Here is a 57,671-nt window from a genome sequence, read left to right as displayed (position 1 = left end):
TGGTAGGTTAAGGCTCTTTTTGCTAGTAAAATAGCGTATAATAGACCTATAGTAAGGAAAGGAAGCGATACAAGTGAAGCAAAGAATTTTGATGATAGAAGATGATGTTGTCATTCGTGAATTGGTGGCAAAAAATCTTCGGACTTGGCAGTACGAAGTAGCAGTAAGTGAGGATTTTCAGCGGATTTTAGAACAGGTGGAAACCTTTCAGCCCCAGTTAATTCTAATGGATATCGGGCTTCCCTTTTTTAATGGTTACTATTGGTGCCAAGAAATTCGAAAGTTCTCTAACGTGCCCATTCTCTTTCTCTCGTCACGGGATCAGCCTATGGATATTGTGATGGCTATCAACTTAGGCGGTGATGATTATGTGAGCAAGCCCTTTGATATGAATGTCTTACTGGCTAAGATTCAAAGTTTGTTTCGTAGAACCTATGATCTATCAGGGGAACAAACAGTACTGACCTTTGGAATGATTCGTTTGGACCTAAAAAGTATGCAGGTCAGCTATGAGGGACTGACTGAGGAGCTGACCAAGAATGAATTTCAAATCTTGCGTATTTTATTTGAACGCTATCCAGCTGTTGTCAGCCGTGAAGAATTGATGAAAGAGCTGTGGAACAGTGATTTATTTATCGATGACAATACGCTAACGGTGAATGTCGGGCGTTTGCGACGTACATTAGCAGAGCTGGGTTTGCACGATTTGATTGCGACGAAAAAGGGAATTGGCTATGGCCTGGTGGAGCAAGATGACTAAGAGACAGATTGGTTTTTTTATCAGACACTGGCTAGCGAGACGCTGCTTGTTTATAGTAGGGGCTTTCTTGTTCTTAGGGGTGATGAATGGGGTTAGTGTCCTCTTTCGCCTAGAGACAGCCCTAGTGGTGTACACTAGCCTATTACTCCTTTTTAGTGGCTTGCTTGTCATTGCTATTGATATGTTTAGGGAATGGTATAACTATGTTTTAGCTGGACGACAAGAAGAGATTAGAAATGGAACGGCGACCGAGTTGCTCTTACAGCAGAGAATCAATCAATTAGAAGAGGCCTTGAAAGAGCGGCTTGATCAGGAGCGGAAACGGCAGAGTGATGCTCAGGATTATTATACCTTGTGGGTCCACCAGATGAAGATTCCGATTGCAGCTAGTCAGCTCTTGGTTGGAGGCTTGCCAGTAAGTGACGAAAGGTATAGCTTGGAGCGGGAATTGTTTAAAATTGAGCAGTATACAGGTCTGGTCTTAAACTATCTGCGCCTGCAATCTTTCCATGAGGACTTGGTGGTTCAGCGTGAATCACTTGATACTCTCGTGCGACAAGTGGTCAAGAAATTTTCGATTTTTTTCATTCAACAAAAGATAGAATTACGTTTGGATAGTCTAGATCTAGTACTTGCAACGGATAAAAAATGGTTTAGCTTATTTTTGGAACAATTCCTCTCGAATGCTGTTAAATACACAGTTGGTGGTCAGATTTGGATTTACTTAGATGGTGATGAGCTTGTCATTCAAGATACAGGCATGGGTATTGCTCAGAGCGATGTGAAAAGGATTTTTGCCCGTGGTTTTTCAGGCTATAATGGGCGCCTTTCTCAAGAATCATCAGGTTTGGGACTTTATTTAGCCCAACAGATTGGTGAATCATTAGGCATCGGTTTTTCTTTGGAATCTGAAGTGGGACAGGGAACCCAAGTCCGTATTTCCTTAAAAGAAGAGCCCTTGGTCTTAGACTAGCTAATCTAACAAGAATGTAAGGTAAATGTGAGGTAAAGTTAAGGTAAGTAGGGATGAAATGAGCTATTATAGTGACTGTAAAGAAAAGATGCACCCTCGGTCGAGTAGTATGTCTTATAGGGCTTCTAAAGTATTAGGGGCTTTTATATCATAAATAGGTTGACTATTTTAAAACGAGGCTAGGCTCTCTTTCTAGAAATATAATTTGTTTGCTTGGGGAATATTTGCTTCAGTATCAAAAGATGATACTTGAAAATGATAGGATAAGAGCATGAGGAGGTTTATGATGGTATTACTCGATGTACAACACCTACAGAAAGTCTATCAAACACGTTTTTTTGCTAGTCAAGTAGAGGCTCTGAAAGATATTCATTTCACTGTGGAAAAAGGTGAATATGTCGCTATCATGGGAGAATCTGGTTCAGGAAAATCAACCCTACTGAATATCTTAGCCATGTTGGATAAGCCTACCCAAGGGAGGGTCTTCTTAAACGGAGTGGATACTCAAACGATAAAGAATAAGGACGCATCTGCCTTTCGTCGGGAGAAATTGGGCTTTGTCTTTCAAGATTTTAACTTACTAGATACTTTGTCTGTTAAGGATAATGTTTTGTTGCCCTTGGTGCTATCACGCCTTCCTATTCAGGAGATGAATAAGCGTCAGAAAGAGGTGCTAGATAGCTTAGATATTACAAGGTTACAGGATAAGATGCCCTATGAAATTTCAGGTGGTCAACAACAACGAGTGGCAGTTGCCCGAGCCATTATTACCCAGCCTGAGATCTTACTGGCAGATGAACCAACTGGAGCGCTTGACTCCAAGTCTTCTGCGACCTTGTTGGATATTTTTGATCAGATCAATAAAAGAGGGCAGACCCTACTTGTGGTTACCCACTCGACAACAGCAGCTAGTCGTGCCAAACGTGTCCTTTTTATCAAGGATGGCATGCTCTACAATCAGATTTTCAGAGGAGAGCGTAGCACTCAGGAGATGTTCCAGTTAATTTCAGACACCTTGACCTTAATGGCGAATCGAGGTGAGTAGTATGTGGAGATTAGCCTATAAATTAGCAGGAAGCAACCTACTTAAAAATCGAACCTTATACTATCCCTTTGCCTTGATGACGGTGCTGTCGACAGCTATTGTCTACCTCTTTACATCGCTCAGTCATAATCCCCACCTAGCAGAGGTTACAGGTGCAAATGGTGTGACCAGAGTCCTACAAATGGGGCAGATTGTCATTATGATTACAATCGCGATAATGCTAGTATATGCGAATGGTTTCGTCATGAAAAACCGCTCCAAGGAGTTAGGGATCTACACTGTATTAGGTTTGGAAAAACGTCACTTGCTCTTGATGACTCTGTTTGAAACCCTTCTTTTTTCAACGATGGCAGTCAGTATAGGTCTGTGCTTAGGAGTGCTACTGGATAAATTGATTTATGCAATCTTGCTCAAAGCCATGCACTTCAAAGTAGTCTTAGCTTCCATTTTCCAATGGGAAAATGTCTGGACCGTTCTGCTTTATTTTTCCTTGCTTTTTCTGCTGCTAGCGATTCTAAATGCTGGAAAATTGACCCTATCTTCTTCCTTGAATCTAGTCAAGGGACGTAAACGAGGGGAAGGTCGTGGGCGTTTCCTACTGCTACAAACCTTGCTGGGATTAGTAGTCTTAGGCTGGGCCTATTATTTAGCACAAACCTTGACTAGTCCCACCAAGGCTCTACCAACCTTTTTCACAGCAGTCTTAATGGTCATCTTTGCAACCTATCTGCTCTTTAACGCAGGGATTATTAGCTTGTTGAAATGGCTCCAGAAACGTCCGGATTATTATTATCAGCCTGCAAATTTTATTTCAGTATCTAATCTGGTCTTTCGGATGCGTAAAAATGCCATGGGGTTAGCTACGATTGCGATTTTATCAACCATGTTTATCGTGACTATGATTGGCGGATTGAATATTTATATAGGTGGAAATGATCTGGTCAATAGGAACGATCCGAATGATTTGATCTTTACTTATGAGCTTCAGAAAAAAGGACTATCTACGAAAGGGACACTTGCTGATTGGGAGAAAATGGTCAAAGAATGGACCTCTGCAAACTTGGAACAAAATGCCATTCCTGTTCAAAAGATGGTGAACTATCGCTATATTGAACAGCTTACGAGAAAGGTTGGAAATAATGAGGTTGAGCCAATTGAGCATTTGGCAAACGGCTTTGATTTTTCAAATATCAGTATCCTGTATATTTTTGACCTAGCTTCCTACCAGCAGCTAACTGGCGAGCAGTTAGCATTATCTGGGAACCAAGTAGCGGTTTATGCAAAAGATATTGCTCTAGATAGCCAAAAACCCTTAGTAATAGGTGACCAATCCTTTACCATTGAGAAACAATTGCCAAACAATTTTACTGATTATAAACTACCGACCAGTATTATCCAACTTGTACCAGGATTGATATTGGTTGTGCAGGATCTGGAAAGTATCTCTTTAGAGATGGCAAAGGTCTATATCGGGGTGGACACTAACTTGAGCGAGGAAGAGCAGATAGAACGCTGGAAAAATTGGCTTGAGCCAGCTTCTGATGAGATACTAGAAGGGATGACAGGTAGGGGAAGTCGAGCGGTGAATCGTGCCGATACCTTTGTGATTTCAGGTTCTCTCTTCTTTATAGGGGTATTTCTGTCCCTGGTCTTTTTAATGGCGACGGTTCTGGTTATTTATTACAAGCAAATTTCAGAAGCCTACGAAGATAGGGAGCGGTTTATCATCCTGCAAAAGGTAGGATTAGATGAGGAGCAGACCAAGCAAAGTATCCGCAAGCAGATGGTGACAGTATTTTTCCTTCCTTTAGTTGTTGCCTTTGTTCATCTGGGGTTTGCCTATAAAATGTTAAAGAGTATTTTGCTCTTACTAGGTATTTCAAATAGTGATTTGGTTATCCAGGTATCCCTTGTCAGCTGTCTATTTTATCTGGTTCTTTATGTGGTCGTTTACGTCTTAACCTCTCGCTCTTATCGAAAAATCATCAGTTCTTAATCATGATTTTTTTGAGGCAATGTTTAAAAGACCTATCATCAGTTTGTGGAAAAGATTACAGAAGTTCTAAAATCAGTCTCAAGACGGATGTAAGAACAAACAAGATAGGATATACTATAGTCAATCCTAAATATTTTTCATAATCTCCTTGAAACATCAGCCGGTTGGCTGGTGTTTTTTGTGGTATAATAAAGGGGATAGAACCTGCTATAAGAGTAGGTTGATACTCTTTGAACGTTAAAAGGATAGGTTGCCAGCCTATCTCAAGGAACTATTGAAAGAAGTTTTCCTTTTCTTATTTCCAACTTGAATAGGAATTGGCATAAATTTTTAAGGTTTTGTAACAAATCGAATGAAGGAACCAATTTTTGATGAAGAAAGGAGAGCAAATGATGACATTTGAAGAAATCTTACCAGGGCTCAAAGCCAAGAAAAAATATGTTCGGACAGGTTGGGGTGGAGCTGAAAACTATATTCAGCTTTTCGATACAATGGAGCAAAATGGTGTAGCACTTGAGGTGACCCCCTACTTTTTAATCAATGTATCAGGTGAGGGAGAGGGATTCTCTATGTGGAGTCCTACTCCCTGTGATGTTTTGGCAACAGATTGGGTAGAAGTCCATGACTAAGAAAGTCCTTGTAACAGGGGTATCTTCGGGTATCGGCTACGCTCAGGCACAACTATTTTTGGAAAAGGGCTATGTAGTCTATGGTGTGGATAAGGGGGATTCTCCTACATTAGTAGGTGATTTTCATTTTTTACAACTAGATCTTAGGGGGAGTTTAGAGCTTCTTTTTGACTGGTTACCTGAAGTGGACATTCTTTGCAATACTGCTGGGAAATTAGATGCTTATAAGGCACTGCTAGATATCAGTGAGGAAGCTATTGAGGATATTTTAGCGATTAATTTGCTTGCGACCATGCGCCTGACTCGCTTTTATCTTGCAAAGATGTTGGAAAAAAAGGCAGGTATTATCATCAATATGTGTTCGATTGCCAGTTTTCTTGCAGGTGGTGGTGGTGTAGCCTACACAGCCAGTAAGCACGCTCTAGCAGGTTTTACCAAGCAATTAGCCCTCGATTATGCTGATAAGGGGATTCAGGTTTTTGGCTTAGCGCCAGGTGCGGTCAAGACAGCGATGACAGCAAGTGATTTTGAAGAGGGAGGGCTAGCAGACTGGGTCGCAGCTGAAACACCAATCAAGCGCTGGTTAGAGCCAGCTGAGATTGCAGAAGTTACCTTATTTTTGGCGAGTGGAAAAGCAAGCAGCATGCAGGGCGAAATCCTCAAGATTGATGGTGGTTGGAGTTTGAAATAAAGTAGGGAGGAATATAAATGACAAAAGTGACGAGATGGCGGTTTGGACCACGGCAAACCAGTGCCCTACTATGGGCAGTTGACCAGCCAAAAGCAATCGTTCAAATCGTTCACGGTATGATTGAGCAGATTAAGCGCTATGATGAGTTTGCTCGCTTTCTCAATCAAGCAGGTTATGTAGTGGTAGGTCATGACCATGTAGGACACGGCCATACGGTTCGTAGCCGAGAAGAATACGGAGTTTTTCCAGATGATTGGCATGTTTTGATTGAAGATGTGCAGGGATTACAAGAAGAGATAAGGGTGCGTTATCCTCATCTTCCTATTATAATTATGGGTCATTCCATGGGATCTTATATCACTCGTTTGTACTTGGCAGAATATGGAAAAAATGTCAAGGCAGGTATTCTTATGGGGACAGGTCAAGAATCCCTTCTAAAAACGAGGGCAGGAATTCATTTGGTCAAGGTCTTAACGGCTATACATGGTCCTTTCTACCGCAGTAAGTTTATCGAAACCATGACTACTGGGAGTTTTAATCGGCACTTTTCCCCTACGATAACTAGCGCAGACTGGTTGACGAGGAATAAGACGGAAGTAGAAAAATATTTGACAAATCCCCACCACCAATTTAGGCCGGCTCTCAGTATGTATCAGGCATTGTTCACTTTTGCTAATCATGCTGCACAGACAAGTTGGATGGATAAGATTCCTAAAAATGTGCCCCTACTATTGATTTCAGGGCAGGAAGATCCTGTTGGTGAGTGTGGTAAGGGGGTTGAGCGTTTCTATCACCAATTGATTCAGCTAGGATGTTCCCAGGTTAGTCTGACCTTGTACCCAGAAGCGCGCCATGAAATTCTCAATGAATGGAATAAGAAAGAGGTCATGTGTGATATCCTCAACTGGATCAATGGGGTGTTAGATGGAGACCAATAGTCGTAAGCATCTATGTTTTTCATTCTAGCGAAATAGGAGTTTCAGGGCTTTTGGTAAGTTCCAAAAAGACGATGTTTGATCCTTTCTGGCAGTTTAAGGATAGTAGATAAAAGACCAAAAGGATGGATGAAGATGTGATTCAGAGAATCAAGGATTCTGTTGCATGTAAAGTTTGGTAAAGGAGGGACAGATGACAGCAGAAGAAATGTGGGCGGCCTATTGCTATTGCCTGATGAATCCTCAGATTGGGGAGGAGCTGGATGCGTGGCAGTTTGGAGCGGATCCAGATGTACTAGCAGGCTTGGTCTTGGCTGGAGAAAAACAGCAACAGCTTCAGTCTATGACTTGTATGCTCTAGCAGGGGAAGCCCTACCTGCGATTGATGAGAAAAGTATTATTTTAAATAGCCAGAATGAGGCAGTTTGTGTGATTCAAACGACCAAGGTTGAAGTGCTACCCTTCAATCAAGTATCAGCAGACCATGCCTTTAAAGAAGGAGAAGGGGATAAGTCGCTTGCTTACTGGTGACAGATTCATGAAGAATTATTTAGCCAATGGCTGGTAGAAGCAGGTCTTACTTTCTCTGATAGTAGCCAAGTTGTTTTAGAAGAATTTGAAGTGGTCTATCCCATATAGCCATGTCTGTATCCCTGTCCAGCTAGGAAAGGGATTTTTGACTGCATTTTTGCTTCTGTTATGGCTCAAAGCCATAACAAGATAAAAGTCCGTTGTTACGGGCTTTAGTTAAGTAATCATAGCCGAAGTTCAGTGAACGTCTTTAGACGTCGCTGGAGGGAAACGGCTAGATCCGGTGTACAAACCAACTGTTTTCACGGGTGGTTATGACTGGAAGAGGCCATGGCTTTATTGACCTTAGAAAGTATGGTATAATAGGGGCGAAACTAATAGATTGGAAAGAATCCTATGACAAATTATGCAATTATTTTAGCAGCAGGTAAGGGAACTCGAATGAAGTCCGATTTGCCCAAGGTTCTACACAAGGTTGCAGGTATTTCAATGTTGGAACACGTTTTCCGGAGTGTTTCTGCCATTTCACCTGAAAAAATAGTGACGGTTGTTGGGCACAAGGCGGAGATGGTGGAAACTGTCTTAGCTAGACAGACAGACTTTGTAACCCAGTCGGAGCAGCTTGGTACTGGTCATGCGGTTATGATGGCAGAGCCTGTCCTTCAACAGTGTAGTGGACAAACCTTGGTCATTGCAGGTGACACACCTTTGATTACAGGAGAAAGCCTGCGTGATCTAGTTGCGTTTCATATCAATCATAAAAATGTGGCAACCGTTTTGACAGCAGAAGCGACAAATCCATTTGGTTACGGACGTATTGTGCGCAACCAACATGGGGAAGTGACGAAGATTGTGGAAGAAAAAGATGCATCTGATTTTGAAAAGCAAATCAAGGAAATCAACACAGGAACCTATATCTTTGACAATGAACGCTTGTTTGAGGCACTGAAGGATATCAATACCAATAATGCTCAAGGGGAATACTATATCACAGACGTAATCAGTATTTTCCGTCAAGCAGGTGATAAGGTTGGGGCCTACCTGTTGCGTGATTTTGATGAAAGTCTGGGGGTCAATGACCGTGTAGCCCTGGCAAAGGCTGAAGAAGTGATGCGCAATCGGATCAATAAGACCCACATGCTCAATGGAGTTAGCTTTGTCAATCCAGCAGCGACCTATATTGACATTGATGTTGCTATTGCACCAGATGTCCAGATTGAGGCAAATGTGACCTTGAAAGGTAAGACCACGATTGGTACAGAGAGTATCTTGACAAATGGAACCTATATAGTTGATTCAGAAATTGGAGCGCGTGTGGTGGTGAGCCATTCCATGATTGAAGAATCGCATATTGCAGAAGATGTGACAGTTGGTCCTTACGCCCATATTCGCCCAGGTTCTCAGCTGGCAAAGGGAGTGCATATTGGTAATTTTGTAGAGGTTAAAGCCTCCACTATTGGGGAAAATACCAAGGCGGGTCACCTGACCTATATCGGCAACGCTGAGGTGGGATGTGATGTCAATTTTGGTGCTGGAACGATTACAGTCAACTATGATGGGCAGAAAAAGTATACGACTAAGATTGGAAATCATGTCTTTGTCGGCTCTAATTCCACCTTGATTGCTCCGCTTGAAATTGGTGACAATGGGTTGACAGCAGCTGGTTCAACTATTACCAAAGATGTGCCACAAGATGCGGTAGCCATTGGGCGGAGTCGTCAGGAAAACAAAGAAGAATATGCCAGACATTTACCCCATTATCCAAAGAAGAATAAGGAGTTACGATGAAATTTGAAGAAAAGACGATCAGACGGACCGAGATTTTCAAGGGTCACATTTTTGATGTGGTTGTAGATGATGTGGCGCTTCCTATGGGTGGAGAATCCAAGCGGGAATTGATCTTCCACAAGGGAGCTGTCTGTGTGTTAGCTGTAACACCGGAGGATAAGTTGATTTTGGTCAAGCAGTACCGCAAGGCGATTGAACAGACGAGCTATGAAATTCCAGCAGGTAAATTAGAACTTGGGGAAAATGCTGATCCCAAGCGGGCAGCCCTAAGAGAATTAGAAGAAGAAACAGGCTATACAGGTGAGTTGGAGCTCCTGTATGACTTTTATTCGGCTATTGGTTTTTGCAATGAGCGTTTGCGTCTCTATGTGGCAAGAAATTTGGTCAAGGTTGCCAATCCTCGCCCCATGGACGATGATGAAGTGATTGAGGTATATCATGTTAGTCTAGAAGAAGCGCTTGACTTGATTGCAAGCGGTGATATTTGTGATGCGAAGACCATCATTGCGATTCAACAGCTCCAATTGATGAGAAAGTAGGATGGACATGAGGAAGCCCTTGTTGACAGATGAGGTATTAGAAGAAATGAGACGGAGAAAAAGCCCCCCTTCTCAGCGTTTTGGCTACTATGATCCTGAGGGAGACTTTGCGGAAGTAGACGAATTTAAGCAAGAGGACGACTGGGCTGAGGAGTATACAGGTTATCATGAGGGCTATACTCATCGGATTCCTGTCGATGCTTCTATTATCAAAAGCCGTCGGATCGAAACGGTTAAGCGAGAGGCATTTCGAAGTAAGGTCAATAAAATCCTCTTTTGGGTAGTGCTTCTTCTTATTCTTTTCTTCATTGCAGTTTTTTATTGGTAAGGAGTTTAGATGAAATTTGGTATTATCGCAGCCATGCCTCAAGAATTGGAGACCTTGGTTGAAAAGTTGGAGCATGGGCGAGAACAGCTTGTCTTAGGGCGGACCTACTATATAGGGAGACTGGGACAGCATGAGGTGGTCTTAGTTCAATCTGGTGTCGGCAAGGTCATGTCTGCCATGTCCGTTGCTATTTTAGCCCAAGAGTTTCAGGTAGATGTAATTGTCAATACAGGTTCGGCAGGTGCAGTCGCAGATGGGATTGCAATTGGTGATGTGGTTCTTGCTCGCCAACTTGCTTATCACGATGTAGATTTAACTGCCTTTGGCTATGACTATGGTCAGATGTCTGCCCAGCCCCTGTATTTTGAGGCAGATAAAGACTTGGTTTCTAAGATGCAGAAAATTCTTGCCCAGCAAGGGATTGTAGCTCATCTAGGTTTGATTGCCACAGGGGACAGTTTTATTGCAGGTGCGGACAAGATTGCAGCGATTAAAGCCCATTTCCCAGCTGTCTTAGCTGTTGAAATGGAGGGGGCAGCGATTGCCCAAGCGGCTCATAGCGTTAAGCTCCCCTTCCTTGTCATTCGTGCCATGAGCGATACAGCCCAAGGTGATGCTCCTATGACCTTTGAGACCTTTATCATTGAAGCTGGAAAACGCTCGGCTCATGCCTTACTTGAGTTGTTAACTAAGATGTGAGGACGTTAAGAAAATGGAAAGAAAAATAGGGAATCGGAGAGTATTACACCGGTAATCGATACGATTCATCTTTTTTCTAGCATTTTTAGTCCGAACTCAATTAAAACAAGATGTGAGGACGTTAAGAAAATGGAAAGAAAAATAGGGGATCGGAGAATATTACACCGGTAATCGATACGATTCATCTTTTTTCTAGCATTTTTAGTCCGAACTCAATTAAAACAAGATGTGAGGACGTTAAGAAAATGGAAAGAAAAATAGGGAATCGGAGAATATTACACCGGTAATCGATACGATTCATCTTTTTTCTAGCATTTTTAGTCCGAACTCAATTAAAACAAGATGTGAGGACGTTAAGAAAATGGAAAGAAAAATAGGGAATCGGAGAGTATTACACAGGTAATCGATACGATTCATCTTTTTTCTAGCATTTTTAGTCCGAACTCAATTAAAACAAGATGTGAGGACGTTAAGAAACAGGATTCTATACAAAGTTACAAACTTCGTTTGTTTTATCGGCTATTCCCCCACAGTTTATTCCTAGACTGAAAGGAGCAAACTTCGTTTGTTTTATTGGCTAGCCCCCCACAGTCTATTCTTAGACTGAAAGGAGCAAACTTCGTTTGTTTTATTAGCTATCCCCCCACAGTCTATTCCTAGACTGTGGGGGCTAGCTAAATCCGAAACAGCAGCCTGTCTTTTTCACCTAGCTCTTAGTTTAAGTTTAGTTCAAGTATGAATATAGAGTAGAAAGGCTATAAAGGGGTAGAGGGCAAAAAAGTGGTTGAAGCAGAGATAGGCTTCTTCTTAATGAGTGGGAATCTAACTAGATTGGCTAAGAAATGAGTCTACAATAATGGAGACAAAAGAAAAACACAGACCGTTCAACTGGATTTCAGTACAATCAGCTTGAAGTGTGTCTGTGTGTTTAATGATTTATGGCTCGTTTTGCCTAATCTTTCTTTTATTTGTTTATATCTTTCAAAACTTCAATGGCTTCAATCTTGATGTCCGTTTTGGGCTTGTCGTTTTCATCTGTTTCGGTTGCTGCGATTTTATCGACAACCTCCATACCTTCAATGACTTGCCCGAAGACGGTGTAGTTGCCGTCAAGGCTCGGATTTCCTCCTAGTTTATAGGCGTCTCTGATTTTAGCTGGATACTTGCTTGAATCAAGTCTTGCGGAAGCATCCTTGGTATTTTGGTTGATAAAGAATTGACTGCCATTGGTATCTGGACCAGCATTTGCCATGGAAAGGGAACCGCGGATATTGTAGAGGAAGGCTGAAATTTCATTTTTAAAGCCATTTCCTTTGTCAATAGTTTGGTCTTTCCCAGCCCAAATTGACTCCCCTCCTGTACCGCTTCCTTTTGGGTCACCCCCTTGAATCATAAATCCATTGATGACACGGTGGAAGAGGATACCGTTGTAGTAACCTTCCTTAGCATGAGTGAGGAAATTTTCAACAGCTAGCGGAGCCTGATCGGGAAAGAGTTTTATTTTGATGTCTCCTGCGCTAGTCTTGATGAGAACTACCGCTTCATTATCTGCGATTTCTGTTGTTAATTGCGGGAAAGTTGCTTCGGGGTTGTTAATGGCGTAGGCTAAATCTTTGGCATATTGGCTTGCGGCAGTCGTATCTGTGCTAGACACAGGTGTTGAATGATTGGTTGAAGTAGTTGTGGTAGAGTTACCCGCACAAGCTGTGAGCAGAAGGCTGGTAATGAGGACAAAGAGTAGTCGTTTTTTCATAAGATTCCTTTCCTATTCATGGATTAGTCCTATTGTAGCATGAATTTCTTTCTTTTTCAAAAGTCGGATAAGGCTAGGATTTTTCAGTGAAATTTGTTAGGATAAGGTTAAAAGAAAATCAAAATAGACGAGGAAAGGTGGATACTTTATGGGTACATTCTCAATCATACCAATTGGGGTTATCATGATGTTAATGATTGTTTCGGGACTATTCTTATGGCGATTTGCTAGCCTACTCCTTGAAATTCTAAGAAACAATAAGGCTTTTCAGGAGGTTCATCTTGCTGAGATAGTTGGGAAGCGAATGGCTGTTTGGAGGAGTGAGAATAGTCACACCTATTACTATCTGACCTTTGAGTTGGAGAATGGTGAGCGCAGAGAATTTCGGGTTAAAAGCACAATCTATGCTCTTGCTGTCGAAGGAGATAGGGGTGAATTAGTCTTTCAAGGAAGCCGTTTCCTTGCGTTTACGAGAGCTTTGTCCAAGCCATCTAGTAGGTGATAATTGCTTTCTGGTGTATAATAGAATACAAAAAGTGGACATTCATTTCAGTTTTTATGAAGAGAAGTATGTGATGAAAGCGGCCTTGTGTCATGGAGAGACGGGCTTGATTGTTTTTGAAGAAGGTAGGTACAGTTGATGACGCTAGAAAAGCAGGTTAAAGAACTCTATAAAGACCATGCCCGCATGCCTTATATCGCTCCAGATCGTGACTTGGAGACTTGGTTATTAGATGCAAAGCCTGTTCCCAAACGCAATATGGAATGCCTAGCAGACGGGCTTTTGGCGGGAGATATCATTCTTTTGTGGCGGATCCAGTTTGATACCTTTACCAATGATTCTGTCTTTCCTAAATATTTTGAATATACCTACGGGATTGACGCACCCAAGCACTTGGCAGACTTAGTAAAAAAGGGCTATGCCTATTTGGAAACAGCCTTTGATTCGCTCGATCATCTTAATGCGACGATGAAGAAAACGATTTTGAAAAAGAAAGGGGTCGCTGGTCTATCTAAAATGAAAGCAGCAGATTTAGACTTGGCTTTGAAAGAGCATTTTTCAGAAGAAGAATTATCCCAGACCTTTAGCGTGCGTGGTTATAAAATAACAGATAAGGGAGTAGCAGCTCTTGCAGCCAATCCAGAAGTGATTGACCGTCACCCCAAAAAGAAATATTGAGCGCCTTTGGAAATTGGGAATCCTTCAATCTTTGAGGATATACTGAGGTTTTAGCCTATTGGTCGGTATTTATGCTATAATGAAGACAGGAAGTAAAAAGGAGGACGAGAGATGCAAAAACGATTGATGCGTGATAGGAAAGATGTGAAAATTGCGGGTGTTTGCTCAGGAATTGCCAACTATTTTGGTGTTGATCCCACCCTTGTTCGCGTGATTTGGGTACTGCTAATCTTCGTTTATGGAGTTGGTCTTATTCCGTACTTGGTCTGTTGGTGGGTGATGCCAATAGATAATGGGCAGGACGATGATCAGGAGATTCTTTTTTAAAGGTGTCAGATGGTGAAGCGTGTACGTTACAACATGATGACAGAAAACACAATTAGGTGACAATTATTTCTTTTTGTGACAGTCAAAATACAGTTTCGTGAAAAAGGCTTAAAAAGCCTTTTTTGTTTTCAAAATTATGGTAAGATGTCTCTATCACAAAGAAAGGGCAGAAAGTATGTCAGTAACAGTAACCCCAAAAACCATTTTATTGTCAGCCTTGACCTTGTCGCTTTTTACTGCGACAGCTCAAGCAGATGAACTCGTTCCGATATGGTCAGCACGCTCAGTGGAAGAAATCAAGACAGATATTTTAAGAGAAAATACCCAGCAGACCTATACGGTTAAGTATGGAGATACCCTTAGTACCATTGCGCAGGCACTTGATATTGATATGGTTGTTTTAGCACAGCTTAACCAAATCTCCAATGTTAATTTGATTTTCCCCGATACAATCTTGACGGTGGCAACCAATCCTCAAGGAGGAATAAGCTCTATTGAAGTTCAGTCTCCTCAAAGCCAGGAGGCAGAAGAAGTAGTGGAGACCCCAGAAACACCCGTAGTATTGGAAGAGTCAGAAGTTGTTGATGAATCAGTTGTTGCAGTAGAAGAAGAGCCAACTGAGGCTTTTTCCGAACCTCTTGCTCCAGATGAAGCGGATGCCGGAGCAGGCGATGTGAATCAGGTGCCAGCTGAACCAGAGGGAACAGAGTCGGCACCTGTTACAGAAACACCAGAGGCTGTGGAAGAACCCGTGGTCGTTGATAATCCAGTTACTAAAGTAGAAGAAGACTTGGAGCCAACAGGAGCATCTTCAGTAGATGTTGCTCCAACTACTTCAGAAAATACCACCAGTGATACGAATCAGGCACCGGCTGAACCGCAGGCAGCAGCACCAAGTCCAGTTGCTTCCGTGAGCAATGCAGTAGATACTAGCAGTATTGCTGTTACAAATCCCGTCAATGCTGGACTTCAGCCACAGACGGCAGCATTTAAGGAAGAAGTAGCGGCACTTTATGGTATTACCTCCTTTAGTCTGTATCGCCCTGGCGATAGTGGGGACCATGGTAAGGGGCTTGCAGTTGATTTCATGGTTGGGAACAATACAGAATTGGGAGATCAAGTGGCGAATTATGTCATCCAACAAATGGGAGCCAAAAATATTTCCTATGTCATCTGGAAACAGCGCTTTTATTCTCTAAGTCCAAATATCTATGGACCAGCCAATACTTGGAATTTGATGCCAGACCGTGGCAGTATCACTCAAAACCACTACGATCATGTCCATGTGTCCATGAATCCGTAATGACTGAACAATCCCGATGAGCCTAGCTTGTCGGGATTGTTATACTTTTCGAAAATCAAACTCAGACGATGATATACTCATTTATACTCAATAAAAATCAAAAGGATACTTCGTCAACTTGTCTTGGTGAACGCTCGTTCTACCTTCGGCTTCGATTATAAGGAAATTGGCGGTGCTAATCGCATTTCCAACCTTTCACAATTCTTAATTGTGAAAGCTAGTCTACTTTCTAGTCTACTTTTAATTTTTAAAGAGTATAAAAGTAAACGAAACAACTATAACTGGATTTGCTGGGTAAAAAGATCCAGTGGAGTTTTTCAGCCTGCTAGCTGAAAACGAAGAGAGGAGTGTGTTCTACCTGTATCTGCGTTGCCTAATCTGAATGTGAGATTCTTTGAGTATGATGATTTGTTCCCTACTACACCTCCTTGTAAAGTATGGTATAATGGAGACATGGCAAAACAAAAAACGACAAAAAAGGGACGTGCAACGAGACGTCCGACAAAGGCTGAATTAGCCCAACAAGAAAAAATAAAATCTCTACTTTTCCGCTTACTAGTAGTTGTTTTTCTCCTCTTTGCAGCAAGTAGGCTGGGAGTCTTTGGGATAACTGCCTATAATCTCTTTCGTTTATTGGTTGGAAGTGCGGCCTATTTCTTGATTGGAGCTCTTCTATTTTATATATTATTTTCTAAAAAAGTAAGACAGCGAGAAGGGACAATCTCTGGGTTCTGGCTGGTATTTGCGGGGCTTTTGCTAGAATACCAAGCTTATTTTGATCTAAGCTATAAAGGGAAAGATCTTTTGCATCATACCTTTATGAGAGCCTTATCAGACCTTTCTGCTTTTCGTGTGGAGGAATTTTTAGGGGGAGGTCTCCTTGGCGGTGCTCTCTACCTACCCGTTTCTTTTTTATTTGCAACGGTGGGGACCTTTTTTATCGGAGCCCTTCTGATTCTCTTTGGTCTTTTCTTTATGAGCCCGTGGTCTGTGTATGATGTAGCGGACGGTCTTACTCTCCTACGAGAAAAAATGCAGGAACGAGCAGCTATTCGTGCGGAAAAACGGGCTGAAAAGGCAGAGATAGAAGCCAAACTTCAAGCAGAGGAAGAAGCGAGACGTCTAGCAGCAAGAACTAAAGAAATGGAAGAAACTGCAGATACCTGGGAAGAAGCCCCAGCCATTGCTCTAGGAGAAGATTCAGTAATTGATTTGGAGACAGGTGAAATCTTGGAAATAGAAGAAGTCCCAATCGTTGCAGAAGAACGTGGAGGGGGCTTTGATGAGGAAGAATTTCCTGTCTTATTGGCTGAGGACGAAGAAGAGGAGTTGGAAGAGTATGCACCAGAAGACTTGGCGCTCGATTTCAAACCGAAAGCCAAGTTGGCTTACAAGCTACCATCCATAGATCTTTTTGCTCCAATTAAGGTTAAAAGTCAAGCCAATGAAAAGAAAATTGTTCGCCAAAATATCAAGGTGTTGGAAGATACTTTTGCGAGTTTTGGGATCAAGGTGGTGGTTGAGCGAGCGGAAATCGGACCGTCCGTGACCAAGTATGAGGTCAAGCCAGCAGTCGGCGTACGCGTCAACCGGATTTCTAATCTGGCAGATGACTTAGCTCTTGCCCTTGCAGCGAAAGATGTTCGGATTGAAGCGCCGATTCCAGGAAAGTCCTTGGTCGGTATTGAAGTACCCAATTCTGAGGTAGCCATGGTTCCCTTTAGAGAATTGTGGGAACAGGCTAAGACCTCCGCAGCTAAACTTCTTGAGATTCCGCTTGGTAAGGCTGTAAATGGAAGTGTACGCTCCTTTGATTTGGCTCGAATGCCTCACTTGCTGGTAGCTGGTTCCACTGGTTCAGGAAAATCTGTTGCGGTCAATGGAATCATTGCTTCTATTTTGATGAAAGCTGGACCAGATCAAGTGAAGTTTATGATGATTGATCCTAAAATGGTTGAGTTATCAGTCTACAATGACATTCCCCATCTTTTGATTCCTGTGGTGACCAATCCTCGAAAAGCTGCGCGAGCACTTCAAAAGGTTGTCGATGAAATGGAAAAGCGCTATGAGTTGTTCAGTCATCTAGGAGTGCGGAACCTAGAAGGCTACAATACAAAAGTGGCAGAATATAATCAGGGTTCTGAGGAAAAACACATTCCTCTGCCCTTGATTGTCGTAATTGTCGATGAGTTGGCAGATCTGATGATGGTTGCTAGTAAGGAAGTGGAAGACGCGATTATTCGTCTGGGGCAAAAAGCACGGGCAGCGGGCATTCACATGATTCTTGCGACCCAACGTCCATCTGTTGACGTTATTTCCGGCTTGATTAAGGCAAATGTCCCGTCTCGGATTGCTTTTGCAGTCTCAAGTGGTACAGACAGCAGGACCATCTTAGATGAAAATGGGGCAGAGAAACTACTAGGTCGTGGAGACATGCTCTTTAAACCGATTGATGAAAATCACCCAGTACGTTTACAAGGCTCTTTTATTTCTGATGATGATGTAGAAGCGATTGTCAGCTTTATTAAAAATCAAGCAGAGGCTGATTATGATGAATCTTTTGATCCTGGTGAAGTGGTAGAAGGTGATGCTGACAGTGGAGTAGGCGATGATGGTGGTGATCCGCTCTTTGAACAAGCAAGAGCTCTCGTTATTGAAACGCAAAAAGCGAGTGCGTCTATGATTCAGCGTCGTTTATCTGTTGGCTTTAACCGAGCGACGCGTTTAATGGAAGAACTAGAAGCAGCAGGCGTGATTGGGCCAGCAGAAGGGACTAAACCAAGGAAGGTATTGGAAAGCCAATGATGAAATTAGATGCAATACATCACATTGCTATTATCTGCCATGATTATCAGAAAACAAAAGAATTTTATCTTGATACGTTAGGATTTGAACTACTAGACGAACACATTCGATCAGAAAAACAAGATATCCTCATTAATATTCGCAAGGGAAATCTGGTTCTTGAAATGTTTATCAAACCAGATGCACCACTAAGACCTGCTATGCCTCAACCAGAGCATACTGGTCTACGCCACCTTGCTTTTAGGGTTGATGATGTAGAAAAGTGCTTGCAGGAGTTTGACGCCTTAGATATTCCCCATGGCCCTTTGCGTTATGATGACTATGACAGGCGTAAAATGGCCTTCTTCTTTGATCCCGATGGCTTACCATTAGAAATACATGAATAAAAAGAATGGATTGCAAGTAAGATTTTCAAGTCTTGATTGCAGTCTATTCTTTTACTGGTAGGTTTCAGTAGAAGTGTCGTTTTTTGTCTGTGTTATAGTGATTTAGTTTTAAAACAGGCTACACTCTAAGTTGATATGTGCGAAATAAGTAGCGAATGAAGTGAGCTTTAAAAGATATTTCCCCACTTCCCATACTCGACTGGATTATGAAAAAGGTTGTCCTATCTTACGATGGTCACCTACTTTTTCAAGCTTTATTTCCGATCTGTTATGGCTATTGATACGATTTACCCTCGTCTTATATTCAACTTTCGCTGGTCTTTTAGACTAGTGGAACAAACTAAGGGACTATATTGTAAAAAGAGCAATGATGAGAGCTAGATAGAGGAAGAAGGTTAAAATAAAGCCTGCCCGCCAAAAGAACTTGAAAAAGCCTTGATAAGAAAAGGCACGCTTTTGCACCAAGAAGTAATAGATAATTCCCAACGAAAGCAGTGACAAGGCTAATACCAGGTGGGGTAAGAGACTATGATAATAGGCTTTGTCTGAGATTAGGTAAAATTCAAAAGCAAGGATAGGAAAAGCGATGTCGGCAAAGTTCCACCCCTTTTTTTGCAATTGAAATAGTTTAACAATTGTGATAGAGATGATTAAGGTGAGAACTAAGAGTAAGATGGAAGCAATTTTCAAGAATATCATAGCTTTATTCTATAAAAAAAGGGAGGAAAAGTAAATATAAAGCTTGATTTTTTACCAAAATACTGTATAATGAAAAGGTATGTGAAAAATCACATATTTGTGGGAGGTAAAAATCTGTAGTTACCGTAAAAACCACAATAGGAGGATTTAAAGATGGCTAAGAAAGTCGAAAAACTTGTAAAACTTCAAATTCCTGCAGGTAAAGCTACTCCAGCTCCACCAGTCGGACCAGCACTTGGTCAAGCAGGGATCAATATCATGGGATTCACTAAGGAATTTAATGCTCGTACAGCTGACCAAGCTGGTATGATTATCCCTGTTGTAATCTCAGTATATGAAGATAAATCATTTGATTTCATCTGTAAGACACCACCAGCTGCTGTTCTGTTGAAAAAAGCTGCGGGTGTTGAAAAGGGATCAGGTACACCAAACAAAACAAAAGTGGCAACAGTTACTCGTGCGCAAGTACAAGAAATTGCTGAAACTAAGATGCCAGATTTGAACGCTGCAAACCTTGAGTCTGCAATGCGTATGATCGAAGGTACTGCTCGTTCTATGGGATTCACTGTTGTTGACTAATCAATAACGACCCACAACCCGCAAGACTTCATCATTTCTGATGAGTGACGTGGGAGATGAAAATCGATATGACCACATTACAAGGAGAATAAAAAATGGCTAAAAAGAGCAAACAAATGCGTGCTGCACTTGAAAAAATCGACAGCACAAAGGCTTACAGCGTAGAAGAAGCTGTAGCACTTGCACAAGAAACTAACTTTGCAAAATTTGATGCAACTGTAGAAGTTGCTTACAACTTGAACATCGATGTTCGTAAAGCAGATCAACAAATCCGTGGTGCCATGGTCTTGCCAAACGGGACTGGTAAAACTTCACGTGTATTGGTATTTGCACGCGGTGCAAAAGCAGAAGAAGCAAAAGCTGCTGGTGCTGACTTTGTTGGTGAAGATGACCTTGTTGCAAAAATCAACGGTGGTTGGTTAGACTTTGATGTTGTTATCGCTACACCTGATATGATGGCACTTGTTGGACGTCTTGGACGTGTCCTTGGACCACGTAACTTGATGCCAAACCCTAAGACTGGTACTGTAACAATGGATGTTGCAAAAGCTGTCGAAGAGTCTAAAGGTGGTAAAATTACTTACCGTGCAGATAAAGCAGGTATCGTACAAGCAATCATCGGTAAGGTCTCCTTTGGCGCTGAGCAGTTGGTAGGAAACTTCAAGGCTTTCCATGATACAATCGTGAAAGCAAAACCAGCTACAGCAAAAGGTACCTACATCACAAGCTTGACAATCACAACTACTCAAGGTGTGGGAATCAAGGTTGATCCAAATTCATTGTAATATCGAAAAAGTCTTATCTTTTGGTAAGGCTTTTCTTGTGTCTATAAAAAGAACTGGTTGTCCAGTTCTTTTTGTGCTCATTTCGTTTACCTTTTATTGCTTCAACGATTGAGGAAACTCCGTTTCCTTATTCCCAACTGAGGCTAGTTTTTGCCCAGCCTCAAGGTTGGAAATAAAACGAGTGAAACTCGTGGCAAAGGCTCTCGTATCTTGGGCTACTATACCAATTCATCAATACTGGTGTAGTCTTGGTGTAGACTAGTAGCGACAGCAGAATTGGTAATAAGTCCCCGATAGGTGGTCACCCCTTGCCGGAAACCGGTGTCTGCTAACATGGCTTCTTTGAACCCTTGATTCGCTAATTTGATTATATACGGCAAGGTTACGTTAGTCAATGCAATGGTGGAGGTACGAGCAACGGCTCCTGGAATATTAGCAACAGCATAGTGGAGAACTCCATATTTTTCATAGACAGGTTCATCATGGGTTGTTACACGATCGGCTGTTTCTACAATCCCACCTTGATCCACAGCTACATCTACAATGACAGAGCCTGCTCGCATTTGTTTCACCATATTTTCAGTAACTAATTTTGGAGCTTTAGCTCCAGGAAGCAGTACTGCTCCAATGACGACATCTGCTTCTTTAACGCTATTTTCAATGTTGAAGGGATTGGAGATGAGGGTTTGGATTTGATTACCAAAAATTTCTTCTAAGGCTGAGAGACGCTTTGCACTGATGTCAAGAATCGTTACTTGGGCGCCAAGTCCCAGGGCGATTCGGGCTGCATGTGTACCGACTACTCCGCCACCAATAATGGTGACTTTTCCTTTAGGAACGCCAGGTACACCGCCTAGAAGAACCCCAGCTCCTCCTTCTTGTTTGGTCAGAAAATGTGCCCCGATTTGCACCGCCATACGACCAGCTACCTCGCTCATTGGGGTAAGAAGAGGTAACTGTCCTTTATCAGTCACGGTTTCATAAGCAATACCTGTCGTTTTGCTAGTAAGCATAGCATTGGCTAATTCAGGTGCTGCTGCCATGTGGAGATAGGTGAAGAGCAGTAGATCTTCTCGGAGGAATCCATATTCTTTCGCCAGTGGCTCCTTGACTTTTACGACCAATTCACTAGCCCAAACTTCCTTTGCTGTAGGGAGAATTTTCGCTCCTTGTGCTTGATAATCTGCATCTGCAAAGCCAGAGCCCAGTCCTGCTCCTGTTTCAATTACAACCTGGTGACCTTGGATAACCAGACTTTGTACGCCAGCAGGTGTCAGAGCCACACGGTTTTCATTGTTTTTAATCTCTTTTGGAATACCAATTAACATAGTTTACCTCCTTTTTCTATGTTCCTAGTGTATAGAAAAATGCACAGAAAATCAAGCGACATCCTGTTTTTGCACATTTTTATATGTTGCATATCTTCGTCTCCTAGGAATGAAATGGGATTATTTTTAGTACTTAATGAACGTCCAATTCAGATGAGGTCTTTTAGTACTTGATAGAATCATTGGTTTAGGGACTTGAATTGTTTTTTCAAAGGAATGAGCAGATAGTTCATCCATGTATGATTGATTGTTGCAGTAATTACGAATAAATAGAGAGACGGCTATAGAGCATATCATAAAAATGGGTAGAATGAGAGGATCCGTGAAATAGAGTGAGCATGTACCTATTTGGTTGTGAACCTATCTCTGAAATGTATCTATTACTATATCCGTTAGAAGAATGGAAAGTAGATGTATTCTTCTAAGTTAAACACGTCCTAAAACTGTTCATGTTCCTTGACAACTGAATACCAACCACTATCCCGATTAGCGTGCCTATGGATAAAAGAGAAATAGGGGTGGTGTAGTAGCTAGAAAAGGATATCTAGCCCAGGCACATTACGCAAAAGCATGGTTAATGACCATAAGCTGAAGGAGTTTGCAGTAACTAGACTAGAAACTGTGCATGAGAAAATACCGATGAAAGGATATGTCCTTTCACAGCACGGCGTAGATCGCCTTTGATTCGCTACTAGGAGGAAAAACATGAATCAAATCAAAAGAGAGACAGAAGTCACATTAGCTGACTTACGAACATTAGGTCGGCAAGGCGGAGTGACCGCCCGCCTTGTGGATGGACGAACTGTGAAATTATACCCACGTTTTGGCACGATTTCACAAAAAGGTTATATAGCAGGTACACTAGAAGAGGTGGAAGTGATGTACGACTATCCAAGTCTATACTCACAGATTCGTACGATTCTATCAAACGGTGTCCTAGTTGCTAGACGAGAAGGCACAGGGAAAAAGAGTGTGCTACGTCTAACAGGCAAGGGGTATAGACGGAAAAAGTAGGGAGGCTATATGGAAGAACACATTCATGGCTTGCTGATCAGTAATCGAAAGCGACAGATGAAATAAAAAATTTCTCCCACCCCTATATTTCCTAAGGAAAATATGATAGAATAAGTCTAAAGAGAAAGTGAGAAGAATGATGAAAAAGACACTACTAGACACCCTCAAACAAACGACAAAAACCCAACGCATGCTAGCAGGAACAGGACTAGCTCTTGTGTTTCTGACAGGTGGATTTTTCCTTAGTCAACCAAGCACGAAGTCAGCTTCGGCTTCTAAGACAACACAGACCACCTCAAGCTCCAGTATTGATAAGGAAGCTACTCTTATGGACAAGGCAGAACAGGCTGTGAAGCTCCTTGAGGACAATCAAGTGAAGGAGAATGTTACCGCAGCTGAGACTGCTGTGAAAGCCCTAAAAGACGGAGATGCGAAGGACAAGCTAACCAAACGGATTGAAGCGGTGAAGACTGCTCTTGCCAAGAAAGAAGCAGAGGCAAAACTTGTCAAGGAGGCAGAAGATGCGGTTGTAGCGCTTGAAAAGGACCAGGTGAATGAGAAGGTTACTCTTGCCCAAACAGCAGTAGATAAGCTGACAAACAAGGACAAGAAGGACAAGCTCCAACAACGGATTAACTCTGTCAAGGGGGCAATCGATACCAGAGCCCAACAGGCAACCCAAGCCCAGGCAGAAGAGGTAGCTCAAGCGCCCGCAGAAGCCCCAGCTCAACAGGAAGCGGTACAAGCCCAAGCTCCTCAACCTGCCTATGAAGCCCCAGCTCCAACAGGAGGAGAGGCTCCAGCTCCTGCCCAAGACTATACACCACCTGCTCCTGCAGTTCCGCAAGCACCCCAACAATCGCTGACCCAAGAACAAATCCAGCAACAAGTGGATGAAGCGACACAACATTTTAGTGATCCGAATCGAGTGTGGGATTATTAATCAATGTAAGATTATCAAGAAGTCAAAAAAGACAAGTCCAGTACTTGTCTTTTTTGGTATTTAAAGGAGATACAGAGATGTTTTTAAAAAGCTTATTGACCATATTATTAGTAGTAGTCATTATTTATTTACTTGTATTTAGCAAAGTAATAATAGCTCTTCCCTTTAAAGATATTACTATAAGAGGAAGAGTACTGGAAACGAAAGTAGATAAACTGATAAGGGGATTACTACTATTTTTACTATCCTTTTTTCTTGCAAGCATATTTTTTATAGCCTATCTACCTTTGGAACAGACTGTGAAGATTTTTAGTTTAGTTGTATGTGCGGTTTGTCTAATCGTGATAATAGTTCTTTCAATTTGTTATTTATACCATATAAATTATTATATTACTAATAAATAAAATAGGAAAAATCATGAAGAATCGGTAGCTTAACAATTACCTTTTTACTTTAGAATAAAACAAAGGAGATAGAGAATGTTTATATATGTTTTGTTAGTTGGGTCAATCCCTTTATTGCTTATCGTCGCAACTTTTCCCAAAATAGTATATCGTATTGTGCAACAGTTGAATACTTCCATCATTCCTGACAGTGATGAAGATAGGATGAAAATATTGAAGAATACGTTTCTTCTTTATTATGGCTTATTGTTTCCAATAGTACTTATCTTAGAAATATTGTATGGTGTTTTCTTTTTGGATTAGTGATTAAAGGAGGAAGAATGGATAATAAGGAAAAATTGTATCTAAAATTATATATTTTTTCTTTGGAAAGGATAAGGGAGTTTATCTTATCTCATTATGATGAAGAGTTGGCGATGGGCATCACTCAAGCTCTGGGTTCTCAAGATAACCAACATATAGTGAAATACTGTTTTCAGGCACTTCGTCTTGATTTGTCAATAACACAACATATGAGAAGCAGGGTTGTCTTGTGTTTTGAAGCCTTTTTATACGATAGCCAACGAGTGAATTCGACAGAACAGTTATTTGAATTTGCGAGGGATACGATTCCTACTTATCTTAGAATTTTTCGATCGTATCTGAATGGAAGTAACCGCTAGGTATGGTCAACTGGTTGAGGTATAAGAATTGACCAATTTCATAGATATGACCAATATTTTCGTGAAACAATGGCGTATCTGAAGCTGGTGTATTACAGGGTAGATGGTCAAAGGTATTCGTTTTAGGATTATAATGGATCTCCTGCATCCATGAGGAAATATCCGCTTGATACATGTTTTCGAGAATAGTATTGTTTTCATATAATGCAACATTTGTGGAGTGATTGCCATTATAAATAGTTGCTAAATTGATTGGAGTGATCAAGTATCCCTGAGCATTTTTAGTGGATTTAAAAGGATTTTGAACGATATTTCCTACGGTGCGAAAGTTTTTTAATACTCTAGCTCTACTCCATAATGTGCAGATAGTAGGAATATTTGTAATGTTAATGGGAACGTTCTTATCAAAGTCATATGATATTTTAAACAAAGTTTGACAAGATTGGCAGACTAGTTGATGAGGAAAAATATCATATGTTCCACCCCAGTTATACGAAGGGTCGGCATGTTGACGATTCAGTAGTCGCTCTATGGTATGTTGCTCTAGTTCTAAAGATAAGATTTTTTGAAACTTCAAGGCTACAGCTTGAATGTGATTTGGGGAGTTATCATTTTGTTGTAATAGTTCTTTTAGGGTAGTCAGATAAATTGATTTAGGAGCTTGATGGATGTTAGATGCAATAACTAAATTTTTAGGTTGTTCAGATGAAAAGTGTTCAGAAATCAATGAGGAGAAACTGGCGTCATTGAAAATTGCGACAGTTGCTTTTTTTGCTAATTTTAGGGAAGATATAGAATTTTTTAGAGATGTTATAAACATAGCAGATTCTCCTGAAGTAATGGAAGTAATTGATGAACGCTTAGAAAAAGCAAGTTATGATTTTAGTTTACCAAAAAATAGGATAAAGTAGAAAGAAAAGGAGGGCATATGATTTCAGCTCGCTCCCCTTCGGGGAATTAATAGACGGCTGGGTAGCGTGATGGCTACCTTTTTTTATAAAAAAATAAAAGGAGATAAAGAATATGAATTTTTCTCAAACCCCTTCTTTTCGCAATCGCAAGAAAAGCGGGAAGAAGAAATTGAAACGCACCCTTGCTATGATCAGTGCAGGGGTAGTCTTAACAGGGGCAGGAATTGCTAGCCTTGCCCCGCAAGCTCCCTGGAATCAAGGAGTTGTAAAAGCCACTGAAATTCAACACGGCAGACAGATTGGGACGCTCAATGATGTCCCTGTTGTCCAAGCCAATACGGCAGATATGTCCTCGTCAGAGTTCCAGGCACTGGTGGATTCCCTTTTAGAAGGTAAGGACCTAAGCGGGGTCAAGTATGTTGCCGACCAAATCCAATGGAATGCCAATTCAGAAGTAAAAGGTGTCAGTGGGGTTCAAACAGGGACGCTTCACAACACCTTGGGGACCAATATTAGCCACTTCCTCCAACAGGATGGCTTTGTAAAGGAGGATACAGGAGCCTTTCTCAATCCCGGTCAATCCCTTGCTGTGACCAATGTCGGCACAGTAACCGATATTGAGACAGGAGAGAAAATCCCTGTTGATTTAATTGTTACCCATATTGATGTGGAACATGGAGACGATGGCTGGTCTAATAAGGATGTCGCTATGGCGATTAAAAACCAAGGGTCAGTCATTACCGTTGGGGTTGCTGTTCCAACGGGAGGAGGGATTTCCTCTGGATCTGGTGGTCAGACAGAAAGTGGGGGCGGTGGATCGGCTACTGGAGGGAGCGGTCGTGCCATCGGTTATATCGAGCGGATAACCTATACTGCGACACTTGTTCGTCAAGACACCAGGCAAGCTATTCCAAACGAACAAATCCTAATGGCTATGAAGGTCTCGGATATTGATGCGAGACAATTAGCTACACTTGATAAGCAAGGAGTGTTGTCCTACATTGTTGGACCGAATACCGATTTGTCTATTTCGGGTGGTGGTTTGGTATCTGGGACAGCTCAAGCAACCAATAATGATTCTAGTCAACTTCTTCCAACTGCCTATACAGTCTTAAAGCGTCAGAATGCTAATACAGTTAGCTTTGCCTATACTGATGGTAGTCGAGACCATTTTGATATTGTCACAGGCTTGTTCGGAGATATGGGATTGAAAATTAACGCAGATTCCAAGGGCTCTGTGACCATTCAAAAGACAGGGACTGCTTCTGGTAGCTCCATGTGGAACAGTCTCTATACCTTAAAGGGCAATGTCTTTCGCTTGACCAACAAGGAGACCGGAGCCACCTTTGAAGGCACGACCGATGATAAGGGACTTGTCACCCTGACAGATCTCCCCTTTGGGACCTATAGGGTGGAAGAAGTAAGTGCTTCAAAAGGCTTCCAGAAGACCTTTGAGCCCCAGGAGATCACCTTGAGTGCCCAAACCCCTAAAGCCACTGTTAATGGGAAGGAAGATCAGCTGGTGACGGTTAGTGGCACCAATGATGAAATCACAGGCAAGATTACCATTGTCAAAAAAGGAACGGAATCCGCTCTTGAGATGTGGAATCAATACTACTCCCTCCTTGGAAATAGATTCAAGCTGACCAATAAGCAATCGGGCAAGGTCTATGAGGTGACAACCGACATCAAGGGGCAAGCCTTGGTTGAAAACATGCAGCTAGGGGATTACACGGTGGAGGAAGTCTCAGCCTCTGCAGGTTTCGCAAAAACGTTTAAGACACAGTCGGCCAGTCTCAAGCAGGACGGAACACTTGAGATCACTGTCTCTGGTACCAATGATGAAATCAAGGGGGAAAACACCCTTGAGAAGCGGGACAAGGACACAGATACCAACTCCCAAGGACAAGGGGTTCTAAAGGAGGCGGAGTATACCCTTTACTATGCAGAAGATACAACAGGATCTGCTGGTCACAAGAAAGATACTCCCGTCAAGTGGACCGATATTCCAAATGCCAAGCTCTTAAAGGGTGAGAAGGTCAAGACCTCCATCCTCAACGGAAAAGAAGTGGACAATGGAGACAATGTGGTCTTGAATGTGGAGGACAAGGACTTGACTGTAGCGGTTGGAAACCTTGCCCTCGGGAAGTATTACTGGAAGGAGACCAATGCGCCTGAAGGCTATGCCCTTGATGGCAATAAGCATGCCTTTACCATTGAAAAGAAAGACGATGCGACCAAGAACATCGTCACCCCAACGATCCGATCCCTCGAGCAGGTCATCAAGGCTAAAATCTCCATTCAAAAAATTGTCCAAAGTCAGGGAGATGGGAGCCATTCAGGAATCAATGATGTGACCTTTAAGGCAAGTCCAATCCATGATACCAAGGCAGAAGCGGTTGAGTTTACTACAACCATTAAGGAGGATGAGGACGGATTTGCGACGACGGAGCTCCTCTATGGGGATTGGAAGATTGAAGAGGTGGAAGCACCCGCTGGCTATGAAAAGATAGACCCGATCTATATTCACATGAGCTATGATGAAAAGACAGACCTCTACACCATTACCGCCTCCAAGCAAGAAGACGGGTCTAAGCCATTTTCGACCCGGACCTTTAGTCAGTCGGATGACCAAACAGAAAAAAATACCCATGCCAAAGGGACGCTGGCAGGCACCCTCACCTCAAGCAATGCTCTGATTCGTCTATCCCGAATGACCTTTAAGGACAATCCCATTCCTGAGTTGACTCCTGAAGAGCCAGACTTCCAACCAGAGAAGTTCGACTTGTCTGAAGCTCAGTTTGACCTGACTGGAGACAAGCTCATGGATGATGACGATGAGTTGACAGATGAGTATGCAGAAACCAACCAGGATCCCTATGCGGACAAGGTGGATAACAACGAACCTCAGAACCTCAATACCAAACTGGTCAAACGGGGAGATCAACTCTTCTATCAGCTTTGGCTGGATACCAACCACTTCACTCCTGAACAGCTGATTCAAGCGACAGGCTTGACAGATGTCTACGATGCGAAGCATGTCACCCTAGATATCAAGAACATCAAGGGCTATGACGGAAAGACCGGTCAAGAGGTGAGCGCCCTCTTTGACATAGAGGACAAGGATGGAATCCTCACCATTCAGACCAAGCAAGACCTGCTTAAGGACGGGGTGCTAGATCCGGATCGCTTTGCCTTTGGTCGCTATTACAAGTTTGACATTCCAGTCACCGTCAAAGAGGATGTGGAGGATGGAGTGGATATTGAAAATGTGGCCAGTCAGTTTGTGACAGTCCTTGCTCCAGGTGCTTCATCGGGTGGTGAGAAACCAGGAGGGAATACTCCAGAGAAGAAACTTGAGAAGCCAACTCAGAAGCGGGTCAATAAGGTGGAAAACCCTCAGAAACCAACTCCTAAAGAACCAGACTTCCAACCAGAGAAGTTCGACCTGTCTGCAGCTCAGTTTGACCTGACTGGAGACAAGCTCATGGACGATGACAATGAGTTGACAGATGAGTATGCGGACACCAATCAGGATCCCTATGCGGACAAGGTGGACAACAACGAACCCCAGAACCTCAATACCAAACTGGTCAAACGGGGAGATCGACTCTTCTATCAGCTTTGGCTGGATACCAACCACTTCACTCCTGAACAGCTGATTCAAGCGACAGGTTTGACAGACGTCTACGATGCGAAGCATGTCACCCTAGATATCAAGAACATCAAGGGCTATGATGGCAAGACTGGTCAAGAGGTGAGCGCCCTCTTTGACATAGAGGACAAGGACGGAATCCTCACCATTCAGACCAAGCAAGACCTGCTTAAGGACGGGGTGCTAGATCCGGAGCGCTTTGCCTTTGGTCGCTATTACAAGTTTGACATTCCAGTCACCGTCAAAGACGATGTGGAGGCTGGAAGCGATATTGAAAATGTGGCCAGTCAGTTTGTGACGACTGTAAATCCAGAAAACAAGGAGCCAAACAAGCCCCTTGAAAAGCCAACCCAAAAGCGGGTGAACAGGGTGAAGAAGACCCAAGTGGAACCCCATAAGTTTGTCCTCAATCAAGCAGGAGTGGACATCAAGGGGATGAGGCTCTTGGATGATGACAGCGAGTTGAAGGACCGCTATCAGGAGACCAACCAAGATCCTTATGCGGATAAGGCAAACAATAATGAAGCTGAAAACATCAATACAGCCCAAGTCAAGGCAGGAACCACTCTTCATTATCAGGTCTGGTTGGATACCACGCCATTTGATAAGGAAAGCCTGCTTCAGCTCGTCGGGGCAGAAGATGACTATGATGAGCGCTATGTGACCATTGATACCAAAGCCATCAAGGTCTACAACAAGGCAACCGGCAAGGACGTGACCAGCCAGTTTACGATAACAGATAAGAATGGCAAGCTCTCTATTGAGCCAAACGATTCAGTCAAAAAGACCCTGGGTCAAATCAAGGTGCTAGACACCTCCAAGTTTGATGTAGGTGTCTACTATCAAATTGAGATTCCTGCGACTGTGAAAAAGGATGTACCTGCAGGTACAGACATCACCAATACTGCCAAGCAAGTCATAGTAGACAAGGACGGCAAGAAAGAGGAACTCATCACTGAAAAACGGGTGAACAAAACGCCTAAGGGAGGGATTCTTCCCGATACAGGAGAGGGACGTGCCATTGTCTATACGCTCCTGGGTGGCTTTATTGTCAGTCTTGTCCTCGAATGGCGGACAGGTTTCTTGCGTAAGCAGACCAAGAAAGCCTTGAAAGACCATTCAAAATAGGCGAACATGGAACGACCGCTACTAGAAGACCAGACTAAAACGATTTCTGAGCCTACTCACAGCTAGTAGCGGTCTTTTGTATTTTAGCGAATGGATTTGATCGACTATCTTTTATCAAAAGGAGCGATAATGAATGAACTAGAGCAACTTAGGAAGGTGTATGCTTCTTCCCCCTCAGTATTTGTTCATGATATGCTAGAGGCACTGGTTCAAGAAAATGCCTCTATCATCCGATTAAATTTGTTAGATGTTTTTCCATATGATGAGCGACAAGTCTATTTATTTTGTTATGAACTAAAGGCGTTATTAGAGAGCGAACATTTTGCGATTGAAACTTTCCTTATTATTCCTTATAACAGGAATAGGATTACATTTGTTTTGAAGGGAAAGGTAGCGATGGACAGTTCAAAAAAATTGAATTTTGTCATTCCGTATGGTTATCGGGAAGACTATATCGATTTTATCTATGAGGTGACTCAAGTTGAGGAGACAGGGTCTACCTTATTTGTTAATAACATTCCGTATGTATTAGAATGCTTTCTTTACGTAGAGACGGAGCAGGCGGAGATCGTCCGTCAGATTGCTAGACGATATCATGTACAAGAATTTTTCAATGGGAAGACGCTAGAACACTATTTTTTGGAACAGCGAACAAGGCAATGGAATTGTGTAGGACTACATGCTTCAATGGGAAAAGACAGGATTTGTGATGCAATGAATTCGATAGCTTATTTTCCTACAGTGAAAGAATTAGAGGTAGAGGGCTACTCGACAGAGAGGAATCACCATAGAGTTTTTATTTCTTACTCCCATAAAGATGAAGAAAAAGTTCTTGCTTTGGAAAAAAAGTTAATAGAAAATGGGATTCCAGTATGGCGAGATACTTATGATATTCGTTTTGGAGAAAGTTTGACAGAAAAGATTTCAGAAGCAATGCAACAGAGCTCTGTTTTCTTGCTATGCCTTAGCCAACACACAAAGGCTTCTTTATATGCCAAGCAAGAAACGGAAACTCTATATAACCAAGTGCTAGCCTACCGTTCAAATGGGAAGAGGGTTGTTCCAGTTAAATTGGATGATGTTGACCCGAATGACATTATTTTGGGACTCAAGAATTTCAAGTATTGCGATTATGCCAATGAAGAGCAGGTCAATCAGCTACTTACACAGTTAATGAGAGAGACGAGGCCTTTCCAACATAAGCGATACTAAAATGGGAGTAGGAAAGTTGTTTATCCTTACTCTATTCACAGATTATAAGAAACGAATCAAGAGAGCAGAAGCATCGATTTCTGCTCTTTTTGTTTGAATTGAACTCGAGCTAAGCACTGTGTGAAAAAGATAGACACTGTTTTGGATTTAACCGATTACAGATGAGAATCCCTTTAGGGCTGAAAACCTCCACTGGAGCTTTTCACTCGTCAGATTTCCTATTTTCACTGTGTGCTTTATACGCTCTTGTATCTTGTTAAAGGAGACAGTTATGACAGGAGAAACAAGTCAACACTTTACATTCCAGGTCATCAAGCGAGTGGCAGTCTTATCGACCGACTCCACTGGCTGGACCAAGGAATTGAACCTCATTTCCTATCACGGAAAACCGCCTGTCTGGGATATCCGCAAGTGGAGCCCCAATGGGCACATGAGCCGAGGGGTCACCCTCAAGAAACACGAACTAGAGGCTTTACAAAAAGCCCTAGAAACCATAAAGATAGAAGAAGGAGAAATGCATTATGGATCTGGCAGTTAAGATTGTCACGTTGGTCGGAGGCTTGATGGCAGTATCGGGCCTCTTTTGGATGTTGTTTGGAGTATACAATCTCTTTGCCGGGCGCAAAAACAAACGCCCCGAACAGATTGACGAAGGACAAGAAGGGATCATCAATGGCTTTGCCCTCGCGGCCTTTTCTGCCTCGATAGCGGCAGGGATTGTGGCCGCCATTCGAGCCATCACATTTTAAGGAGGGCGCCTATGAAACTGGATGTTTCAGAGCTCACCAAGAGTTTAGCAGTCTACAATCCTGTGGTCAACCAGTCCGTCCTTGCCATAAACAAGGCGCTCCTTGTCCTAGGCAATATCCTTTTAGCGCTATTTCTATTGCTGGAAATGATGAAGTGGTATGAACTGGTAGGTGGCACAATGGGAAAGAAGCTCCCAATGAAGCTCTGGCTAGAGATTGCCTTTAAGTATCTGGCTTGTTGGTTTCTCATGCAGTACTCTGCCCCTATCTTAGACGGGCTGATGTGGCTCTTGGATAGCGGGGTACATCTCATCTCAAAGGCAACCAAGGCAGAAGACTATACCTATACCTTTGAACTGGGAACCGTTGGGGGAGTAGAAAAGCTGGTCTTAAATCTGGTGGGAGGAGGGGTCTCACTGGTCGCTAATCTCATCTCAAAGCTCATCAATTTCCTACGCTATATCGAGCTCTATTTCCTCAAGGCAATCGCCCCAGTCCTACTTCCCTCCATGGTCAATGAGACGCTTCGACCGATTGCCATCACCTTTTTGAAGAATTTTGCTTCCTATGTCTTGATTGCCGTAGGGCTAGCGATTGTTGGGGTGATCTATGCGGCACTCTATTCCGCCAATCTCCTCGTCGCAATGGTGGATATTGGCTCGATTCAGTATGGAGTGGCCTTGTTGTCTATCTTCCAAGGGGTCATCTACATCATGACCATTGTAGGAGTGGGACGAAGAATGAGACAATTATTGGGGGTATAAGAACATGAATCGATTAGGTTCCGTATTTTTAGATGACTTTGTCAAGGAGAAGAAAGCCATTTTCTTCCAGTTGACAGGAAGAGGGGTCTGTTTCATCTTGGGGGCTGTTGTGACCCTCAGTGTGACCACCCTCCTCTTTTTCTTTGGCTATCCCGACCTCTTGGTGGTGGCAGTTGCCCTGTGTTTCTTTACCCCCACCATTGTCTTTGGGCTAAGCATTGACCGAAAGCTCTCTTTAGTGGAGCGCTTTTACTTTTTCCTCCTCCTCAAGCGGAGGCTATACCAGATAGAAGATGACAGTAGAAAGGAGTATCATTCACGTGATTTTATTCAAGCAAAAAGGGTCAGAGAAACGGACCCCGTCTGAGAAGACAAGGGCAGAGCGCCTGAAGCGCCAGAAGAAGCCCACGACCCAAAACACCCTCGCCTATACCAGTTTGTTTCAAGGAGGGCTCATGCACATTGTGGCGGATAGCTATTCCCTGACCTATCAGCTGGGAGATGCCTCCTACCTTGCGGCAGAGCATGAACAACAGCTGATGATAGGAGAAGCCCATGCCAAGGCCTTTAATGCCCTCGATGCAGGAGCGAGCCTGCAACTCTTGATTCTAAACCGCAGGGTCAAGGAGGACGTCCTCAAGCAGGTCTTGTATGAGCCCAATCAAGATGCGGCAGATGTCTACCGCTCGGAATTGAATGGGCAGATTGAAGAGCGCTTTAGTCTTGCAAGCAACAACTTTGAAATTCAGAAATACATCACCCTCTCCCAGGAGGCAGACAGTCGCAAACAAGCCCAGCTAATCTTGCAGGATACAGGGGTCACTTTGGAGAATATCTATAAGACCATCGGTGTCTCCTTTAGAGCCTTGCCAGAGATGGAGCGTCTGTCGGTCTTTTCTGAGATCTTAAATGGGGAGGAGATTCTGCCTTATACCTATGATGATTTGCGGATCACTGGGTTGACCAGTAAGGACTTGGTTGCGCCAGATAGGATTGAGGTTGGTCGCAATCATGTCACCCTCAATGAGCGGGTAGGCAAGACCCTCTACATCAAATACTACCCTAAGTCCATGGAAGATGACTTGATCAAGGAATTGACCTCTGTTGGGATTGAGCTTGCCATCTCCATTCAGGCAGAGGCCTACGATACAGGAGAGGTGCTGGAGGAGATTGAACAAAGCCAGTCGGATGCCATTGTAGAGCAGATTCGCTCTGCCAAGAAAAGCAGTGTTCCGCTCGATTTGTCTCTTGAGACGCAGGCGTCTGAGGATTTCTCTGAGGCTCGGAACTGGCGAAGAGAGGTCAAGGAGCGGGATCAGAAAATCTTCCGGGGCATGATTCTGGTTCACTTTCAGGCAGATAGTCTAGAAGAACTAGCCCTCCACCAAGGCAAGATTGAGCGGGCAGGCCGCAAGGTTGGGGTTCGCTTTGGGGAAATCTACTACCATCAGGAAGAAGCCCTCAATACAGTGCTTCCAATCGGAAAGAACTATCTAGATTTGAAGCAGAATGTCCGTATCAAAAAGCTCTTTCCCAGAAGCATGACAACGGCCAATCTTGCGACCCAGATTCCCTTTGCCTCGGTGGACTGCATCTCCAAAAGCCCCAATGCCCGCTATTATGGCCAACACCAGGTGTCCCATAATATCATCTCTATCGACCGAAAAAAGGACCTCCTAGCGGCAGGGGGAGTGATTCTGGGAGCCTCTGGCTCGGGCAAGTCTGTGGTTGCCAAGAATGAGATCATCTCGACCCTCTTAAAATACAAGCGGGATCGGGTCATTGTCATTGACCCCGAGGCGGAATACCTGGACATTGGGCAGGAGTTTGGTGCAGAGATCCTGGACATCTCAGTCGGGACCGGGGCCTCTTTTAACCTCATGGACTTGCCCAATCAGGACCAGCTCCTTGAAGGAGATGGGGACTTAGAAGGGGATAAGTCCAACTTTCTTGTGACGCTCTTTACCAGTCTCTTGTCCGAATTTGGCGATGAGACGGTCTCACTCATTGACCGAGTGACCAAGGAAACCTATCGGCGCTACGACCAGCCCACCCTCAAGGAGTGGCACCAGGTCTTAAAGGAGCAGGAAGAAGCAGAAGCCCAGCAGTTGGCTTTAAAGCTAGAGATTTATACTCTTGGTAGCTATAGTCTTTTTTCAAGAGAGACCTCTGTGAACTTAGACAATCGCTTCATCATCTTCAACCTCAAACGCTTGACGGGGCAACTCAAGCACTTTGCCCTCTTGGTTCTTCAAGACTTCATCTGGAATCAGGTCGTTGAAGCACGGGCCAAAGGGGAGACCATCTGGTTCTACTTTGATGAACTCCAGCTCTACTTTGAGGAAGAATACCAGGGGACCTACTTCAATCACCTCTGGTCACGGATTCGCAAATATGGCTGTGTGCCAACAGGGATTACCCAGATGCCAGAGACCCTTACAGGCTCTCCACAAGGACGCAAGCTCCTTGGCAATAGCCAGTTCAAGATTTTATTGAAGTTAGAGAATTTGGCGCTGAAAGAGGCCAAGAAAATCGTGAAATTAACCGAGCAACAAGCCCGCTATATCGAGCGCCCCAAAGCCAAGGGGACGGGCTTGATTGTGGCAGGAGACATCATTGTTCCCTTTGAGAATCCCATTCCTGAGGATTCCAAGCTCTATCAGTTGATTGCGACCGATGCCTGATGGGGAGAAAGGAGAAAGTGATGGACGAAAAGGACACAATCCAGCTTCAGAAAGACCAGACGCCACTCCAGTCTTCTTCCTCAGCCCGGAGAGGGCGCTCCCTGTCTCAAGGTAATGGAAAGAAGCTGGCAAGTAACTCCAAGGCTTCTCTTTTGAAGAAGGTCTCCAGAAAAGAGGTGCAGAAGCTCCGAAAGCAGGTGCGACAGAGAGGCTCGAGCTCATCCTTGCCGTTTCAAACAGCTAAGAGATTCAGAAAGACCACATCCAAGGAAAAAGGAGAAACAAGGCGGGAAGCCAGTAGAGGAGCTATAGACAAGCCCTTATCTTCTAAAAGAAAAGGCTATCTCCGCTCAAGACTTGGAAGGCACTGGAAGCAAGAAGCTGGCCGAATGGCAACCGAAGCCCTCTATCAGGAGGAGGAAAAAGAAAAAGAAGACGTGCCTAAGGGACGAAGCGTCTTTGATTCGCTTCGCCCCCGTCTGGGGCATATCTCTTCTAGGCTTTCCACCAGTGCCAAATCCCAGTCTTTGTCCCTTTCAAGTAGAGAAGACAGACCAAGAAAGAAAAAGCCCCTCGGTCAAAAGAGGGGCTCAAGACCCAAGGCTTCTAAGAGTAGGGTCTGGGGCTTAGGGGTACGTTCTGTCCCTCTAGTCTTTTCTTCCAGTGTCATGAAGTGGGGAGTCTGGGTGCTTGGGGGATTGGGCTTGTTTTTGTTTCTGATGACCAGTGTCTTGGGGCAGCTGTTTCCCATTCAGAGCGAATATGACCTCAATGAAACCTATCTCTATATGACCCAACTAGACAGGAAGAACTCCACCGATGAGGTGGTCTACTATACCAACTGGGAAGACCCCCTTCTTTATATCCACTATCGCTATGAGAAGATCCATGAAGACCCCAGGTTAGATGCCCATTACCACTTTATGGACCAACATGCAGGGCGGACCTATGTGGAGGACTTGTGGCAGGACTTAAATCGAGAGCCTAGTTCGCTCAAGACCATGAAAGACCTCTATAGGAATGCCAAGACCAAGTATGCCCTGTCAAAGGAGGAAGAAGAAGCCTTTGAGGGGCTCATGGAAACCGCCAAGGAGTTGGGCAAGTTTGCGCTCCTCTTGGATTTGGACAATCCCTTTTATTTGGAAGGGGATCCCAAGGTCGATGAACCTCTGAATATCAAGGAGCGCTTTGGCTATCGGTCAGAAGACAAGCAAACGGATACCACGCTTCTTGCGATTGAGGGCAACCATCCCCTCTATGCCCCTTTGTCAGGTACTGTACGAGTAGCTGATGGAGTAGTAACGATTGAAACAGCGGCTTCCAAATTTAGCTTTTATGAGGTTGGAGCTATCCGGGTCACAGACGGGCAAGAAGTTGCAGTCGGTACACAGATTGGGCAAAGCAAGGGGGCTGGCAACCAAGCCATCTCCTATCAAAAGAAGCTGGCCTATACTCCCAAATCGACCCTCACCAACTGGAATCCAAGACCCAAAAAGGACTGGTTCTATGTCAATCCGGGCTTTTATTTCAAAGCGGTGCGCTACTTGGAAGAAACCTATGTCAAGACCCTCCATGTGGATGCGGACAAGGCACAGAAAGTTCAGCTCATCAAGAACTACCTGACCAAGGAACTCCAAAAAGAGGGCAAGACCTTGTCCATCAAGGGGCTGGCAGCGATGCTTGGGAATTTTGACGTGGAAAGTAGTATCACTGCCAAACGGGCAGAGGGAGACTATTTCGATCCCCCAATAGGGGCAAGTAGCAGTTCCTGGGACGACCCCAACTGGCTGTCCATGGATGGACCGACCATCTATCAGGGGCGTTACCCCAATATCCTCCACCGAGGGCTTGGGCTTGGCCAATGGACCGATACAAGGGACGGGGCTACTCGGCACACCCTGTTGCTAGACTATGCCAAGGGGAAAGGTAAGAAGTGGTATGACTTGGAGTTACAGCTCGACTTTATGCTTCATGGGGATAGCCCTTATTATCAAGCGGTGCTTCGGGATATTGTAACGAGTGAGGGGGCAACAGAGGACCTAACCCTCGCCTTTCTGGTCAAATGGGAGGGCAACTCCGAAAGCAAGCTAGAAGCTAGACGGCAGTCTGCTAGGCAATGGGAAGCCTATCTAAAAGGGGGCACTCATCTCACAGGAAGCTCCAGTCAGACTGTTCCCGCAGCCTACAAGGATAAGCTCCCCTATGGTCTACCGAGTGACCAAGCTGTTTTAGAAGGGCAGGGCTATCCAGGCAATGCCTATGCCTTGGGCAATTGTACCTGGTATGTCTATAACCGTTTCTATCAAATTGGACAAGCAATTGACCCTTATCTAGGCAATGCGACCAACTGGGTGACGTCTGCCCAATTAAGGGGCTATCGGGTAACCTCAGAACCACGAGCAGGGGCTGCGGCAGTCTTTCTAGCAGGAGTGGCAGGAAGTGACCCCATCTATGGGCATGTGGGCTTTTGTGAAGTGGTCAATGAAGACGGGACTTTTCTCATGAGCGAGATGAATGCGCAAGGAGCTATCTATGGCTTTAGCTGGCGAGTGGTGACGCCCCAAGCAGGCATCTATTTTATCACACCAAACTAAAGAGAGGAATCAGAGTAGAAGATGTATAATGAAACACTAGTAAAAGGACTAAAGATAGGAGTGGGAATCCTTGCCCTTAGCCTCCTTTTTGCCTTGGGATATGGGACAGCTTCTGTCCAGTCTCAGATGAAGCAGAAAGAAGTTGCGGCACTGCCAAGGGTGGAGCAGACCGAGCAGGTGGCAGAAAAGGGGCTAAGCCGAGAAGAGGTGGAAACCTTTCTGGTGGCCTACTATACGAGAAAGGACCTGGGAGAAAACCGCAAGCGCTACAAGCCCTTTATGACGGAAGGCTTGTATACCGCAACGGTTTCAGCAGAAGAGGAACCCCTACAGAAGACCTATCAGGGCTATGTGGTGGACCGGGTCTATCAGGAAGCGACCATCTATATTGACAGTGAGCATCAGGTTGTGATTGCCCAAGTTCATTACTCCCAAAGCATTCTAGAGGAAAAGGACCAGCGTGAGGGCAAGTCTTATACCGAGCAAGGAACTGCGACCCTGCGCTTGACCTATACGGAGACAGAGGAGGGCTTTTTAGTCAATGACATCCAGTCTCTGGTCCTTTCAGACGGCACCGAGCTAGCAGTAGGGGAAAGGGTGGAAGCCATTATTGGAAAAACAAGTCATACTCTTCGAAAATCATATTCAGATGTTGTTGACTTGACTTGATGAACCTTAGTTCTATCTGCATCTGCGTCGCCTAATCTGAATGTGATTTTCATTGAGTATGAATAAGAAAAACAATAACGATGAGGCCAAAATTACGACAGGCGGAGCAACGTGTGGCTCGTAAGCGAGCAGAGATTGACAAGACACGAAAGCAGCTTGAGCAGTTACAAGAGAAGTTGGGGAGACTTCAGGAAGAAGAGAAGCTCCAGTTTAGGTTTTCAGCCTCTCTCTAAAGGATTCTCAGCTGTAATCGGCTGAAGCCAGAACAGCTGTTTATCTTTTTTCTAATTTATTTTGAATCCGAGTTCAGTTCAATTGTAACTATAAACCAAGGGACCATATTGACTATACCATATTGACTATTAAGATAAAAAATTGGAATTTACAAAGATAAAAAATTTTACAGGAGTGATTGACAAATGATGGATTTACTGATATACTGTTACAGTATTGCTGGTTTAGCTCAGTCGGTAGAGCGCATCCATGGTAAGGATGAGGTCGCCGGTTCAATCCCGGCAACTAGCATGAAAACGTGTAAAGACCCTTGGAGTATAGTTCTGCAAGGGTCTTTTCGTGGCTAGAAGAGAGGTTTTGAGTAGCTTCTAATCACTTGCTTGTCACAAGGTGGGTGTGGTTGCTAAGGAAAGAGAAGCGAAAAAGAACTATTTCTTGAAATCTTGAAATTATTTTCTAAAAAAGTCAAGTAATTCTTGACATCCAGATAGATTCTGTTAGAATGATGTATATACATAAAAGATGAAAGGAGAACAAAAATGAAAAACAAAGTGGTAATGACTAGTTGTATTTTTCAGAATAGGCTCCTTTCTAAGTATCGGTCTTAGTGTCTTTTTGTGGACTTGAGGGACTCGAGATGGAGCTGTTCTATCTCGGGTTTTTTGTATGCTTTTTTAGGGATTTAAGGAGGAGATAATGATAGGACTGATTATTCAGTACGTAAGGCAGCACAAGTGGTTGTACTTGTTAATTGCACTTACCTTGATAGTCTACGATGCTTGTTTATTGTTGCCGACAAGGATTATTCAAGGATTGGTAGATAAGATTGGACAGGGAACCTTGACGACCGCCAACCTAATACAGGATATGCTGATTTTACTAGGGGTGACCATCCTAACGTATGCAATGGCTTATATTTGGCATTTGAAGCTGTTTCAGTCATCGGTACAGTTTAAATTTGATATGCAACAACGTTCCTTTCAGAAGTTGGTCACTATGAGGACACCGTTTTATGAGAAATTTCGCTCGGGTGATGTGATGACACGCTTCTCAACGGATGTTGAGGGTTTGATGGACATGGTGGGTTATGGGCTCATGATTGTCGTCTATGCAGGTGGAATGATTGCTTTTATCATTCCGACCATGTTTTTTATCTCTTGGCAGATTAGTTTTGTGGCTTTGATTCCGATGGCGGTGTTGGTTACGGCAATCTATATGGTTGGCAAACGGCAAGAACAGGCAGTTGAGGTGAACCGGGAAGCAGTCTCGGGTCTTAACGATGAAGTCTTGGAGGTCGTTGAGGGGATCCGTGTTACGAGAGCCTATAGCAAAAAAGAACGGCAGGAGCGCAAGTTCCAAGAAAGTACCCGCAAGCTTGCGCGTGGTGGGGATCAGATCATGGCTCTTCAATCCTTGTATAATCCTTTGACGACAATTTTATTGGGGCTTGCGACCATTCTCATTTTATGGTTGGGAGCTGTTTTCTTAGAGAGGGGTCAGGTAACGCTGGGACAGGTGATTGCCTTGCAACTATATACAGTGTCGCTTCTAGAGCCTTTTTGGATGCTTTCAGATTTTATCTTAGTGTACCAGACAGGAAAGACCTCCTTTGCAAAATTACAGGAGTTGGTGGATACGGGTGATGACCTAGAAGAAGACGGCACAGACTTGTTGGGAACTCTGGGTGAAGTGACCTTTGAAAATTACGATTTTTGCTATCCGCAAGCGGAGCGCAATAGCTTAATGGGGATTTCTTGGACCTTGAAGGCTGGTCAGACAGTTGGGATTGTCGGAAAGACAGGTTCAGGAAAAACCACCTTGATTCGTCAATTTTTGCGTCAGTATCCAATCGGTAGTGGACGATTTACCGTAAATGGGCAATCAGTGCTTGATTTCAAGCGGTCTTCTATCGAACAGAAAATTGGCTATGTACCACAGGAGCATGTTTTGTTTTCTAAAACCGTTCGTGAAAATATCGCCCTAGGTAAACGGGATAGTCAGTTGGATGACATTATTCGAGCGATTGAGACAGCAGATTTTACCAAGGACTTAGAGCGGATGTCTGAGGGGATAGAGACCATGATTGGGGAGCGAGGCGTATCGATTTCAGGTGGGCAGAAGCAACGGATTTCGATTGCCCGTGCCTTCTTACGAAATCCGGAATTGCTTATCTTAGATGATTCCCTATCGGCAGTTGATGCAAGGACAGAGCGTCAAATTATTGAAAATATTCAGCGGGAACGAAAGGGAAAGACCAATATTATTGTGACCCATCGTTTATCTGCGGTGCATCATGCGGATTGGGTCTTGGTTCTGGAAGATGGATGTATTATCGAAGAAGGGACACCTGCACAACTCTTGGCACAAGAGGGTTGGTACTATGAGCAATATCAACGTCAACAAAGTCGGGAGGGGGAAGAAAGATGAAAATAATGATTACCTTATTAAAAGAAATTCGCCATGTCAAAGGTCTGTTTTGGCTAGGGATTTTCATCTATTTTGGAGGATCTACCATGGTCCGGCTCTCCCCTATCCTCTTACAAGGTATCATTGATGGACCAGTGACAGATTTGAGCAAGGGGTTGGCATTTCACCGAGAAGACTTTCTTATACAATTAGCGATCTATATGGGTTTAAATGTACTTGGTGCACTCTTCTTTTATCTTTCGACAAGAATCTTGATGCATTGTGCCAATCGGATTGCAGAGATGTTACGCAATCGTGCCTACGACCAAATGCAGCGTTTACCCATCTCTTATTTTGACGATAAGCCGGCAGGAAAAATTGCTACGCGAATTGTGAACGATACAGAAACCCTGCGCAATCAGTTTTATGCGACCTTGGTTTATATCTTTAATAACTTGGTTCGCCTTGTTTTTACCTATGGGATTATTTTCTATATGAATGCGCTCTTAGGTCTAGTATTACTTGTACTTTTGCCGGGATTTTATGGTTTACAAATCTTCTACAAACGCTTGACAGATCAGCCCATGAAAGATTTTTATGATGCCAGAAGTGAGATCAATACCAAGGTGAATGAAACCATGAATGGGGCTAGCTTGATTCAACTTTACGGTCAAGAAGAGGCGATTTTGGAAGATTTTGAGGAGACGACGAATAAGATGAAAGAGGCAGAAAATCGAATCATCTGGGCCCAGTCTATTGCGACTTGGAATATGGCAGAATTTCTCAAGTATCTGGTCATTACCCTAGTCTTAACCATCGTTGGTCAGCGTTTCCTCGCAGGTCAATGGCAGTTAACAGCGGGGCTTCTGTTTGTCTACATTAACTATATCGCCGATGTATTTGATTCCATGGGGCGCTTAATCCAGCAGGTTCCTAATATGTTACGTTCTCTAGAGACAGGAAAACGCTTGCTAGCCTTGTTGGAAGAGCCGGTTGAAGATGATAGTGAGGCTAGCTTGGTTGTTACAGACGGTCGCGTGGTCTTTGACCAAGTTCAATTTGCCTATGAAAAAGACAAGCCTATTTTGAAAGACATATCCTTTGAAGTTGAAAAAGGTGAGACCATTGCTCTTGTAGGTCATACCGGCTCAGGTAAGACTTCTATTATGAATCTACTGTACCGTTTTTACGATCCCCAAGAAGGTGGTGTGTGGATTGATGGGCAAAATATCAGAGAGTACGCACGAGAAAGTGTCCGCAGCCATATGGGGATTGTCCTTCAAGATCCGTATTTATTTACAGGCACCATTGCAACAAATGTTAGTATGAATGAGGAAGATATGGATCGCAACAAGGTTTTGCAGTCTCTGGAAAAGGTTGGCGCTAAGGATTTACTGAGACGATTAGAGAAAGGGATAGATGAGCCTGTGGTGGAAAAGGGGGCTGCATTTTCAAGTGGGGAGCGGCAGTTGATTGCTTTTGCCCGTACCTTGTACTCAGATCCTAAGATTTTAATTTTAGATGAAGCGACTTCGCATATTGATACGGAGACAGAAGAGATTATTCAGCATGCCATGGAAGTGGTCAAGGAGGGACGGACAACCTTTATCATTGCCCACCGCCTGTCCACGATTCAAAATGCAGATCAGATTTTAGTACTGGACAAAGGGCGTATCGCCGAGCAGGGCACTCATGAGGAGCTCCTAGCTAAGGAGGGCATCTATGCCCAAATGCACGCAATTCAGCAGAAAGTAGGCTAGCGGCCCCTTTAGTATTTTTATTGTGTTGAGAGAATGCAAGGGAGTGGGCAGCTTATCCTCAGACGGTGGGAATAAAAGGGAATCTAAATAATCATAGATTTCTCATCAGGTAGAGCCTTTAAAAAGAACAGAGAAATTAAGAACCTGTATTTACAGGTCAGCACTCCCATCTAAGGTGTGTTTTTAAGCTAGTCATCGTTCGTTTTTCAATATACAGTCAGTATTTCCTAAAAAAACAATATTTTTTATTTAAAAGCACTTTACTTGTGAATATAGGTTCTAAAGTCTTGGAAAAAGCAGTTTTTTGCTGATTCCAAGTTTTTTTATTGTGAATAAGCAAAGAAAACCAATATAGACGAGGAAAGGCAAGTGAAGTTAGAACACGGTTTCTTCCTATTTTAAAGCAGTGATGTTACAGAGCGAAAGTCTGAATGATAGAAATAGTTCTATCCGTAATCGTTTTATTGAAATTAGTTCCCTCTTTATGATAAACTGTATAAATTGAAGACAAATACTTGAAGGAGAAGAATCCACATGTCAACTATAAAAGTGTCAAGCTCCTTGGCTTACAAAGGAAGAACTACTTGGTTATTCATTAAATACCAGTTGCTAACCAAAGGTCTCTTAAGTCTTTTTATCTATCCTATTTATAGGATGATCCTAGATTACCTTCTAGCGCAATCAGGACGAACCGTTTTTTCAAGTGGTGATTTCCTATCCTTTTTACTTAGTTTCAATGGACTTGGTTTGATGCTTGTAACCTTAGTGGTGATGGTTGTTTTAATCGGCTTAGATATCAATAGCTTTATTTTGATTAGTGCCTTGATTCGAGAGGGGAAGATTGAAATGACCGTTCGGCATATGGTTTGGGTTGGCTTAAAATCCCTCAAACAATTTTTAAGTCCAGCTGGTCTGACGATGATGATGTACATTTCTTTGATTTTTCCACTGATTGGGATAGGGATTACGGTATCTCCGATGAAGGATTTTCAGATTCCTAACTTTATTACTTCAGTGATTTATGATAGTCCCTTGTATCTATCCCTTTATAGTATCACTCTACTCATTTTAACCTATATTAGTTATCGTTTGATTTTCGTGTTTCACTATATTTTAATAATGGGAAATAAGACTCTTGATGCCTTAAAACAGTCTATTTACTTAACTAAAAAATATGGTAGGCAGTTTTTAAAAGACTTCATTTTAGGGCTACTTAAATGGTTTGCGACTATCTATATACCGACAGCTATCCTCTTTGGACTCTTACTAGTGATTCTCGTTCAATTAGCTGACAACCATCAGGATTTTCGCTTCTTGCTTTTCTTCATTCTTCTATCTTTGGGACAAGTCCTTGCTTTTTCAGCATTTCTATTGACGCCAATCATTATTTTGAACCTTACCAATTTATTTTATTGCTATAATGAAAAGGAAGGACAGTCTGTTCGATTGGGGCTACCTGTTAAAGCGCGTGCTTGGGAAAAAAATCGCCCTCATAAAATCAGGTGGCAAAGTAAAGTGACCATTGCAGTCGTTTTGATTTTCTTACTAGCCTTTAATCTTCTTTCCTCTTTCTTTCTCACCACCTTTTTCGATGATATTTTTAATCAAAAGCAACAAGGCATTGCCATTATTGCCCATCGTGGAGGTGGTGATTTAGGGGCAGAAAATACTCTTGAAGGGATTGAAGCAGCAGCTAAAGAAGGCGTTTCTTGGACAGAGATTGACATTCAACGTACAAAGGATGGTTTTTATATTTTAAACCATGATGGGAATTTTCAAAGGGTTGCTGGTGATTCACGTGCTTCTTCAGAAATGACCTTGGCTGAGATTAAGACCTTGACTATCAAAAATCATTTTGATCCAGATAAGGTAGCACAGCCAGTACCAACAATCGAGGAAGTAGTTGAAGTAGCTAAGGGAAAAATAGGTCTCTTTATGGAATTAAAGGGCAGAACAGCTGATACCAAAATGGTTGATGATATGGTCTCTCTTATCAAGGCAGAACATATGGAAGAGGAAGCTGTGTTATTGTCTTTGGATTATCGGTTGATTGAATATATAGAAACAACTTACCCAGATATCCAGTCGGGCTACCTGTACTATTTTGCTATTGGAAAGATTGAACATTTACTAGGAGACTACCTTATTATGGAAGAGCGTGAGGCGACACCCGATAACGTAGACCTTCTAAAATCAAAGGGAAAAAAGGTTGTTGTATGGACTGTTAATACAGATGAATCAATAAAAACATTTGTCAATTCTGATGTGGATGGAATCATTACAGATCATGTATTAGCAGTCAAAGATGGTATGGAAAAACGAGACGAACGAAGTGACCTAGAGCTAATAATCGATAGCCTATTTGGCTAATAGGAAAAGTAATACTCTTTAAAAATCAAAAGGATCCTTCGTCAACTTGCCTTGGTGAAGGCTCGTTCTACCTTCGGCTTCGATTATAAGGAAATGAGCGGTACTAATCTTATTTCCAACTTTTCACAATTCTTAATTGTGAAAGCTAGTCTACTTTTGATTTTTATTGAGTATAAGCATCAACATTACGTTCGAAACCAACAGATAGCAGTTGATTTTCATAGATTTTTTCATTACTCAAACTCTAGGCTCCAGCTGAACCTTTTGCCACTGATTTAAAGGAGTAGCATAGGAATAAATTGTGATATAAGTTCTAAGATATTGCAAGTAGTCCTATTTAGCAGTATAATGGAAGTGATTTATCTAGAGGTTCGCTATTTTAAAATAGCGTCGAACAGAGATCTTGTAAATGAATAATGGATAAGGTAGGAAAAATGGAGAAAATTAGTGTCGTAGTTCCTGTATATAATGGGGAGCAGTATCTTAAAGCATGTGTGGAAAGTATTATGAAGCAGACGTACAGCCATTTGGAGATTCTTGTTATCAATGATGGCTCAACGGATGGGACTGCCTTGATAATCGAACAGTTACGTATGCAGGATAGTCGCATTCGGGTGCTTCACAAGAAGCAAAATGAGGGGATTGGTGCAGCCCGCAACAGCGCCTTGAACATGGTGACAGGGGACTATCTTGTTTTTGTTGACAGTGACGATTGGATTGATCCCAATCATATTGAGGATTTGTATGATTTGCTTGTTCGGACCAATAGTGATGTTGCTATTGCCAATTTCACACAGTATATTGAGGAGACAGGGCGTTACAATCTCCATATTGTAGAAAATGATTATTATGAAAAGGTCTATACGCCAGAGGAATGGTTTGCCTTTCAGTATGGTCAGGGCAATAATTTGAGCCTTTGCTTTACAGTACCTTGGTGTAAATTATATAAAACATCGCTGTTTGAAACGATATTGTACCCGACTGATAAGCATACAGATGATGATTGGACAACCTGGAAGACCTATCTCATAGCAGATAGGATTGCCTATATGCACCGATCAAGTTATCTTTATCGTGTCAATACAGGAAGTTTGACCCAGACGGCAGATCCCTCAATTGTTTTTTCGGCACAACCAGTCGCAGAACGTTTAGAGGTCTTGAGCTTGCTTGGATTTGATTTGTCAAAGGAAGTGGCAGCCTATAAGTGGCGTGCCCAATTGAACCGTGATAGCGAGCTAAGGACAGGTAATATTGCAGAGTATAAGAAACTAGAGTTTCGACTAAAATTGTTAGAAAAGTATGGGAAATGAATATGAGAGTCTACATTACCAATATCAATGGGATAGCAGGTACAGCCTCCTTTGCACAAAATATGGTGACCGATATTGCACAATCGTTAGGCTATAGAGAATTAGGGATTTACTGCTATCAAATGGCATCTGATAGCCCTAGTGAGCTCAATAAGCGGCTAGATGGAATTGTGGCAGGTCTTCATCAAGGTGATATCGTGATTTTTCAAACGCCGACTTGGAATACGACAGCATTTGATGAAAAGGTCATGGAAAAATTAAAAATGTATGACATCAAAATCATCATTTTCATTCATGATGTAGTTCCCTTGATGTTTGAAGGAAATTTTTACCTAATGGAGCGGACCATTCAGTACTATAATCAAGCTGATATGATTATCGCACCGAGCCAAGCAATGATTGACCAGTTGCGCGAGTATGGCTTAATCGTTGAAAAGACCCTTGTCCAAGGGATGTGGGATCATCCAACTAGTATCACCTCTCTTCCGGCAGAATTTCTTAAAACCATTCATTTTCCAGGAGACCCAGAGCGTTTTAGTTTTGTAACGAAATGGGAGTATGAACTTCCATTACACTTGTACGCTCGAAAAGGAGATAGCTTACCTGAGCAAGTTGTTCATCATTCTTACATGCCAGATGACCAGCTATTGTTGGAATTATCTAGGGGTGGTTTTGGTTTGGTTTGGATGGATGACCATGATAAGGCGTATCAACAGTTGTATTGTCCACATAAACTAGGAACCTTTTTGACTGCAGGTATTCCCGTGTTTGTCCAAAGAGGGATCGCTAATCAAGAGATTATTGAAAAGAATAAAATTGGCTTTGTCGTAGATTCCCTAGAAGAAGTTATCGAAAAAATCCAAGGAATGAGTGAGGAACAATATCAGCAAATTGTTGCGAATGTTCGTTCCTTTAACCGTTTGCTTCGCCAGGGATATTTCACGCGAAAATTATTAGTTAATGCAGTATTTGAGGTGTTGTGTGAGTAGAAAAAGAGAATTGTCGGAGATTCAGGTACTTCCGATTTTGGAGAGTTTGCGTTTTATTGAACAGCATCAAGCGTCAGTTGTGCGGTTCGGTGATGGAGAGATTGATATTATCAATGGAGAGAGTATTCCCTATCAAGATTACGATGAAGAGTTGGCTCTAGCCTTAAAATTGATACTAGATCAACCAAGTAACGAGAAGTTATTAGTTTGTTTGCCAGATGTTTTTCAAAAGATTGAACGGTATAATCAGAATGCACAATTTTTCTGGAAATCCCACTTTGAGAAATATGGAAATTTTTATCAAGAAGAATGCCAGTCTGACTGGTATGGATCTACTTTCTTATCCCGTCCTTATATTGATTTAGAAGATAAGTCTCTTTCTGACATCTATTTTACAGCTATTCGAAATGTGTGGCAGGATCGTGATATTTTATTGGTAGAAGGAGAGACGTCTCGTTCGGGTATAGGAAATGATTTATTTGCGAATGCAGCTTCTGTTTCTCGCATTGTTTGCCCATCAAGAAATGCCTTTGATGATTACGATGAAATCATGGAACGAATCTTAGAGCATATAGAGGGCAAATTAGTAATTTTGATGCTGGGACCGACTGCAAAAGTTCTAGCCTACGATTTGATGAAACGTGGTTATCAAGCGATTGATCTAGGACACATTGATTCAGAATATGAGTGGTACCAGATGAAGGCCCAGCATAAGGTCAAGTTAAAGCACAAGCATACAGCAGAATTTAACTGGGATGATGCTATTGAGTTTGAACAAGATGATGCTTATGAGCGTCAAACTGTGGCGACTGTGGGGATTGAGCAAAGAAAAGAGGAGGAAGTGGTGATAGCTTGTGAAACTATTAGTGTCATTGTACCTGTTTACAATGTAGAGTCTTATCTAAAGCGCTGCTTGGATTCGTTATTGAAGCAGACCTATACAGATTTTGAACTCTTATTGATTAATGATGGCTCTACAGATAGTAGCGCCCTGATTTGTGAAGAGTACGCGAGTAAGGATAGCCGCATTCGTGTCATTCATCAAGAAAATGCAGGCCCTTCAGCGGCGCGAAACAGAGGGGTTGAATTGGCACAGGGCTCTTATATTACCTTTGTTGATTCCGATGACTTTGTAGAGGCAGACTATCTGGAGAACCTGCACACAGCTTTGGTAAAAAATGAGGCAGACATTTCCATTTGTAACTTTAATTCTTTTAATGAAGAACGAAAAAGTTTTCTATTTTCAATCACGAAAGAAATGTATTTTGAACAGGTTTATACAGTTGAAGAATGGCTCAATCAGGAAAATACAGCCAAGAACAATCTATACTTGACCTTTACTTTCTCCCCCTTGAAGTTGTTCAAACGAGAATTATTTGATGGAATTGTATTTCCAGTCGGACGCTTAAGAGAAGATGATGCAACCATTTATAAATTGTACTTGAAAGCGAGGAAAATTGCCTTTATCAATCAGGGTGCCTATTATTACTCACAGCGTAGCGAAGGCTTATCACGGAATGGCATGCTCGATGATATTCGCAGCATGATTAGCAATGCTGAGGAGAGGATTGCTCTTTTGGTGACCCTAGGCTATGATGTAAGAGAGCATGTGGATTCATATATCAAGCGATTAAAAAAATGCCAGGCTGATAGCCTAAGAGCTGGTCAGATCCAACTGTATCAGGACTTGACTACCAAATTAGACTTGATTGAACAGCATCAAAAGGAGAACTAGGGTGGAAAAAGTGACTGTAATTGTTCCGATTTTTAATGCAGGACCTTATTTAAAAAGCTGCCTAGATAGCATTGTCGGACAGACCTATCAGAATTTAGAGATTCTTTTGATTAACGATGGTTCTACAGATGGATCGGCTAGCCTATGTGAGAGCTATCGAAAGATGGATCCTCGAATCCGTGTGGTACATAAGAAGTTGGGTGGGAGTGGTGTAGGTGCTGCTAGAAATACAGCCCTCCCTCTGATCACTGGTGACTATGTCTTATTCGTGGATAATGACGATTGGTTGGAACTTCATCATATTGAGTACTTGTACCAATCTTTAAAAGAAACGGATAGTGATATTGCGATTGCGAATTTTACAGAATTTGATGATGAACGCCAGGCTTTTCGATTTCACTTGACAGCAGGAGATGCTTATCAGAAAGTCTACCATCCCAAAGAATGGTTCGCCCTCCAATATGAAGGGAAGTTTGCCTTTAGCCAGTGTTTTACAGTTCCTTGGTGTAAGCTTTATAAGACCAGCCTCTTTGAGAATATCGTCTACCCAGAAGATGAAAAGGTAGAAGATGATTTAACGACATGGAAGGTCTATCTGATGGCAAATAAGATTGTCTATTCCAATACAGCGCTTTATTATCACCGAAAACGATCAACTAGCGTGACGAAGACGGTTGACTTAGCCTCTGTTTATCCTTTAAAAAGCATTGAAGAACGTGTAACGATGCTTTCGATGCTTGGTTTTGATATCGGAGCTGAACTACGTGCCTATCGCTGGCGACTACACATGCATAAAGATGGTTTTTTGCAAGCAGGAAAGATGCAAGAATATCAGAAATGCCTCCAAAAATTGATGATTTTAGAAAAATGGCAGCAGTAATATTTGAGAATAATTTCACAAACTATAATTTAACATAACCACCTTTTACAGGGTGGTTATGATTTTTTGTAAAAAAGATAGGAAATTTCACATAGAAGTATATTTATATATAAGCAAAATGCGATTTTAGAGCGTAAGCCAAGATGAAAAAGCAAAAGTACATAGAAAATTTACGTATTTTATACAAAAAAAACAATCAAATTATTTGAAATCTCGGGGGGGGGGTGGTATAATGTTAAAATACGCTTTTAGCGTCAAAAATCTTAAGTAAAGGGAGTTTGAATGAGTAACAAATTCAATAGAGACGGTTACAGCGAGTCGTCCCGTAAGACACGTGTGAAAATGCATAAGTCTGGGAAACACTGGGTCCGTACAGTTATGTCTCAGATTGGTCTGATTCGCTTAATCCGTGGTGGTTCAGTTGAAAAGACAGTCAATGTGGATTGCCTATCTCGTGGTAATATCTCAGCAACAACGATTTTAAAGGGAGCGGCAGCTCTAGGTGCTATGGCTGGTGGTATAAGTCTGACAGACGATGTCTATGCAGACGATACAGTGATTGCAACTGAAACAACAACTACGACCGTTGTAGGAACGGATGAGGTCGCCTTGACGAGCCCGTCTGCAACTGTAGAGGAAACGGTTGACGAGAAAGCAGTAGTAGAAGAAATAGATCAGCAGTCTGTAAAAGAGTCCGAATCACTTTCTCAATCAACGAGTGAATCATTAGCAGCTAGTGAATCAATTTCTATTCTTGCGAGCGAATCTGTATCAGAATCTATCTCAGAATCGGTTAGTGAATCTGTTTCCGAGTCGGTCAGCGAGTCAATTTCAGCTAGTGAATCATTTTCAGGCTCCAGTTCAAGTTCGCTAAGTGAATCAGTATCAACTAGCACAGTAGCAAGTGAGTCAGAGGTGTCTCGTGATAAAGAAACAACTGTTACTCCTAAAGCTGATGAGAAGGTAGAAGAGAAGGCTAGCCCAGCAGACCTTGCAAATCAAAAGAAAGTGGCTACTAGGAATCTAACGGTTGCAATTAGTGATTTGAAGCAAACGCTTGCAGCAGCTGAAAGTTTGGAATTGGATGATTTGGCAGCTGCCTACGCCCTCTTACTCCAAGCACAAGGTGTTGTAAGTAGCACCGACCCATCACTGGAACAGTTGAATGTGATGCAGAGTATCATTGCAGCGACAGATAGCTCTATTCAGAAACGGGTCTCTGAAAAAGTAACAGCTTCTGGTACTAGAAATGGAAATTACATCACTGCAAGCAATGGTTTGACTTATGCGGTGACAACTGCAAACGATGGATCAGAACGCCTTCGCCTCACTTCAATTATGTCTCGTCCAGCTGAACATGGGAAGACCTATGAGGAATTAGGTCTTAACGGGTCAGGTTTCAGAGCTACGGCAAGTGGTTCAAAGGTAACGATCAATCTGGGAGACCTTACTGATGTTCGTGAGAAAAAATGGTCAAATGCAACAGGGGGCGGAACGCAGACTCCACAGCAACTCCTTTCTAACTTGAAAATTGTCTATGACAGAGAGACAAAGACAATTGAATGGTCGGTTACGTATAACCCAGTTGCCCCTACGGGGCGTTCGGACTGGAACTCAGGGAATACCTATACCGGAGTGTTTATTCGCTTTGGTGGGGATAAAATTGGAACTCCTATTAACGTAAAGGTAAACGGAATTACGGCAACTAGACTAAGCAATCAATACCAGTATCGAACCGTTTCTCCGACAGGACCTTATGGTCCGCAACTGATCACTTTTACGACCACCTATAATGGTGATTTAGCAGATCTAAAGAATAACTTTGGTTTCCAAATTGTAGGTTCTATTACAAAGGACTTATCAAGCGCTTATAAAGAGGATGCGAGCAGGACATATGGTAGTGCTGGAGGAGTTCATGTTGTTTCAAATGGTTCAGGAACGGCTATCAGCTCCATCAGTTCTGGTCGGGTCAAGGCTGATGTTATCAATAAGATAGAGTCAGAGAGCACTTCTACTTCAAAATCTCAGGTCCAATCCTTGAGTGAGTCGACTTCTAAGTCAGTCTCCCAATCTCAGTCCTTGAGTGAGTCAATTGCTAACTCAGTATCTGAATCTCAATCCTTGAGTGAATCGACTTCTAAATCCCAATCGGTTTCCAAGTCTCAATCCTTGAGCGAGTCGACTTCTAAATCTCAATCGGTTTCTAAATCCCAATCCTTGAGCGAGTCGACTTCTAAATCCCAATCGGTTTCCAAGTCTCAATCCTTGAGCGAATCGACTTCTAAATCCCAATCGGTTTCTAAATCTCAATCCTTGAGCGAGTCGACTTCTAAATCTCAATCGGTTTCCAAGTCTCAATCCTTGAGCGAGTCGACTTCTAAATCTCAATCGGTTTCCAAGTCTCAATCCTTGAGCGAGTCGACTTCTAAATCCCAATCGGTTTCCAAGTCTCAATCCTTGAGCGAGTCGACTTCTAAATCTCAATCGGTTTCCAAGTCTCAATCCTTGAGCGAATCGACTTCTAAATCCCAATCGGTTTCTAAATCTCAATCCTTGAGCGAGTCGACTTCTAAATCACAATCGGTTTCCAAGTCTCAATCCTTGAGCGAATCGACTTCTAAATCCCAATCGGTTTCCAAGTCTCAATCCTTGAGTGAATCGACGTCTAAGTCCCAGTCTGTAAGCGAATCGGCATCTAAGTCCCAATCGCAATCAGTCAGCACCTCCATCTCAGAATCTGTAAGCGAGTCTGTGTCAGAGTCTATCTCAGAATCAGTGAGCGAATCTGTATCAGAGTCAGTTTCAGAATCTGTAAGTGAGTCAGTATCAGAGTCTATCTCAGAATCAGTGAGCGAATCTGTATCAGAGTCCATTTCAGAATCTGTAAGCGAGTCTGTGTCAGAGTCTATCTCAGAATCTGTAAGCGAGTCAGTCTCTGAGTCAATCTCAGAATCCGTAAGCGAATCAGTGAGCGAATCTGTATCAGAATCTATTTCAGAATCAGTAAGTGAGTCTGTGTCAGAATCCATCTCAGAATCTGTAAGTGAGTCTGTATCAGAATCTGTAAGCGAATCTGTGTCAGAATCTATTTCAGAATCTGTAAGTGAGTCTGTGTCAGAATCTATTTCAGAATCAGTAAGTGAGTCTGTGTCAGAATCCATCTCAGAATCCGTAAGTGAGTCTGTGTCTGAGTCCATGTCAGAATCTGTAAGCGAGTCAGTATCAGAGTCCATCTCAGAATCCGTAAGTGAATCTGTATCAGAATCCATCTCAGAATCTGTAAGCGAGTCAGTATCAGAGTCTATCTCAGAATCTGTAAGCGAGTCAGTATCAGAGTCAATTTCAGAATCTGTAAGCGAGTCTGTGTCAGAGTCTATCTCAGAATCAGTAAGTGAGTCAGTATCAGAGTCCATCTCAGAATCTGTAAGCGAGTCAGTATCAGAGTCCATCTCAGAATCCGTAAGTGAATCTGTATCAGAATCTGTATCAGAATCTGTGTCAGAATCTGTAAGCGAGTCAGCATCAGAGTCTATCTCAGAATCCGTAAGTGAATCTGTATCAGAATCCATCTCAGAATCTGTAAGCGAGTCAGTATCGGAGTCTATCTCAGAATCTGTAAGTGAGTCAGTATCAGAATCCATCTCAGAATCTGTAAGCGAATCTGTGTCAGAGTCCATCTCAGAATCTGTAAGTGAGTCAGTATCAGAGTCTATCTCAGAATCTGTAAGCGAGTCAGTATCAGAGTCCATCTCAGAATCCGTAAGTGAATCTGTATCAGAATCCATTTCAGAATCCGTAAGCGAATCAGTCTCTGAATCTATCTCAGAATCTGTAAGTGAGTCAGTATCAGAGTCTATCTCAGAATCTGTAAGCGAGTCAGTATCAGAGTCCATCTCAGAATCAGTGAGCGAATCAGTATCAGAGTCCATCTCAGAATCTATCTCAGAATCCATCTCAGAATCAGTATCAGAGTCAGTTTCAGAATCTGTAAGTGAGTCAGTATCAGAGTCCATCTCAGAATCTGTAAGCGAGTCAGTATCAGAGTCTATCTCAGAATCCGTAAGTGAATCTGTATCAGAATCCATCTCAGAATCCGTAAGTGAATCTGTATCAGAATCCATCTCAGAATCCGTAAGCGAATCAGTTTCAGAGTCTGTAAGCGAGTCAGTATCAGAGTCTATCTCAGAATCCGTAAGTGAATCTGTATCAGAATCCATCTCAGAATCTGTAAGCGAATCTGTGTCAGAATCTGTAAGCGAGTCTGTGTCAGAGTCTATCTCAGAATCTGTAAGTGAATCTGTGTCAGAATCTGTAAGCGAGTCTGTGTCAGAGTCTATCTCAGAATCTGTAAGTGAATCTGTATCAGAATCCATCTCAGAATCTGTAAGCGAATCTGTGTCAGAATCTGTAAGCGAATCAGTATCAGAGTCTATCTCAGAATCTGTAAGCGAATCTGTGTCAGAATCCATCTCAGAATCCGTAAGTGAATCTGTATCAGAATCCATCTCAGAATCTGTAAGCGAATCAGTCTCTGAATCTATCTCAGAATCCGTAAGTGAATCTGTATCAGAATCCATCTCAGAATCAGTGAGCGAATCAGTTTCTGAATCTATCTCAGAATCTGTAAGCGAGTCAGTATCGGAGTCAATTTCAGAATCCGTAAGTGAATCTGTATCAGAGTCTATCTCAGAATCTGTAAGCGAGTCAGTATCAGAGTCTATCTCAGAATCCGTAAGTGAATCTGTATCAGAATCCATCTCAGAATCTGTAAGCGAATCTGTGTCAGAATCTGTAAGCGAATCAGTATCAGAGTCCATCTCAGAATCCGTAAGTGAATCTGTATCAGAGTCTATCTCAGAATCTGTAAGCGAGTCAGTATCAGAATCCATCTCAGAATCTGTAAGTGAGTCTGTGTCAGAGTCCATCTCAGAATCTGTAAGCGAATCTGTGTCAGAATCTATTTCAGAATCTGTAAGTGAGTCTGTGTCAGAATCTATTTCAGAATCTGTAAGCGAGTCAGTATCCGAGTCCATCTCAGAATCTGTAAGCGAGTCGGTATCCGAGTCCATTTCAGAATCTGTAAGCGAGTCCGTATCAGAATCTATCTCAGAATCTGTAAGTGAATCTGTTTCAGAATCCATCAGTGAATCAGTGAGCGAATCTGTATCAGAATCCATCTCAGAATCCGTAAGCGAGTCTGTATCAGAATCTATCTCAGAATCTGTAAGTGAGTCTGTATCAGAATCCATCTCAGAATCTGTAAGCGAGTCAGTATCAGAGTCCATCTCAGAATCTGTAAGTGAATCTGTTTCCGAGTCCATCTCAGAATCTGTAAGTGAGTCTGTGTCAGAATCCATCTCAGAATCTGTAAGTGAGTCTGTATCAGAATCCATCTCAGAATCTGTAAGCGAATCAGTATCAGAGTCCATCTCAGAATCTGTAAGCGAATCTGTGTCAGAATCTATTTCAGAATCTGTAAGCGAATCCGTATCAGAGTCCATTTCAGAATCAGTGAGCGAATCTGTATCAGAGTCCATCTCAGAATCTGTAAGTGAGTCTGTATCAGAATCTATCTCAGAATCTGTAAGTGAGTCTGTATCAGAATCCATCTCAGAATCTGTAAGCGAATCAGTATCAGAGTCCATCTCAGAATCTGTAAGCGAGTCAGTATCAGAATCCATCTCAGAATCTGTAAGTGAGTCTGTGTCAGAATCCATCTCAGAATCAGTGAGCGAATCTGTATCAGAATCCATCTCAGAATCCGTAAGTGAGTCAGTATCAGAATCCATCTCAGAATCTGTAAGTGAGTCTGTGTCAGAATCTATTTCAGAATCTGTAAGTGAGTCTGTGTCAGAATCTATTTCAGAATCTGTAAGCGAATCAGTATCAGAGTCCATCTCAGAATCCGTAAGTGAATCTGTATCAGAGTCTATCTCAGAATCTGTAAGCGAGTCAGTATCAGAATCCATCTCAGAATCTGTAAGTGAGTCTGTGTCAGAGTCCATCTCAGAATCTGTAAGCGAATCTGTGTCAGAATCTATTTCAGAATCAGTAAGCGAGTCTGTATCAGAATCTATCTCAGAATCTGTAAGTGAGTCTGTATCAGAATCTGTAAGCGAATCTGTGTCAGAATCTATTTCAGAATCAGTAAGCGAGTCAGTATCAGAATCTATCTCAGAATCCGTAAGTGAGTCAGTATCAGAATCTATCTCAGAATCAGTAAGTGAGTCAGTCTCTGAGTCCATCTCAGAATCTGTAAGCGAATCTGTTTCAGAATCTATTTCAGAATCAGTAAGCGAGTCCGTATCCGAGTCCATCTCAGAATCCGTAAGTGAATCTGTAAGCGAATCAGTATCAGAGTCTATCTCAGAATCTGTAAGCGAATCTGTGTCAGAATCCATCTCAGAATCTGTAAGCGAGTCTGTGTCAGAGTCCATCTCAGAATCTGTAAGCGAGTCAGTATCAGAGTCCATCTCAGAATCTGTAAGCGAATCAGTATCAGAGTCTATCTCAGAATCTGTAAGTGAATCTGTTTCAGA

45 protein-coding genes, 1 tRNA gene and 2 pseudogenes are annotated in these 57,671 nt (G+C 42.6%); 42 read left to right on the top strand and 6 right to left on the bottom strand.

The window, feature by feature from the left end:
* The first annotated feature begins 91 nt into the window (after nt 1–91).
* The 12 genes and pseudogenes from ACVPON_RS03565 (at nt 92) to ACVPON_RS03510 (ending at nt 10,914) form a co-directional block, all read left to right on the top strand.
* A complete protein-coding gene (locus tag ACVPON_RS03565; RefSeq protein WP_462876304.1) occupies nt 92–760 on the top strand; it encodes a response regulator transcription factor in 669 nt (222 codons plus the stop codon).
* The gene (locus ACVPON_RS03560; RefSeq protein ID WP_462876243.1) at nt 753–1,733 is read left to right on the top strand and encodes a sensor histidine kinase; all 981 of its coding nucleotides are present in this window, start codon (nt 753–755) and stop codon (nt 1,731–1,733) included. Before ACVPON_RS03565 ends, ACVPON_RS03560 begins: the two co-directional genes overlap by 8 nt.
* 286 nt (nt 1,734–2,019) lie before the next feature.
* Entirely contained in the window at nt 2,020–2,778 is a 759-nt protein-coding gene (locus tag ACVPON_RS03555) for an ABC transporter ATP-binding protein (RefSeq protein ID WP_462876302.1), read from the top strand.
* A 1-nt stretch (nt 2,779) separates the two neighbouring features.
* Nucleotides 2,780–4,774 carry an FtsX-like permease family protein gene (locus tag ACVPON_RS03550; protein ID WP_462876241.1) on the top strand — a complete coding sequence of 665 codons (1,995 nt, stop codon included), beginning with the start codon at nt 2,780–2,782 and terminating at the stop codon, nt 4,772–4,774.
* Between the two features lie 392 nt (nt 4,775–5,166).
* On the top strand, nt 5,167–5,403 hold the full coding sequence (locus ACVPON_RS03545; RefSeq protein ID WP_462876300.1) for a DUF2829 domain-containing protein: 237 nt from the start codon (nt 5,167–5,169) through the stop codon (nt 5,401–5,403).
* Nucleotides 5,396–6,094, top strand: coding sequence for a 3-oxoacyl-ACP reductase (locus ACVPON_RS03540; RefSeq protein ID WP_462876239.1), 699 nt, complete (start codon nt 5,396–5,398; stop codon nt 6,092–6,094). Before ACVPON_RS03545 ends, ACVPON_RS03540 begins: the two co-directional genes overlap by 8 nt.
* A gap of 17 nt (nt 6,095–6,111) precedes the next feature.
* A complete protein-coding gene (locus ACVPON_RS03535) occupies nt 6,112–7,032 on the top strand; it encodes an alpha/beta fold hydrolase (protein WP_462876236.1) in 921 nt (306 codons plus the stop codon).
* Nucleotides 7,033–7,222: 190 nt separating this feature from the next.
* A pseudogene (locus tag ACVPON_RS03530) lies at nt 7,223–7,668 on the top strand (ASCH domain-containing protein).
* Between the two features lie 288 nt (nt 7,669–7,956).
* Nucleotides 7,957–9,348, top strand: a complete 1,392-nt coding sequence (glmU, locus tag ACVPON_RS03525; RefSeq protein WP_462876234.1) for a bifunctional UDP-N-acetylglucosamine diphosphorylase/glucosamine-1-phosphate N-acetyltransferase GlmU — start codon at nt 7,957–7,959, stop codon at nt 9,346–9,348.
* Entirely contained in the window at nt 9,345–9,887 is a 543-nt protein-coding gene (locus ACVPON_RS03520) for an NUDIX hydrolase (RefSeq protein ID WP_462876232.1), read from the top strand. Before glmU ends, ACVPON_RS03520 begins: the two co-directional genes overlap by 4 nt.
* A 1-nt stretch (nt 9,888) precedes the next feature.
* Nucleotides 9,889–10,215 (top strand): cell wall synthase accessory phosphoprotein MacP, encoded by a 327-nt coding sequence (gene macP / locus ACVPON_RS03515; RefSeq protein ID WP_462876230.1) that lies wholly within the window; start codon nt 9,889–9,891, stop codon nt 10,213–10,215.
* 9 nt (nt 10,216–10,224) lie between these two features.
* A complete protein-coding gene (locus ACVPON_RS03510; protein WP_462876228.1) occupies nt 10,225–10,914 on the top strand; it encodes a 5'-methylthioadenosine/adenosylhomocysteine nucleosidase in 690 nt (229 codons plus the stop codon).
* Nucleotides 10,915–11,878: 964 nt separating this feature from the next.
* Here ACVPON_RS03510 and ACVPON_RS03505 read toward each other — a convergent pair.
* Nucleotides 11,879–12,667: a peptidylprolyl isomerase gene (locus ACVPON_RS03505; RefSeq protein WP_462876226.1), complete on the bottom strand. Its 789-nt coding sequence runs from the start codon at nt 12,665–12,667 to the stop codon at nt 11,879–11,881.
* Nucleotides 12,668–12,815: 148 nt separating this feature from the next.
* On the opposite strand from ACVPON_RS03505, the gene ACVPON_RS03500 reads away from it, so the two are divergent.
* The 6 genes from ACVPON_RS03500 to gloA2 all read left to right on the top strand — a co-directional run bounded on the left by ACVPON_RS03500 (nt 12,816) and on the right by gloA2 (nt 18,668).
* Nucleotides 12,816–13,169, top strand: a complete 354-nt coding sequence (locus ACVPON_RS03500; RefSeq protein ID WP_462876224.1) for a DUF2500 domain-containing protein — start codon at nt 12,816–12,818, stop codon at nt 13,167–13,169.
* A gap of 138 nt (nt 13,170–13,307) precedes the next feature.
* Nucleotides 13,308–13,847 (top strand): hypothetical protein, encoded by a 540-nt coding sequence (locus tag ACVPON_RS03495; RefSeq protein ID WP_462876222.1) that lies wholly within the window; start codon nt 13,308–13,310, stop codon nt 13,845–13,847.
* A gap of 111 nt (nt 13,848–13,958) precedes the next feature.
* Complete coding sequence (locus ACVPON_RS03490) at nt 13,959–14,174, top strand: PspC domain-containing protein (RefSeq protein WP_462876220.1); 216 nt, start codon at nt 13,959–13,961, stop codon at nt 14,172–14,174.
* Between the two features lie 175 nt (nt 14,175–14,349).
* Nucleotides 14,350–15,477, top strand: coding sequence for a LysM peptidoglycan-binding domain-containing protein (locus ACVPON_RS03485; protein ID WP_462876218.1), 1,128 nt, complete (start codon nt 14,350–14,352; stop codon nt 15,475–15,477).
* Nucleotides 15,478–15,930: 453 nt separating this feature from the next.
* Nucleotides 15,931–18,282, top strand: a complete 2,352-nt coding sequence (locus ACVPON_RS03480; RefSeq protein WP_462876216.1) for a DNA translocase FtsK — start codon at nt 15,931–15,933, stop codon at nt 18,280–18,282.
* Complete coding sequence (gene gloA2 / locus ACVPON_RS03475; protein ID WP_462876298.1) at nt 18,282–18,668, top strand: SMU1112c/YaeR family gloxylase I-like metalloprotein; 387 nt, start codon at nt 18,282–18,284, stop codon at nt 18,666–18,668. The genes ACVPON_RS03480 and gloA2 overlap by 1 nt, the downstream gene beginning before the upstream one ends.
* Nucleotides 18,669–19,016: 348 nt before the next feature.
* On the opposite strand, the gene ACVPON_RS03470 is transcribed toward gloA2, so the two are convergent.
* A complete protein-coding gene (locus ACVPON_RS03470; protein ID WP_462876214.1) occupies nt 19,017–19,367 on the bottom strand; it encodes a DUF3397 family protein in 351 nt (116 codons plus the stop codon).
* Between the two features lie 153 nt (nt 19,368–19,520).
* Between ACVPON_RS03470 and rplK the strand changes: the two genes are divergently transcribed.
* A complete protein-coding gene (rplK, locus tag ACVPON_RS03465; RefSeq protein WP_075103919.1) occupies nt 19,521–19,946 on the top strand; it encodes a 50S ribosomal protein L11 in 426 nt (141 codons plus the stop codon).
* Between the two features lie 95 nt (nt 19,947–20,041).
* Nucleotides 20,042–20,731, top strand: coding sequence for a 50S ribosomal protein L1 (rplA, locus tag ACVPON_RS03460; protein ID WP_462876211.1), 690 nt, complete (start codon nt 20,042–20,044; stop codon nt 20,729–20,731).
* Between the two features lie 218 nt (nt 20,732–20,949).
* Here the strand turns inward: rplA and ald are convergent, their stop codons facing one another.
* A complete protein-coding gene (gene ald, locus ACVPON_RS03455) occupies nt 20,950–22,059 on the bottom strand; it encodes an alanine dehydrogenase (protein WP_462876209.1) in 1,110 nt (369 codons plus the stop codon).
* A gap of 705 nt (nt 22,060–22,764) precedes the next feature.
* Here ald and ACVPON_RS03450 point away from each other — a divergent pair.
* The 3 genes from ACVPON_RS03450 (at nt 22,765) to ACVPON_RS03440 (ending at nt 25,082) form a co-directional block, all read left to right on the top strand.
* Nucleotides 22,765–23,073 carry a hypothetical protein gene (locus tag ACVPON_RS03450; protein ID WP_462876207.1) on the top strand — a complete coding sequence of 103 codons (309 nt, stop codon included), beginning with the start codon at nt 22,765–22,767 and terminating at the stop codon, nt 23,071–23,073.
* 136 nt (nt 23,074–23,209) lie between these two features.
* Nucleotides 23,210–24,016: a hypothetical protein gene (locus ACVPON_RS03445; RefSeq protein WP_462876205.1), complete on the top strand. Its 807-nt coding sequence runs from the start codon at nt 23,210–23,212 to the stop codon at nt 24,014–24,016.
* A gap of 724 nt (nt 24,017–24,740) precedes the next feature.
* Nucleotides 24,741–25,082 carry a hypothetical protein gene (locus ACVPON_RS03440; protein WP_462876203.1) on the top strand — a complete coding sequence of 114 codons (342 nt, stop codon included), beginning with the start codon at nt 24,741–24,743 and terminating at the stop codon, nt 25,080–25,082.
* Here the strand turns inward: ACVPON_RS03440 and ACVPON_RS03435 are convergent.
* Nucleotides 25,042–25,902: a DUF6710 family protein gene (locus ACVPON_RS03435; protein ID WP_462876201.1), complete on the bottom strand. Its 861-nt coding sequence runs from the start codon at nt 25,900–25,902 to the stop codon at nt 25,042–25,044. The two genes, ACVPON_RS03440 and ACVPON_RS03435, sit on opposite strands and share 41 nt — an antisense overlap.
* A gap of 203 nt (nt 25,903–26,105) precedes the next feature.
* Here ACVPON_RS03435 and ACVPON_RS03430 point away from each other — a divergent pair, with 203 nt between their 5' ends.
* From ACVPON_RS03430 to ACVPON_RS03340, 19 genes and pseudogenes are all read left to right on the top strand, one after another.
* The gene (locus ACVPON_RS03430; RefSeq protein ID WP_462876199.1) at nt 26,106–30,776 is read left to right on the top strand and encodes an SspB-related isopeptide-forming adhesin; all 4,671 of its coding nucleotides are present in this window, start codon (nt 26,106–26,108) and stop codon (nt 30,774–30,776) included.
* A 129-nt stretch (nt 30,777–30,905) separates the two neighbouring features.
* Nucleotides 30,906–31,988: a toll/interleukin-1 receptor domain-containing protein gene (locus ACVPON_RS03425; protein ID WP_462876197.1), complete on the top strand. Its 1,083-nt coding sequence runs from the start codon at nt 30,906–30,908 to the stop codon at nt 31,986–31,988.
* Nucleotides 31,989–32,259: 271 nt separating this feature from the next.
* Nucleotides 32,260–32,526, top strand: a complete 267-nt coding sequence (locus tag ACVPON_RS03420) for a YdbC family protein (RefSeq protein ID WP_462876195.1) — start codon at nt 32,260–32,262, stop codon at nt 32,524–32,526.
* The gene (locus ACVPON_RS03415) at nt 32,510–32,737 is read left to right on the top strand and encodes a hypothetical protein (protein ID WP_076995772.1); all 228 of its coding nucleotides are present in this window, start codon (nt 32,510–32,512) and stop codon (nt 32,735–32,737) included. The genes ACVPON_RS03420 and ACVPON_RS03415 overlap by 17 nt, the downstream gene beginning before the upstream one ends.
* An 11-nt stretch (nt 32,738–32,748) precedes the next feature.
* A complete protein-coding gene (locus ACVPON_RS03410; protein ID WP_462876193.1) occupies nt 32,749–33,501 on the top strand; it encodes a conjugal transfer protein TrbL in 753 nt (250 codons plus the stop codon).
* A 4-nt stretch (nt 33,502–33,505) separates the two neighbouring features.
* Nucleotides 33,506–33,868, top strand: a complete 363-nt coding sequence (locus tag ACVPON_RS03405; protein ID WP_462876191.1) for a hypothetical protein — start codon at nt 33,506–33,508, stop codon at nt 33,866–33,868.
* Entirely contained in the window at nt 33,822–36,185 is a 2,364-nt protein-coding gene (locus tag ACVPON_RS03400; protein ID WP_462876189.1) for a VirB4-like conjugal transfer ATPase, CD1110 family, read from the top strand. Before ACVPON_RS03405 ends, ACVPON_RS03400 begins: the two co-directional genes overlap by 47 nt.
* A 389-nt stretch (nt 36,186–36,574) precedes the next feature.
* Nucleotides 36,575–38,779, top strand: a complete 2,205-nt coding sequence (locus ACVPON_RS03395; RefSeq protein ID WP_462876187.1) for a phage tail tip lysozyme — start codon at nt 36,575–36,577, stop codon at nt 38,777–38,779.
* Nucleotides 38,780–38,800: 21 nt separating this feature from the next.
* Nucleotides 38,801–39,448, top strand: a complete 648-nt coding sequence (locus ACVPON_RS03390; RefSeq protein WP_462876185.1) for a hypothetical protein — start codon at nt 38,801–38,803, stop codon at nt 39,446–39,448.
* Between the two features lie 80 nt (nt 39,449–39,528).
* A complete protein-coding gene (locus ACVPON_RS03385; RefSeq protein ID WP_462876183.1) occupies nt 39,529–39,681 on the top strand; it encodes a hypothetical protein in 153 nt (50 codons plus the stop codon).
* Nucleotides 39,682–39,900: 219 nt separating this feature from the next.
* Nucleotides 39,901–39,973: transfer RNA gene (locus ACVPON_RS03380), tRNA-Thr, on the top strand.
* A gap of 405 nt (nt 39,974–40,378) precedes the next feature.
* Nucleotides 40,379–42,109 carry an ABC transporter ATP-binding protein gene (locus tag ACVPON_RS03375; protein WP_462876181.1) on the top strand — a complete coding sequence of 577 codons (1,731 nt, stop codon included), beginning with the start codon at nt 40,379–40,381 and terminating at the stop codon, nt 42,107–42,109.
* Nucleotides 42,106–43,848, top strand: coding sequence for an ABC transporter ATP-binding protein (locus ACVPON_RS03370; protein WP_462876180.1), 1,743 nt, complete (start codon nt 42,106–42,108; stop codon nt 43,846–43,848). The genes ACVPON_RS03375 and ACVPON_RS03370 overlap by 4 nt, the downstream gene beginning before the upstream one ends.
* A gap of 534 nt (nt 43,849–44,382) precedes the next feature.
* Nucleotides 44,383–46,218, top strand: a complete 1,836-nt coding sequence (locus tag ACVPON_RS03365; RefSeq protein ID WP_462876178.1) for a glycerophosphodiester phosphodiesterase family protein — start codon at nt 44,383–44,385, stop codon at nt 46,216–46,218.
* A gap of 434 nt (nt 46,219–46,652) precedes the next feature.
* Entirely contained in the window at nt 46,653–47,528 is an 876-nt protein-coding gene (locus tag ACVPON_RS03360; protein ID WP_462876176.1) for a glycosyltransferase family 2 protein, read from the top strand.
* A gap of 2 nt (nt 47,529–47,530) precedes the next feature.
* Nucleotides 47,531–48,517: a sugar transferase gene (locus ACVPON_RS03355; protein ID WP_462876174.1), complete on the top strand. Its 987-nt coding sequence runs from the start codon at nt 47,531–47,533 to the stop codon at nt 48,515–48,517.
* Entirely contained in the window at nt 48,510–50,252 is a 1,743-nt protein-coding gene (locus ACVPON_RS03350; RefSeq protein ID WP_462876172.1) for an SP_1767 family glycosyltransferase, read from the top strand. Before ACVPON_RS03355 ends, ACVPON_RS03350 begins: the two co-directional genes overlap by 8 nt.
* Nucleotide 50,253: 1 nt before the next feature.
* Nucleotides 50,254–51,132, top strand: a complete 879-nt coding sequence (locus ACVPON_RS03345) for a glycosyltransferase family 2 protein (protein WP_462876171.1) — start codon at nt 50,254–50,256, stop codon at nt 51,130–51,132.
* A 282-nt stretch (nt 51,133–51,414) separates the two neighbouring features.
* Nucleotides 51,415–51,639, top strand: a pseudogene (locus ACVPON_RS03340) (accessory Sec-dependent serine-rich glycoprotein adhesin); the annotation flags it as partial.
* 200 nt (nt 51,640–51,839) lie between these two features.
* Here the strand turns inward: ACVPON_RS03340 and ACVPON_RS03335 are convergent.
* Both ACVPON_RS03335 and ACVPON_RS03330 read right to left on the bottom strand, forming a co-directional pair.
* The gene (locus tag ACVPON_RS03335; protein ID WP_462876169.1) at nt 51,840–52,028 is read right to left on the bottom strand and encodes a hypothetical protein; all 189 of its coding nucleotides are present in this window, start codon (nt 52,026–52,028) and stop codon (nt 51,840–51,842) included.
* Nucleotides 52,029–53,774: 1,746 nt separating this feature from the next.
* On the bottom strand, nt 53,775–57,671 hold a 3,897-nt coding region (locus tag ACVPON_RS03330), incomplete at its 5' end, for an MSCRAMM family adhesin (RefSeq protein ID WP_462876167.1).

It is taken from the genome of Streptococcus sp. 1F3, assembly GCF_054968985.1.
The sequence above is the reverse complement of the archived record's forward strand: the minus strand, read 5'-3'. Positions and strand labels throughout refer to the sequence as shown.

Coding starts and splice junctions, on each gene's coding strand:
- ACVPON_RS03360 (WP_462876176.1), top strand. CDS start 46,653: ATGGAGAAAATTAGTGTCGTAGTTCCTGTATATAATGGGGAGCAGTAT.
- ACVPON_RS03560 (WP_462876243.1), top strand. CDS start 753: ATGACTAAGAGACAGATTGGTTTTTTTATCAGACACTGGCTAGCGAGA.
- ACVPON_RS03385 (WP_462876183.1), top strand. CDS start 39,529: ATGAGGCCAAAATTACGACAGGCGGAGCAACGTGTGGCTCGTAAGCGA.
- glmU (WP_462876234.1), top strand. CDS start 7,957: ATGACAAATTATGCAATTATTTTAGCAGCAGGTAAGGGAACTCGAATG.
- ACVPON_RS03500 (WP_462876224.1), top strand. CDS start 12,816: ATGGGTACATTCTCAATCATACCAATTGGGGTTATCATGATGTTAATG.
- gloA2 (WP_462876298.1), top strand. CDS start 18,282: ATGAAATTAGATGCAATACATCACATTGCTATTATCTGCCATGATTAT.
- ACVPON_RS03480 (WP_462876216.1), top strand. CDS start 15,931: ATGGCAAAACAAAAAACGACAAAAAAGGGACGTGCAACGAGACGTCCG.
- ACVPON_RS03490 (WP_462876220.1), top strand. CDS start 13,959: ATGCAAAAACGATTGATGCGTGATAGGAAAGATGTGAAAATTGCGGGT.
- rplK (WP_075103919.1), top strand. CDS start 19,521: ATGGCTAAGAAAGTCGAAAAACTTGTAAAACTTCAAATTCCTGCAGGT.
- ACVPON_RS03565 (WP_462876304.1), top strand. CDS start 92: ATGATAGAAGATGATGTTGTCATTCGTGAATTGGTGGCAAAAAATCTT.
- ACVPON_RS03375 (WP_462876181.1), top strand. CDS start 40,379: ATGATAGGACTGATTATTCAGTACGTAAGGCAGCACAAGTGGTTGTAC.
- ACVPON_RS03390 (WP_462876185.1), top strand. CDS start 38,801: ATGTATAATGAAACACTAGTAAAAGGACTAAAGATAGGAGTGGGAATC.
- ACVPON_RS03395 (WP_462876187.1), top strand. CDS start 36,575: ATGGCAACCGAAGCCCTCTATCAGGAGGAGGAAAAAGAAAAAGAAGAC.
- ACVPON_RS03355 (WP_462876174.1), top strand. CDS start 47,531: ATGAGAGTCTACATTACCAATATCAATGGGATAGCAGGTACAGCCTCC.
- ACVPON_RS03435 (WP_462876201.1), bottom strand. CDS start 25,902: ATGTTTATAACATCTCTAAAAAATTCTATATCTTCCCTAAAATTAGCA.
- ACVPON_RS03535 (WP_462876236.1), top strand. CDS start 6,112: ATGACAAAAGTGACGAGATGGCGGTTTGGACCACGGCAAACCAGTGCC.
- macP (WP_462876230.1), top strand. CDS start 9,889: ATGGACATGAGGAAGCCCTTGTTGACAGATGAGGTATTAGAAGAAATG.
- ACVPON_RS03450 (WP_462876207.1), top strand. CDS start 22,765: ATGAATCAAATCAAAAGAGAGACAGAAGTCACATTAGCTGACTTACGA.
- ACVPON_RS03370 (WP_462876180.1), top strand. CDS start 42,106: ATGAAAATAATGATTACCTTATTAAAAGAAATTCGCCATGTCAAAGGT.
- ACVPON_RS03485 (WP_462876218.1), top strand. CDS start 14,350: ATGTCAGTAACAGTAACCCCAAAAACCATTTTATTGTCAGCCTTGACC.
- ald (WP_462876209.1), bottom strand. CDS start 22,059: ATGTTAATTGGTATTCCAAAAGAGATTAAAAACAATGAAAACCGTGTG.
- ACVPON_RS03415 (WP_076995772.1), top strand. CDS start 32,510: ATGGATCTGGCAGTTAAGATTGTCACGTTGGTCGGAGGCTTGATGGCA.
- ACVPON_RS03430 (WP_462876199.1), top strand. CDS start 26,106: ATGAATTTTTCTCAAACCCCTTCTTTTCGCAATCGCAAGAAAAGCGGG.
- ACVPON_RS03510 (WP_462876228.1), top strand. CDS start 10,225: ATGAAATTTGGTATTATCGCAGCCATGCCTCAAGAATTGGAGACCTTG.
- ACVPON_RS03520 (WP_462876232.1), top strand. CDS start 9,345: ATGAAATTTGAAGAAAAGACGATCAGACGGACCGAGATTTTCAAGGGT.
- ACVPON_RS03555 (WP_462876302.1), top strand. CDS start 2,020: ATGGTATTACTCGATGTACAACACCTACAGAAAGTCTATCAAACACGT.
- ACVPON_RS03540 (WP_462876239.1), top strand. CDS start 5,396: ATGACTAAGAAAGTCCTTGTAACAGGGGTATCTTCGGGTATCGGCTAC.
- ACVPON_RS03425 (WP_462876197.1), top strand. CDS start 30,906: ATGAATGAACTAGAGCAACTTAGGAAGGTGTATGCTTCTTCCCCCTCA.
- ACVPON_RS03420 (WP_462876195.1), top strand. CDS start 32,260: ATGACAGGAGAAACAAGTCAACACTTTACATTCCAGGTCATCAAGCGA.
- ACVPON_RS03405 (WP_462876191.1), top strand. CDS start 33,506: ATGAATCGATTAGGTTCCGTATTTTTAGATGACTTTGTCAAGGAGAAG.
- ACVPON_RS03505 (WP_462876226.1), bottom strand. CDS start 12,667: ATGAAAAAACGACTACTCTTTGTCCTCATTACCAGCCTTCTGCTCACA.
- ACVPON_RS03440 (WP_462876203.1), top strand. CDS start 24,741: ATGGATAATAAGGAAAAATTGTATCTAAAATTATATATTTTTTCTTTG.
- rplA (WP_462876211.1), top strand. CDS start 20,042: ATGGCTAAAAAGAGCAAACAAATGCGTGCTGCACTTGAAAAAATCGAC.
- ACVPON_RS03545 (WP_462876300.1), top strand. CDS start 5,167: ATGACATTTGAAGAAATCTTACCAGGGCTCAAAGCCAAGAAAAAATAT.
- ACVPON_RS03365 (WP_462876178.1), top strand. CDS start 44,383: ATGTCAACTATAAAAGTGTCAAGCTCCTTGGCTTACAAAGGAAGAACT.
- ACVPON_RS03495 (WP_462876222.1), top strand. CDS start 13,308: ATGACGCTAGAAAAGCAGGTTAAAGAACTCTATAAAGACCATGCCCGC.
- ACVPON_RS03410 (WP_462876193.1), top strand. CDS start 32,749: ATGAAACTGGATGTTTCAGAGCTCACCAAGAGTTTAGCAGTCTACAAT.
- ACVPON_RS03550 (WP_462876241.1), top strand. CDS start 2,780: ATGTGGAGATTAGCCTATAAATTAGCAGGAAGCAACCTACTTAAAAAT.
- ACVPON_RS03470 (WP_462876214.1), bottom strand. CDS start 19,367: ATGATATTCTTGAAAATTGCTTCCATCTTACTCTTAGTTCTCACCTTA.
- ACVPON_RS03445 (WP_462876205.1), top strand. CDS start 23,210: ATGATGAAAAAGACACTACTAGACACCCTCAAACAAACGACAAAAACC.